Source organism: Nocardia sp. NPDC004568 (assembly GCF_040609955.1).
Lineage (GTDB): Bacteria > Actinomycetota > Actinomycetes > Mycobacteriales > Mycobacteriaceae > Nocardia.
In genome coordinates this window covers 1-55,660 of the sequence record NZ_JBEXLL010000045.1, presented here as the reverse complement: position 1 = coordinate 55,660, position 55,660 = coordinate 1, and the positions used below count along the sequence as shown (strand labels likewise).

Sequence of the window (55,660 nt, the reverse complement as noted above, 5' to 3'; positions counted from 1 at the left end):
CCTCCCAGAGGACCGAACACGGTGTCTCGCACGCCGTCGCCTGCCGCGCTCTCGATGTCAGCGAGTCCTGGTTCTACAAGTGGCACGACCGCGAACCGACGCCGCGCCGGCAGCGGCGCCGGGAGTTGACCGCCGCGGTCGAAGCGGTGTTCACCGAGTCCGGTTGCACTTACGGCAGTCCCCGGGTCGGTGATGAGTTGCGTGAACAGGGCTGGGCGGTGTCGGACAACACGATCGCCCAGGTCATGGCCGACAATGGGTGGGTTGCGCGGAGGGTGAAGCGTCCGCGGTCGACAACGCGGCAAGGGAAACGGCCTGCAGCACCGGATCTGGTGCGCCCTCAGTTCACCGCGGTCGCTCAGGACGTTCTGTGGTGCGGTGATGTCACCGAGATTCCCACTGCTGAGGGAAAACTGTATCTGGCGACGGTGGAGGACCGGTTCTCCGGTCGGCTACTCGGCTACGCCACCAGTGCCCACCACGACGCCGAACTCGCGTGTGCCGCGCTGCGTATGGCCGCAACCACCCGCGGTGGGTTCGACGCGGTCGACGGGGTGATCTTTCATTCCGACCGTGGCAGCGAGTACACCGCAGCGGCCACCAACGCGCTGTGCCGGTCGCTGGGCGTGGTGCAGTCGATGGGCCGGGCCGGTTCGGCCCTGGACAATTCACCCGCGGAGTCGTTCAACTCGCTGCTGAAGGTCGAGGTCGTGCACCGTCACCGGTTCCGTACCCGCGTCGAGGCCGGTATGCGGATCGTCACCTGGATCACCGGGTTCTACAACCCGAAACGCCGCCACAGCCTCTGCGGCGGCATGTCACCGATCAACTACGAAAACCAGATGGTCGCCGTCCGCGCGGCGGCCGCAGCGGCCCTGTCACGAGACGAGGCCGCATAAAGGAACCCTCCACGGTTTCAGGGGATTGACAGTGCGACCTCGACGGTGGTGTCGGCGCGGATGCGTAACGGCGGGCCCACCGCCTACCGCGCCGACCTGGCCCATCGCGCCACCGAACGCCGCGCCCAGCAGCGCCGCCGGGCCGCGCCCCGAGGGCAGCAAACACCGACGCAAATGCACGGACGCGATACCGAGGCCGTGCGCGCCTATGAGGAGACGTTCACCACCCTGCTCATGGCACAGGGCATGCCCAGCATGATGGCTCGGGTACTTACCTGCCTTTTCACCGCTGACACCGGCAGCTCTGCAGTGTCCGAACTCGTCGCGCGCCTGCAGGTCACCCCGGCCTCGATCTCGAAGGCGATCGCGTTCCTCGAAAGCCAAGGCCTGGTCCGCCGAGAACGCGATGAACGCCGCCGCGAGCGCTACATCGTCGACGACAACGTCTGGTATCAGGCGACGATCGACAGTGCCCGCGGCATGGCCGAAGTCGCCGAGATCACCCGCCGCGGCGTCGACATCTACGGCCGCGACACTCCGACCGCCACCCGTCTCGCGAACATGGCCCGCTTCAGCGACTTCATCAGCGAAAGCATCCTGCGCGCCGCAGAGCAGGGCAGCGAGGTCCTCTACGCGAAACCCGAAACCAGCTCGACCGGCACCACCGAGTCGAATCCAGAACATGGATAGCTGCGCGGATCGACGCGGCAGGCAAGCCTTTCCGGGGAAAGGTATTCCATCGACCACACGAGCAGGAGCTCGTCGAGTTCATCGAACTCGAATCGACCGGACGGATGCCATCCACGGTATCGCTCGCTCGGAAGCCCGGCTCCGGCGCTGCGATCCTGCGGGGCAGGTATGAAGCCTCGGTGCGTCGCCTGCGACGGTGTTCACAAATAGGTAGTTATTGGACGAATCAACTCGATAACCACCGTTAACCAGCGATGATAATGAGCTCACCTGTCCAGGAATGCTTCGGTTGATGAACAGCTTCGAACACCTCCAGCGTCGAACTCGCGGCCTACAGGGAAGTCGGTGGCAGCATCGTGGTGTGGTCGCGCGGGTGGAGCTGACAGCGTTGAAGTTGCCGTGGAGGCTGACCCTGGAGCAGGGATGGGAAGCGTTCCGGGCTGGCAATCCTCCCGTCGGTGCTGTGATCACTCGTCCTTGGTCTATGGCTGGTTGTTCCCACCGGCTCGAAAGACGAACCGCAGGGACCGAGCAGCCCGGAAAGGGTCCAGCAAGAAGTCGCCGAGCCCGCACCACCTGCGGCCGAAGAGCCCGCACCACCAGCGCCACCGGTTCAGGCCCCGCCGCCGCACGGCTGTTACCCGTTCCAACCCAACTGCTGAACCCGTCATACTTCGGTTATGGGGATCGAGTCGCCACGGAGGCATGCACGCGGGGGACGTCTGGGCGGTACCAACGTGAGGGGGTACACCCGCGTCACCGACAGGCCCGCGCCACGGCGGGGTGGCGGCCGGTCACCGTACTACCCCGGATCGCGCAGCGCCTCGGTCATACCGACCCTGTGGGCCCTCGGCGCGTTGCTGGTCGGCGGGATTCTCGTGCTGGTCGTACTGGCCCTCACCCACATGGACTCACCCACCGAACGCACCGAGGGGCCCTGTCGCGCCGTCGACGGTCGCGCCCGCGAAACCCGCTGCCCCGCCGCCGGCGTGCTTCCCTCTGGCGCCCTGCTGACGGCAGCCGCACCGCCTCGATCAGTCTCCGCACCGGTGTCTCGAAACCTAAGTAATGAGACAGCAGTATGGTCGTGGCAACCACGTAGGTTCGGCTGCGGCGCGCTTTCGGGCCCGGACCGGCCTCATGGCGGCGGGCCGGGCCGCTCGGCCGCCGCCGTGGCGGCAGCCAGGCAGAAATCCCCCAGCCGCGCGATCTCGGCGGGGGTCGGCTCGGTGTCCGACCACAGATACTCCGACAACCTCCCGACCGTCGCGTAGGCGACGAGACCGGCCACGAATTCCGGTTCGGCGACGCCCAGTTCGGCGAACGGCGCATGCAGCAGCTCCGCGAGCCGGCGCGGCGCCGAGCCGGCCTGCCCGGTCACCAGGTCCACGCCCAGCCCACCGGTATGGCACAGCACGGCCCGGGTATCGGCGGCGAGCGCCGGCTCGGCCTGGGCCAGGATCGCCGCCACCCAGCAGCGGACGCTCGCCCGCGGTTCCTCCTCCTTGGACATCCGGTGCGCGACATAGTGCGCCAGCCGTTCCGCACCATCGGCGAGCACCGCCGCCATCAGTGCGTCCTTGGACCGGAAGTGCCGGTAGAACGCATCGTTGGACAACCCCGCGGCGGCGACGATATCGGCCACCCGGGGACGCGCGTCGGCGCCACATCGCCGCACCTCATCCAGGGCGGCATCCAGCAGCCGGCGAATCTCGCCGGCGTATTCCGCCTCCCGTTCGGCCACCGCCTTCCGGGCGATCCGGCCGACCAGCTCCGACTCGGCAAGAATTGCATTCTTCTTCACGAGAAGTATAGTCTCACGACACGAGAGGAGGCGCAAATGGCATAAGATTTCGAGACCGAACCCGATTTCCAGGCGAAACTCGACTGGGCCGACGCGTTCGTACGCGACGAGGTCGAGCCACTGGATCTCCTCTGGCCGCACGAACAGTTCGTACCCCTGGAGGGCGCCCGGCGGGCGGCCGTCGACCCGCTCAAACAGCGGGTCCGTGACCAGGGGCTGTGGGCCACCCACCTCGGCCCGGATCTCGGCGGGCAGGGTTACGGGCAGCTGAGATTGGCGCTGCTCAACGAAATCCTGGGGCGCAGTTCCTGGGCACCGATCGTCTTCGGCTGCCAGGCTCCCGATACCGGCAATGCCGAGATCATCGCGCACTACGGCACCGCCGCCCAGAAAGAGCGGTACCTGCGGCCACTGCTCGACGGGGAACTCTTCTCCTGTTATTCGATGACCGAACCGCAGGCCGGCGCCGACCCCACCCTGTTCCGCACCCGCGCCGTCCGCGACGGGAACGACTGGGTGATCAGCGGCTGGAAGTTTTTCTCCTCCAATGCCCGCACCGCCGCGTTCCTCATCGTGATGGCCGTGACCGACCCGGAGGTGAGTCCCTACCAGGGGATGTCGATGTTCCTGGTGCCCGCCGACACCCTCGGGATCCATATCGAGCGCAATATCGGCCTGGCCGGCGAACCGCTGAACGACGGCTCGCACGCGCTGATCCACTACGACGATGTCCGGGTGCCCGCCGAGGCCCTGCTGGGCGAGGCGGGGCAGGCGTTCGTGATCGCGCAGACCCGGCTCGGCGGGGGCCGAATCCATCACGCCATGCGCACCATCGGGCTCGCACAGAAGGCCCTGGACATGATGTGCGAACGCGCGCTGAGCCGGGAGACCGCCGGCAGCCGGCTCGCCGACAAACAGTTCGTACAAGGGTATATCGCCGATTCCTACGCCCAGCTGAAACAGTTCCGGCTGCTGGTGCTGTACACGGCCTGGGAGATCGACAAGTACGACGACTACAAGAAGGTCCGCAAGGACATCGCCACGGTGAAGGTGGTGATGCCGGCGGTGCTGCACGATATCGCCTGGCGGGCCATGCAGGTGCACGGTGCGCTGGGCACCACCAATGAACTGCCCTTCTTCACCATGATCCACGGTGCCGGCATGATGGGCCTGGCCGACGGACCGACCGAGGTGCACAAGATGACCGTCGCCGAACAGGTTTTGCGTGACCACCGGCCCAGCGACGACCAGTGGCCCACCGCATGGATCCCGCGCAGGCTCGACGCGGCGCGGGCCGAGTACGCCGAATACCTGGAGAACGAGGTGGGCAACCAGTGATCGATATCGCGCCGCTGGCGCAGTGGATGGACGAGGCCGGGCTCCCGGGCGCGGGGGAGCCGCTGGAGACCCGGTTCCTCTCGGGCGGTACACAGAACGAGATCTACGAGATCACCCGCGGCGAGCACCGCAGTGTGCTGCGGATACCACCGGCCGGAGCCCCGGCCGACCGGGACAACGGCATGCTGCGCGAATGGCGGATCATCGAGGCGCTGCACGGTACCGACGTTCCGCACACCGAGGCGGTGGCGGTCTGCACCGACCCCTCGGTGCTCGGCCGCACGTTCTACCTCATGGGATTCGTGGACGGCTGGTCACCGATGGATCACCGCCGGGTGTGGCCGGCGCCCTTCGACACCGACCTCACCACCCGCGCCGGACTGGCCTATCAGCTGGCCGAAGGCATCGCGCTGCTGTCCAAGGTGGACTGGCGCGCACGCGGGCTACACGACCGGGGGCGGCCGGACGGATTCCACGAACGCCAGGTCGCCCGGTGGACCGGTTTCTTCGAGCGTATCAAGGGCCGTGACCTCGACGGAATGGAAACCACCACCCGCTGGCTGCGCGAGCACCGGCCCCTGGACTACATCCCCGGCCTCATGCACGGGGACTACCAGTTCGCCAATGTCATGTACCGCCACGGCGAGCCCGCCCGCCTGGCCGCCGTGGTCGACTGGGAGATGGGTACCGTCGGCGATCCGAAACTGGACCTGGCGTGGATGGTGCAGAGCTGGCCGGCCGACACCTCGGCCCCCGACACCGCCGAAGCCGGCTATGTGGACATGCGCGGAATGCCCTCTCGCGACCAGGTGGTGGCGCACTACGCACAGGTTTCGGGCCGGCAGGTCGACGATCTCGACTACTACCTGGTCCTGGCCAGATGGAAGCTCGCGATCGTCCTGGAGCGGGTTTCCAGCGGGCGGGCGACGACGTGAAACTGCAATCTTTCGGCCCCATCGTGCCCGAACTCATGCGCTCGGCGGCCGAACTCACCGAGACGACGGAGTACACATCATGAACAAGTCGGGCCCGCAGGCGGCAGCGGAGCGCAACGACGGAGGACCCTCGGTCGTGCATGAACTGCACCGTGAAGACGTTGTGCGAGAACATGAGCCCGATCGGCTCGTCCAGACCGAACCAGCCCGGGAAGTACAGCGGTGGCTCGATGACGAACAGGTAGACCAGGGAGGCGATCCATAGGGCCAGATTGGTCGGGTCGCCGTCGCGCCGTAGCCGGCGGATCGCGTGCGCCAGCGCGAAGACGGCGCCGGCGACGACGAGCAGCTCGAGCACCGGCAGGGTCCAGTTCGCGAGGTCGGCGGGGTTGCGCAGGGTGGCGAACGGATGGGCGTCGGCACACTCGAATCCGAGGTCGGCGACCAGACGCTGAGCGGTCGCGTCGCAGGTGGCGTTCATGCGCTGATGGTTCCACCCGTACCCCGGCCGCGGGCCGCTATCGGCCGACTGTGCCGGCGTCGCCTCCAAGTCGTACCCGGCGCCCGCCACCCTGCGACATCCGCGCGACTACCGGGCCGATACCGGCGAACCGGTCGCCGAACAGTAACCGGCCCCACAGCCGTGGCTCGACCGTCCTCCGGACCTCGAACCGCCACCGCTGCCCCGCGCCCGCGCCGAAGCCCGCTCCGACAGCGATGCCGTGTTCGAGGGCGTGACGACCGAGGTGGTGCACACAGTGGAAAGGTTGCTCGGGGCGGGACAATAGCTACGGCGGGGTTCCTCGTCTCGGCGCCGTCGCGGCACCGATCCCGACCCGCCGGCCGCGCGTCATTCGGAGATACGGGCTTCGATGCCGTCGAGGAGGAATTCCAGGCCGATGCGGAAAGTGCGGTCGGCGTCGAGGTGGGCGGCGTCGCGGATCACCGTGGCCAGCGCGGGGTATCGGCCGGTCGCGAAGGCCCGCTCGAGATAGGGCCCGAAGGTGGCCTGCCACTGCCTCTTGTCCATCCCGGTGGCCCGCTCGGCGCGCTGCTCGGTGATCTCCCGGCGTATCGCACCGACCACATACGCGTTGACCGCGTCGGAAACCGGCATGACCATGTCCACGTCGAGGCAGCCCATCGCGGCCACCACGGCCTCCCCCCTGGCCATTGCGTGCGGCCCGAGCTGGGGCCGCCCTCCGATCAGGTCGGCGAACCATTCGTGCCGGTGCGCGGCCTGCCGGGTGGTTTCGGCAAGGGACCGCAGCACCTCTCGCCAATTGTCTCCGACCGGCCGGATCTCGGCGTAGACCGCGTCGACCATGAGGTCGAGCAACTCGTCCTTGGTGGCGATATAGCCGTACAGCCGCATCGGTCCCACCTCGAGTGCGGCGGCGACCTTGCGGAGCGATACCGCCGCCAGGCCTTCCGCGCCCGGGTGCTGCACATGAACAGCATCGACACCGTCGTGTACGAACGCGAGACCGCACGCGACGCGCGGGGTCAGGGCGGCATGCTCGACATCCACTCCGGCCAGCGAGCGCTGCGCGCGGCCGGTCTGCTCGACGAGTTCTTCACGATCGCCCGGGGCGAAGGCCAGGACATGCGCCTACTCGAACCGGACGGCACCCTCCTGCTCCAGGAGGACACACCCGAGGACGCCCCACTCGCGCGACCCGAGGTCGACCGCGCCGACCTGCGTAACCTGCTGCTGGATTCCGTCCCCGCGGAGGTGGTGCGCTGGGGGCACGCGTTCGCCTCCGCCGAGGACGGCCTGCTGCATTTCGCCGACGGCGGCAGTACGACATATTCGCTGCTGGTCGGCGCGGACGGCGCGCAATCGCGGGTCCGCGCGCTACTCACCGACGCCCACCCGGCACATATCGGCCAGAACGTCGTCGAGGTCGGCATCCCGGATATCGACCGCACCCACCCCGATCTCGCGGCCATGGTCGGACGCGGCAGCTACTGGGTGCTCGGCGACGGACTGTCACTGGCGGCGCAGCGCAACGGCGACGGCCGCGTCCGCATCGGCCTCAGCTTCTACAACACCGGCGAGGACTGGTTCGCCACCAGCGGAATCCCGTTCGACGACCCGGCCGCCGCCCGGGCCCGGCTGATCGAACTACTGCCCGGCTGGGACCCACGGTTCACCGCACTGATCGCAGCCTGCGACGACACGGTCGTGCCGCGGGCGATCACCACGCTTCCCGCCGGCCTGACCTGGCCGGCGAAACCGGATGTCACGCTGCTCGGCGATGCCGCGCACCTGATGCCGCCGGTGGGCGAGGGCGCCAATATGGCACTGCTCGACGGCGCGCTGCTCGGGCTCGCGCTGGTCGCCCACCCGGACGACTTCCCCGCCGCCCTCTCGGAATACGAACGCGAGATGTTCGAACGCACCGGCGCCGCCGCCCGGATGTCCGCGCGGATCCAGGAATTGCTGATGTCTCCGGACGCCGCCCGGCACATGCTCGAGTTCTTCCAACCGGACCACCGGTAAACGGATCCGCCCGGCCGGCCGGCGAGTCCCCGCCGGAACTCAGACCGGACGTCGTCGCACGGAGTCCGAGATCACCGAAGCCACGAACTTCTCGACTGCCGAGGTCGTCGGGGGGCCGGCGTCACGGTCCGTGAACAACAGATGCCCGCCTCCGACCAGGGACAAGGTGAGGGAGTCGATATCGGCCTCGGCCGCGATGCGGCCCAGTTCCCGCTCGTCGGCCAGGTACGCCGCGATCGCGGTCGTCATCTCGGCGAGGATCGCCATGCCGCCGCCGGCGCGCTCCCGGCGCAGTCGGGCGCGCAACTCGTCGCGAAAGGTGACGAGCGGGAGGATCGCCACCGGAACCGGTCCGAACAGGGTAGTCAGCGCGCCGGTCAGGTTGGCGACCACCGTGCCGCCGCCGGCGGACGCGCGGAGCGCCTCTCCCTGCGCTTCGAGCCGCGCGGCACGATCGAGAACCAGTGCGGTGAGAAAGCCGTCGAAGTCGGCGAAGTGCCGGTGCAGAACCCCTTTGGCGCAACCGGCTTCGTCGGTGACGGCCCGGCTGGTCAGCCCGTTCGGCCCGGCGCGGAGCAGCACGCGTTCGGCAGCGTCGAACAGTTGCTGCCGCGCGTCGCGAAGGTGTACCCCAGTCGGCACTCGGAGATCCTCTCGTGCATCGATCCTTGACACAATTGCACAGTGGGCATGCGCCCACTAGAGTGGGCGCATGCCCACATTACCGTCGGAGCACCACGAATCGTCCCCACCGCCCACGGCGTCCCCACGAATGGCCACCTCGTTCGGCGTGGACGCACAGCGCTACGACCGGGCCCGGCCGCGATACCCCGAGGCACTGGTGGCGCGAATCCTCACCGGAACTTCCGGAGCGGACGTGCTCGACATCGGCTGCGGTACCGGCATCGCGGGCGATCAGTTCCGGGCCGCAGGGTGCACGGTGCTCGGTGTCGAACCCGATACGCGGATGGCCGAATTCGCGCGTGCCCGCGGTCTACGGGTCGAGGTCGCCACCTTCGAGGCATGGCAGCCGGGAGATCGCATGTTCGACGCGGTCGTCGCCGCCCAGTCGTGGCACTGGGTGGATCCGCTCGCCGGCGCCGTGAAGGCCGCCGGCCTCCTGCGCCCGGGAGGACGGCTGGCGATCTTCGGTCATGTGTACGAGCCACCCGCCGAGGTGGCGGAACCGTTCGCCACCGCCTTCCACCGGGTGGCGCCGGACTCCCCCTTCAGCGGCCAACCGGCTCGACGCCCCCTCGAGCTCTACCGAGCCGGATACGCGGAATTCGCCGACCGGATCCGTGAGACCGAGCAGTTCGCCGAGCCCGAACTGTGGCAGTTCGACTGGCAGCAGTCCTATACCCGCGACCAATGGCTGGAGCTGCTCCCCACCACCGGCGGCCTCACCCGGCTCCGCCCTGATCAGCTGACCGAGATACTGGACGCGGTCGGCGCCGCCATCGACTCGCTCGGCGGATCATTCACGATGGACTACACCACGCTGGCCACGACCGCCGCCCGCGCGAGCGCTTCCTGAACACCCGCGCTGCCGGTCGTTTCCGAGCGGCGTCCACGGCACCGGCGGGGTTCGGCCGCATCCCCTCGAAGCCGGAGCCGACAGTCCGGATCCGGGACAGCGAACTCGCCGATCGCCGGCGCGAGGCGTCGGCGATCGGCCCGGGTCGCCGTGAGTTCTCGGCGGCCCCGGCCGTCACCCGCCTGGCCGCATGGCTTTGAGCAGGGCGTCGACGAGCGCGTCGGCGTACTCGGGGGTGAGGGGGCCGGACCGGAGCAGCCAGCGCTGATAGAGAGGCGCGTACAGCAGTTCGAGTGCCAGATCGAGGTCGGCACCGGCGTCGAGTTGCCCGGCGCGCTGGGCGCTGCGCAGCCGTTCCTTCTTGGCCTCGTCCAGCGGGCCGGCCAGTTTGGCGTGGTACTGGGCGGCCAGGGCGGGATCGTTGATGATCTCGGTATTGAGCGCGCGGATCGGCCTCTCGAAGGCAGGGTCGGCGAATTCGGCCACGGTCGCCCGCATCACGACCTTGAGGTCGGCCGCGAGGTCGCCGGTGTCGGGCAGCGCCGTGCTCTGGTCCGGTCCCTCTTCGCTGAGCGCCAGGAAGGCGTCCAGCACCACCGCCCCCTTGGAGGGCCACCACCGGTAGATGGTCTGTTTGCCCACGCCGGCCCGGGTCGCGATGGCCTCGACGGACAGTGCGGCGTATCCCATTTCGGAAACCAGCTCACGGGCCGCGGTGAGGATGGCCCGCCGGGAGCGCTCACTGCGACGGGCGGGGTCGGGTTGCTTGACCATGCCCGGATCGTAGCACCAATGCGAGACGAGACGGTCCGTATTGACATTGCGCGAAACGAGACGTACCGTCTTGTCTCGCTACGACAGATCGAGCAAGAGGAGGTGGAGCCCATGACCCGCGTATGGCTCATCACAGGCGCGTCACGAGGACTGGGCCGGGCGTTCGCGGAAGCGGCGCTCCGGGCGGGCGACCGGGTGATCGGGGCGGCCCGCGATGTCGAGCCCCTCGCCGACCTCGCCCGGCAGTATCCCGACGACCTGGCCCCGATATCCCTCGATGTCACCGACCGCGCGGCGGTGTTCGCGGCCGTGGAGCGGGCGGTCGCGGCCTTCGGCAGGCTCGACATCGTGGTCAACAACGCCGGCGCCATGCTCCTGGGCATGGTGGAGGAGGCGAGCGAAGAGCAGATCAGAGCGCATTTCGATGTGAACCTGTTCGGCGCCGTGTGGATGACCCAGGCCGTGCTGCCACACCTGCGCGCCCAGGGCGGCGGGCGCATCCTGCAGATCACCACGATGGGCACGGGCGGCGGTTTCCCCATGGTCGGCCTGTACGCGGCCGGCAAGTCGGCGCTGGACTCGGTGAGCGAGGCCGTGGCGATGGAGGCCGAGCAATTCGGCGTCAAGGTCACCATCGTCCAGATGGGCGGCTACGACACCGGCTTGTTCACCACAGGCACCACGGCGACCGCCCCCGACCCGCACTACCAGCAGCTGCGCGACGAGCTCACCGAGATGTGGGGCGAGGAAGCCGGTCCCGCGCCCGCGACCGCCGCCCCGGTGATCATGGAGCTGGTGGACCTGCCGGACCCGCCCCGGCGTCTCATCGTCGGCGCCGGATCCTTCGACATGGTCCAGCAGAATCTGCGGGACCGTGCCGCGCAGTACCGGGCCTACGAGCACCTCAGTCGCAAAGCGCCCGGCTGACCCTGTCGGACACCGATGCCGCCCTGCGCCGTCGCCGTCCGCCCCCGTACCGGAGGCGATCGGCACGGGGCCGGGAGCTCGAACGCCCTTCGCCGAGCGGGGGATCGGGGATCGCGGTGAGCTGCCGAAGAGGTGATCGCCCCGGCGACAGGGCCTTCCGAACCGTGACAGTGAGGAGCCAGGAATTTTCGCGGCAGCCGGGCAGGTTCAACGCTGAGGTCGACGACGAGATATCACGGAACCGCGCGGGCAGGTCGGTGCCGATCGCCCGCGGGCATCGGAAGGAACACGATGAAGTTCGCAGTCAGTTACAGCACCGCACATTTCGGTGCCGATCCGGATCGTCTCGCCGCCCATGCGCGGCATGCCGAGGCCTGTGGGTTCGAGGGGCTGTATCTGCCCGAGCATCTGGTGCTGTATCCCGGGGCGCAACTGCACGGTTTCGAGGTGCCGCCCGATCTGCCCTTCACCGACCCGCTGGATACCCTCGCCTTCGTCGCCGGAGTCACCGACCGGATCCTGCTCGGAACAGGGGTGTTGCTGCTGCCCTACCGGCACCCGGTCGTGCTGGCCAAGCAGCTGGCGACGATCGATGTCTGTCCAAGGGGCGGATGCGGCTGCTGTCCGTCGGGCTGGGCACCCTGCCGGCCGAGGCGGCGGCGGCCGGCGTCGATTTCCGCAGTCGCGGGCGGCGGGCCGACGAGGCGATCGATGTGCTGCGGCTGCTGTGGTCCGGCGGCGCGGAGGGGGTGAGCCATCACGGTGAGTTCTTCGACTTCGAAGGCCTGGTCCAGTTCCCGAAGCCGTACGAATCGACCACCCTGCCCGTGCACATCGGTGGTTCGAGCGCGGCCGCCGCGCGCCGGGCCGGCCTGCGCGGGGACGGATACTTCGCGGGGGGAGCGCTGCTTCCGGACGAACGCGCCGCGCAGTGGGAGCTGGCTCGCACGACCGCGGCGGAGGCGGGACGCGATCCCGGACTGCTCGAGTACACCCGCTGGAGCGGAGTGGATATGACCGAGGAGCGACTGGCCGCCTTCACAGCACAGGGGATGACCCGGGTGGTCGTCAGCGCTACCGCCACCGATCCGGCCGAACAGCGCGACGAGCTCGCCGAATTCGCCGAGCGTTTCCTCACCGGGTCGCCCTGACCCGTCACGCTCGACCCGGTCCGCGCGGTTCAGACCGCGCGGACCAGGGCCTGGCGGCCCCGCAGATCGGCCAGCAGGACCTCCCCGCTGTGGAAGACCTCGACATCCTCGCGGGCCTGCTCCGGAATCCCGGCGGCCCCCAGGGCGCATCGTTTGAAGGCCCGGGCCGCCGAACTGAGCGGGTGGTGCGCGGACAATACCCGGCACGCGAGTTCGGCGGGCAACTCGTCACCCCAGACCGCGAGTTCGGCCAGCCCCTTGTCCAGACAGTCGATGGCGCCCTTGCGGACCCATTCGTTCGAGACGAAGACGTCCGGGGCCAGCAGTACGCTCTCGGCCAGGTGTCGTGCACGGGCGAGGCCATGGCGGTGCTGAGATCGAGAACGGTCGCGCCGAGGATCTCGAGCGGGCGGACATCGTCGTGCTCGGTGAGTACGGCGACCACCTCCCAACCGCCCGTCATGCGATCGAAGATGAACCCACCCGCGTACCGCACCACGTCCACGGTGTTCGGCGCGACGATCGCCAGCCGGTGGCGCAGCGGGTGGCGCCGGGCGTGCAAAGGCGCCAGGCCCATCGACAATTCGTCCAGCATGAGCACCGCCGGATCGGTGGCCAGGCCGCGTGCCAGCGCCAGCATCTGTTGTTCGCCGCCGGAGAGCGTGCCCGCGGTCTGCTCGGCCCGCTGGGCCAGGATCGGGAAGCGGGCGAAGGCGATCTCCTCGATCTGGGCGCGGGGCCGGCCGGTGAAGGTCATCATGAGCAGGTTGTCGCGCACGGTGAGGTTCGGGAAGATGCCCCGGCCCTCTGGAATCAGGCAGACCCCGGCGCGCGCGAGGTCCCGGGGGTCCACGCCGTTCACCGCGCGGCCGCCGAGCCGGAGTTCCCCTTCCGTCACCGGATGCACACCGGCCGCGACCGACAGCGTGGTGGTCTTCCCTGCACCATTGGGCCCGAGCAGTGCGACCACCTCGCCCGCCCGCACGCTCCGGTCGACACCGTGCAGGACGGCGATCGCGCCGTAGGCGGCACGGATGCCGCGCAGTTCCAGCAGGGTGGTCATGCGGCCCCCAGGTATGCGGCGAGGACCTGTTCGTCGGCGCGGATCCGCTCCGGGGTTCCGTCGGCGATCACCGTGCCGAGGTCCAGGACGTACACGTGGTCGCAGACATTCCTCACCAGGCCCATATCGTGTTCGACCAGCACCACGGCCGTGCCGTCGGCGGCGACCGAACGCAGCAGCCCGGCGAACCGGTCCGTTGCCGTACTGTCCTGTCCGGCCGCGGGTTCGTCGAGCAGCAGCAGCGTGGGCCGCACGGCCAGCGCCCGGCCCACTTCGACGAGCCGTGCCAGACCGGTGGGCAGAGCGTCGGCGAGATCGCCGGCGCGGGCGCCCAGTTCGAGGCGGTCGATGATCTCGTCGGTGAGCTTCGCGGCGCGCCGCCGGTGCGGGCCGAGTTCGGCGGCCACGAGCAGGTTGTCGCGGACCGAGAGGCGGCCGAACAGTTCGAGCCGCTGGAAGGTGCGTGCCATCCCGTGCCGCGCCCGGCGTGCCGGAGCCAGCCGGGTGATGTCTCTGTCACCCAGCCGGACCCGGCCCGCCGCGGGACGCCGCAGTCCGCAGATCACATCGAACAGGGTGCTCTTCCCTGCTCCATTGGGGCCGATCAGGCCGGTCACCTGCCCGGCCTCGGCGCGCAGCCCGGCGCCGTCGAGGGCCCTCCGGCCGCCGAAGGTGACGGTGACATCGCTAACGTGCAGCAGTGACGGCATGGTCGAGCACCTCCTTGTCCGCGGCGCGCCACGGGCGTTTCACGCCCCACCATTCGACCGGTACGTCCGGTTCGCTCGCGATGACCCGTTGTTCTCGGTTGTTCGCCCATATCCGGACCGCGAAGACGCCGAGCACCGAGCCCCAGCACAGGATCCAGCCGTGGACGGCACCGGCCAGCCGCAGCAGCCACAGCACCACCGGGATACCGATCATGGCGGCCAGGGCCACCCGGTTGCGGATGGCCGCCTCGAAACCCTCCCGCATCCGCGCCACGGCACCGTGGCTCACCACACCGCCACCGAAGGCGATACCGGTCAGCGCCGGGATCACATGGATCACATTCTCGGTGGACGGGAAGAGCACCGGGACCGCCAGCAGCGGCCCGTAGAGCGCGACGCCGACGAACAGCCCGTTGCCCAGGGCGCCGAGTCCGGCGAACACGGCCACCAGGAAGATCGGCATACCGGCCACGAAATTGAACTGTTCCGGTGTCACCGACCCGATCTGCATCCCGTAGAGCGCACCGCCCAATCCGGCCAGGCCCGCGCTGAGCGCGAAGACCGCGACCTTGGCGAGCAGCAGTTGCCGCCGAGGGTGGCGTAGGCGGCCTCGCTGTCGCGTAGCGCGATGAGGCGGCGGCCGAAGCGCCCGCGGCGCAGCACCGCGACGCCGAGGGTGGCCAGGGCCAGGCAGACCACCGCGAAGACGGTGATCTCCGCGGTCTCGTCCAGTTTCAGCCCGAAGAGGTTCACTCCGGCCACTTCCACCGACCCCTGGTCGAAGAACGCGATCCGCACGCCGCCGATCTCGAACGCGGGCAGGGTGAAGATCCAGCGGTCCAGGATCACCGCGAAGGCCGCGGTGCCCAGGGCCAGGTACACCCCGGACAAGCGCAGCGCCGGGACCGCGACCAGCGCACCCGCGACGGCCGCGATCAGGACCGCCCCGAGCAACCCCCACCACTGACCGTCCGGGGCCAGATGGGCGTAGGCCACGGCACCGATACCCGCCATGCTGAGCTGGGCCAGCGAGATCTGTCCCGCGTAGCCGGACAGCGGGACTAACGACAACGCGATGACGCCGAAGGCGAACATCGGACCGTAGGCGATGAGATCGCTTTCGCCGAGGGTGGTGGCGACCATCAGGCCGAGCAGCGCGATCACTCCGGCGAAGAACAGCGCGCCACCGCGCGACGGGGTGGGCACCGGGCCGAGTTTGCGGTCGCGGCCGCGCAACCTGCCGTGTGGGAAGAGCAGCAGCGCGATCAGCAGCAACAGCGCCGGCGCGGCCAGGCGCAGCCCGGGCAGGTACTCGTTCTGCGGCAGGTATCCGGTCAGATAGCTCTCCATCAGCCCGACCACGATCGCGCCGACGAAGGTCATCGGCAGACTACGCAGGCGACCGAAGATGGCCGCGGTGTAGGCGCTGACGATGAGCAGCGACAGCGTGGCGGCGTCCAGCGACACCGTCGGAGCGATGAGAATGCCGCCCACGGCTGCCAATTCGATGCCCAACACCCACGCGACCCGGTTGGCCCGGATCGGGTCCGCGCCGGTGAGACCGGCGAGCGCACGATCGTCGACGGTGGCCCGCATCTCCGCCCCGGTGCGGGTGTTGAACAGCAGCACCCGCAGACCCACCGCGACGGCGACCGCCACCAGCATGGTGAGCGCCTGATGCCAGGTGACGGTGGCCGAGCCGATCCGGAGGGGTTCGGTCTCGGCGAAGAAGGTGGGCAGGGTGCGGGCCTGCATCGGATCCCAGATCCAGCGCGCGGTGGCGATGAGCCCGCTCAGCAGCGCGACCGTCATCACCAGTTTCTCCGCGTCACCGAGACCCTGGACCGCCCGCAGCGCCCGCTCCACCAGCAGACCGGACAGCGGCGCCGATACCAGCAGCACGATCGCCAGGGCGACCGGGACCGGCACATCCCACCCGGCGGTGAGCTGCCAGTACGAGAACGCCGCCATCATGCCGGCGGCGCCGTGCGCGAAGTTGAAGATGCCGGTGGTCGTATGGGTGAGCACCAGACCGCTGCCGATGACGGCATAGACGGCGGCGGTGCTCAGCCCGACGATCCCGAAGGCGAGGAACTGATCCATGGTCGATTACTCGACGTCCGCCATGGTCTTGCCGACATCGGCGAGCGTCATCGGCTCGCCGTAGCCACCGGTGTAGCGGTAGGGCGGGGTGTTGCAGCGGAACAGTCCGTTGTCGGCTCCGAATTCGGCGGGCTTCCAGCCGTCCGGTGTCGCCTGCATGACGTTGAAGCAGGTCGGCGGAGCGTCCTTGTTGGTGAGGTCGTTCGGACTGTGCAGCCCGCCCCCACTCCAGGCGTTCTCTTTCTTCGCCGCCTCGATCAGGCAGGTCCGGGTCAGCTCGGCACCGCAGCTGCTCGCCGCTTTCGCGAACAGCAACCAGGCCGAGAAGGCACGGACGGCCGGCAGGGTGATCACCGCGTCCGGCGCGTACTTCTGGTACAGATCCTGCAATTGCTGCATTGCCTCGGATTCGCCGGTCTTGTGCAGGTGGCGCAGCAGGATCTCCTGGTCGTTGTGTCCCGGTTCGACGACGCCCGCACCGGGCGTTCCGGCTACCGGGCCGGGTGGTTCAGGCGCAGGCCTGCGACACTCCCCCGGAGATCGCGACCAGACCGCACATGGTGGACGCCGCGATCTTCCAGCCGTCCGCCTCGCGGACCGCGTGGCCGACCTGCCCGTCCACCACCGCACTGCCGGAAATGCTCAAGGTGAACCGTAATTCGGCTTTGCCGGGCTGTGCCAGGACCACATCGGTGACTTCCACCGTGGTGAGCGCCGTGCGGATATGATTCGCCATGCCCGAGATCTCGGTTTCGAAGTCCGCACCGCGCTCCACCAGAGCGAGACGGTCCGCGGTCGAGGTGGCCGGGGCGAAAAATGTCGTGTAGGCGCCCACGATTGCCGCACTCGTGGCAGCCGGCGACTCGGTGACCGCGGCCGCTCCGGCATCGGTTCCGGCCGCGGTCGCCGATTTTTCGCCGGCAGTGTCCGCGCTGGGAAGCACATAGCAGTTGTCGGGGCCGAAGAAATTACCGCAGCCGATCGCCGCGGTCAGAGCGAGTGCGACCCCGCCCGCGGCAGCAATACGCGCTACCCGGTGTCTTCGTGACATCGATTCGTCTTTCTGCAGAGTGATGAAGCGCAGCTCCGGAAACAGGATTTCCGCAGATGCCGCGGCGAGCTTAGCCCGGGACACGCTGAGGTAGAGGCGAATTCGAAGCATTTGAACGGAAGGAAATCCGGTAAACAACAGCCGCATCGGTGGCCTACCCGGACATGCCGGATCACGGACCGCCCGACATCCCGGAGTGACTTCTCCCCCGATCCCCGTACCGTTCGGCAGTTGCCGGCCCGACCGCATCTCCGGCACGCCCACGACACCGGCCGTGACCGAGGGTGATCTTCTCCGGTTTCGGCCAGCTGTCGTCCTTGAGATCGTGACCGGCCGAGAAATGCTTTCCGGCGGCATTCAGGACGATGACCACCACCTCGTCGTCGGTGGCCGCCCGGGTCCAGGCGGCATCGAGTTCGTCCAGCAGCGCGGAGTTCTGGGCATTGGCCGCCTCGGGCCGGTTCAGCGTGATCGTCGCGATCTTGTCGGCGACCTCGTAGTCGATATACGACAAAGCAGTACTCCTCGGTTCCGGGGTGCGCCGGGCGCGGGACCGGCGCACATCTTCGGTTTGCTGCACCGCCCGCGGCCGGCGGATCGGCCGCCCCCGCGGCGACACGACCCCATGGTGTCGACGATCACCGTGCGGCGGCGAGATATTCCGCGGCGACCACCGCGCGATGCCGGGCCGCCCCACCGAACAGCAGTTCACCGGCTTTGGCCCGCTTGATCGCGAACTGCACATCGTTTTCCCAGGTGAATCCCATGGCCCCGAACAGCTGCACCCCGTGGCGGAACACCGTCGACTGGCATTCACCCGCCGCCGCTTTGGCCATCGCGGCCGCCGACCTGCGCCGCGGATCGTTTTCGGCCAGGCACAGCGCCGCGAAATACGCCAGCGCTCGGGCCCGTTCGATGGCCAGATGCATATCGGCGGCCTTGTGCTGGACCGCCTGGAACGGGCCGATGACGGTATCGAACTGGCGCCGGGTGCGGACGTGCGCGAGCACCATGTCGAGGACCCGCTGGCAGGCGCCCACCGTGGTGAGCGCCAGGCCCGTCAGCGCCAGCTGGTGGGCGCGTTCGGGGTCGGCGGCGGTGCGGTCGCCGTCGGTGACCCGTACCGCGTCGACGGTGATTCGGGCCAGATGCAGCACCGGATCGAAGGCGGCGATCCGCCGGGCGGTGACGGCATGGGCGGGGACCACGAACACACCGGCTTCGGTGACGACCGCGAGACGATCGCAGCGATCGCCGTCCAGGACCGGCGCGGCGCTGCCGTTCAGCAGCCAGCCGTCGCCGTCACGGGTCGCGGTGATCCCCTCGAACACCGCGGCGCCGGTACCGTCGGCGGTGGCGAAGTCCCCGGCCAGCGGCGCGAACTGGGTCATGGTGGCGAGGTACGGCGTGGGGTCGGTCGCCCGGCCCAGCCCTTCGAGCACGATACCGAGTTCCACGGCCGCTTCCGGTTCCACGAGTTCGGTCCAGCCGAGCTCTACGTAGGTCTTCCACAGCCGGCCCGGATCCGCACCGGCGTCCACGATCTCCCGGATCACCGCGGGCGGGCATTCCTTGGCGGTGACTTCCCGGACCGTATCGCGCAGCAGCCGTTGATCGGCATCGAACTCGAAGAGCATCCGGGCTGCCTCCTCTGGCGGGGTTGCGTTACGTTCAGGAGAATAGCATTCTCTTGAGATGAAATTAATAGTCCCCTCAGGGGTGCGGACACGGGACGTGCCTGCCCAGACATGGGACGTTCTCCGGTACAGTGCACTCATGTTCTCCACAGATGGGATCGATGGGATCGGACGGGCCATCCGGTGACCAGCCCGAGCGAAGAACCGGCCTGGAAGCAGCGCGCCGTCGAGCGCTCGATCCGCACCGCGAAACTCCGCGCGGAGCAGCGGGTCCAGCGCTTCCTCGATGCCGCCCAGGCGATCATCACCGAGAAGGGCACCACCGATTTCACGGTCCAAGAGGTCGTGGATCGGTCGAAGCAGTCCCTACGCAGCTTCTACCTGCAGTTCGACGGTAAGCACGAACTGCTGCTGGCCCTGTTCGAGGACGCCCTGAGCCGGACCGCCGAACAGATCCGCGCGGCCGCGGCGGGCAAGGACAACGCCCTGGAACGGCTCCAACTGGCCGTAGAACTCCTCTACGAATTGTGCCGCCCCGACCCGACCGCGCAGCGCCCGCTGTTCACCGATTTCGCCCCGCAGCTGCTGGTCAGCCATCCGGCCCAGGTGAAGGTCGCGCACACCCCGCTGCTGGCGCTGTTCACCGAACTCATGATCGACGCCGACAAGGCCGGCCTGCTGCGAAGCGAGGTCAATCCGCGCCGGATGGCGGCCATGGTGATGCAGACGGTCATGTTCACCGCGCAGTCCAACGGCGGGATCGATGACGAGACCGCGTATCCGATCTCCGCCGAGGAGATCTGGGAATTCTGCGCCCGGGGTTTCGCCCACGCGGACTGAGCGAGAATTACATTCTCCAAATCTGAGAAACAGGCTTACACTCGCTGTATGCCCGATCTCTGGACCGATCTTCTCGCCTGCATGGACCTCCGCCTGCGGCCGACCACGCCGCAGACCGGCGAGGACACCGCACAGCGACGACGACGCGCCCGCCCCGGACCCACAGGCCACCCTGTCGGTGTTCGAGGGCCCCAATCAAGAACTCGAGTACCACCGTCTGTTCGGCGGCCAGCTGCTGGCGCAATTCCTGCGCGCGGCGGTATTCGCCTGCCCGGACAAGACGGTGAAATCCGTGCACGTGATCTTCGCCCGCGAGGGTAAGAGCGACGCCCCGGTGTACTACGTGGTCCAGCCACAGCATCGCGGCCGCTCCTTCGCGACCCTCACCATCGTCGCGCGTCAGAAGGGCGATGTGATCGCCACCGCGCTGGTTTCCATGACCGCGTGGGAGGACGGCCGGGAGAGCCAGGAGATCGCGGCGCCGGCGCCGCTGCCCGGACCCGAACATCGGATCGAGATCGGGCTCCTCCCCTGGGAGACCCGCTCCCCGACCGATCTGGGCGACAAGTCGGTGGGCCCGGCCGAATACGACCTGTGGATGCGCACCCCCGAGGTGGGGCCCGAACTCGCCCCCGGACTGGTGGCCTACGCCACCGATCTGAACGTGATCGGTACGGTGCTGCGCCAGGTCGACGGATTCGAGCACAGCGGCAACGGCACCGAATTCACCTCGGCCACCACCTCGCACACCCTCTGGTTCCACCGGCCGTTCCGCTGCGACGACTGGTTGCTGCTCCGGCACCACGGCACGGTGCTGGCCCACGGCCGGGCCTACGGGCGCGGCGACGTCCTCACCACCGACGGCACCCTGGTGGCCTCGTTCGCGCAGGAAGCCCTGCTGCGCTTCCGTCCCTGACCGGCGACCCGGCACCCCCACCACGGACGGAGAATACGATGGACCCCAGTACCCTGACCTCCCCCGTCGCCCGTGACTCCGGCGGCCCGTACCGCGTGACCCAATGGGCCACCGGCACCATCGGCCGGCGAGCCCTGCGCGCCGTCGTCACGCATCCGGATCTCGTGCTGGCCGCCCTGTATTCGCAGTCGCCGGACAAATACGGGCGGGACGCCGGCGAACTCTGCGGCCTGGACACACCGACCGGCGTCCGGGCGACCGCCGATATCGGGCAGATCCTGGCGCGGCGCCCCGACTGCGTGCTCTACATGCCGCGGACCTGCGATATCGACGAGGTCTGCGCGATACTGGCGGCGGGCACGAATATCGTCACCACCGTCGGCCTCTTCCACCACCCGCCCAGTATGGATCCCGATATCCGGGCCCGGGTGGAGGCGGCCTGCGCGACCGGCGCCACCTCTCTCCACAGCACCGGCAGCAGCCCGGGATTCATCACCGAGGCAGTACCGCTGGCACTCGCCTCGATCCAGCGCCGGCTCGACTCGCTGGCCATCGACGAGTACGCCGACCTGTCCCAGCGGAATTCACCGGGCATCCTGTTCGACGTCATGGGATTCGGCGGTCCCCCGGCCGAATTCGCGCGCACGCGGCTGGACCATCTGCGTGAGAGTTTCGGACCGTCGCTGCGGTTGCTCGCCGACGGGATCGGCCGATCCCTCGACGAGGTCACCGCGGTGGGTGAGGTCGCCACCGCGGGGCAGACGTTCGAGATCGCCGCCGGCACCATCGAACAGGGCACGGTGGCGGCCCAGCGCATCACGATCGCCGGACGGCGCGCCGGGCACACCGTCGTGTCCTTCCGAGCCGTCTGGCATTGCGGCGCCGAGGCAGAAACCGGCTGGGATATCCGCCCGACGGGCTGGCACCTGTCGGTACGCGGAGACGCGCCACTCGAGATCGATATGGTGTTCCCGTTCCCGCTCGCGGAGATGGCCGAACACTCTCCCTCCTATACCGCCAACCGCGCGGTCAACGCGGTCGCGCCCGTCTGCGCGGCGCCGCCGGGTATCCGTACGGTTCTCGACCTGCCGGCTGTCACCGCGAACCTGGGATGAACACCGGCTACCGGCCCGCGGGCGCCTGGAACCGTGGACAGCAGGCCGAATCCCGGGTCCGGACCCGAGCTCGAGGTCCACGGACCGGGCCACCGCTGGTCGGGTTCGCGCTCCACGGATCGCCGGGGCGGAGACCGGCGACGGCGCGCCGCAACCAGATCTCGGCCTCCTCGGCTCTCCCCTGCCCGCGCAGGAGACGCGCGAGGGCATACATCGCATGATGGTGGCCGGCGCCGACGGAGCGCCGGAACCAGGTCTCGGCCTCACCGGTCTCGCCCCTGACTTCCAGCACGACCGCCAGGTTGTACATCGCCGCGCGGTGGCCGGTGGCGACAGCCCGCCGATACCACGTCTCGGCCGCCGCGGTATTCCCTCTTTTCCCGAGCAGGATCGCGAGCTCGTTCATCGCCTCGGCGACACCCGCCTCGGCCGCACGGCGGGCCCGGGTTTCGGTATCGAGCGCCGCGTCGCGGTTGTCCAGTAGCACCATGAGTTCCCCCTCGCCGTGGTATCGCCGGCGTCGGCCGCGCGGCGGTGGCGTCGCCCGCCGGGTGAGGACCCCGCTGTTCGGCTCCGACACAGACCTATGGTGCCGGAGCACTCCGACAAGCTCTGGCCCGCGCGGCATTCGCGTGGTGCTCGATGGTCCGGCCTCGCGGGAAAAGCTCGGGTGCGGAGGTCGCCGGATATCCCCCACGACTTCCGGACAGGTCACTCGAGGGCGACACCGGTGGTAGGCCGACGCCCGTCACCTACCGGCCGCATCAGCTGGTCGACGGCGGTGTACGGGTCGCATTCCCCTGCCCCCACCGCGTCGGCGAGGGCGCCGAGTCCCGGATGGACGCGCAATCGACTGTAGGCGAGGGAGAGGATCTGAGCCCGTGCCCTGGCGGCACGCCGCTGCGCGGTATCGGTGCGATGGTGGGCGTCGAGGGCGTCGACCAGTGCGGGGATACCGGAACCGTCCGCCGCGACAGCCGTGAGAATCGGGACGTCGGATTCGGCACGCAGTTCGCGAACCGTCTGCTCGGCCCCGTCCCGGTCGGCCTTGTTCACCACCAGTATGTCGGCGACCTCGAGCAGACCCGCCTTCGCGGCCTGGACCGCGTCCCCGGCGCCCGGGGTGAGGACTACGACGGTGGGATCCGCCACGGCGGCGATCTCGATCTCGGACTGGCCGACACCGACCGATTCGATGACGACCAGATCGTAGGACAGCGCGGCCAGCAGCCGGATCGCCGCGGGTACCGCGGCCGACAGGCCGCCCAGATGCCCGCGGGTGGCCATGGATCGGATGAGCACCTGCGGATCGTCGATATGGGCGGCCATGCGGATACGGTCGCCGAGCAGCGCGCCGCCGCTGTACGGCGAGGACGGGTCGACGGCCAGTACGGCGACCCGTCGCCCCCGGGCGCGATAGGCGCTCACCACCGCCGCGATGGTGGTCGATTTACCGGCGCCGGGCGGACCGGTGAAACCGACGACCCGGATATCGGCCGGTTCCAGCAACGGCAGCACCTCGTCGCGCCGCGGCCCCTCGATCAGGGTGAGCAGACGCCCCGCCGCGCGCACCGAACCGGCGCGCGCGGCGGCGATCAGTTCCGCGGGGGGCCTGCCCGCCGCGGCACCGTTATCGGTCACGGCGCGGCGACCTCGAGCACGGTCGCCGAACCCATTCCCCCTCCGGCGCACATGGCCACGATCGCCAGACCGCCGCCGCGACGGCGCAGCTCGTGCACGGTGGTCACGATCATGCGCGCCCCGGTGGCTGCCACCGGATGCCCGAGCGAGCAGCCACTTCCGTTGACGTTGACCAGGGCCGGGTCCAGGTCCAGGGCGCGTACGGCCGCGATCGGGACCGACGCGAACGCCTCGTTGATCTCGAACAGTTTCACGTCGCCGAGCGAAATACCCGCTCTGCGCGCGGCTTTCGTGATCGCCTCGATCGGCGCCAGGCCGGTGTCGGCCGGGTCCACCCCCACCGACGCCCAGGACCGGATGGTGGCCAGTGCGGGCAGACCCAGTTCGTCGCTTGCGACGGTGAGCAGCGCGGCCCCGTCGTTGGCGCCCGCCGCATTGCCCGCGGTGATCGAGAACCCGTCGATCTCGGGGTGCAGCACCTTCAGTGCGGCGAGTTTTTCCAGGGTGGTCGTCCGCCGCGGATGCTCGTCGACCGCGAGCTGCCCGAACGGTGTATCGATCGGCACCACCTCGGCGTCGAACCGTCCCTCGTCGATGGCCGCGATCGCATTGCGGTGCGAGCGCAGCGCCCAGGCGTCCAGGTCCTGGCGGAAGATACCGGATTTCACCGCGGTGTTCCAGCCCACGGTGATCGACATGTCCAGATTCGGCGCGTCCGGCCGGTCCGGATGCGACGGCGAGGTCCACGGATCGGCCCATTCGTCGGGTCCCACCCGGAACCGCGCCTTCGGTGCGGTGGAATCGGCATTGACCCCACCGGCCAGGACGAGCCGGTCCATTCCGGCCCGGATACCTGCCGCCGCCGTCTGTACCGCCGCCATACCCGCCGCGCAGTGCCGGTTGTGTGCCAAACCGGGCACCGCGGAAAACCCGGCGGTGATCGCCGCATGCCGGGCGATCACCCCACCGCCGTAGCGGCCCTCGCCGAGGATCAGATCGTCGATGGGCGCATCGGTCTCGAGCTGTTCGGTCGTCGCTTCGACCACGTGGTGGGCCAGGTCGAAGGCGGTGGTTTCACGCAGCGTGCCCTTGACGGCGGTCCCGATCGGGGTGCGCAGCGCGGATACGATCACGGCTTCAGGCATCAGTTCTCTCCGGTTTCCCCCACGTCGACGATCTTGCCGATATACATGAGAATAGTATTCTCTCAATCTGAGAGCAATAATCGCAAGAGAGGGTATCGGCATGCAGATCGAGGGAAGTTCGGCGATCGTCGTCGGCGGCACGGGCGGACTGGGTGAGGCCACCGTCCGGCGACTGCACGCGGCCGGCGCCAAGGTCGTGGTGGCCGACGTCGCCGACGACAAGGGCAAGGAACTGTCCGACGAGCTCGGTATCCGCTATGTGCACACCGACGCCACCAGCGAGGAATCGGTACGGGCCGCCGTCGAGGAGGCGCAATCCCTCGGGCCGCTGCGGATCTCGGTGGACACCCACGGCGGACCCGCCGCCGGCGGACGGCTGGTGGGCAAGGACGGCAGCCCGCTCCCGCTCGACGGATTCCGCACCACCATCGAGTTCTATCTGATCGCGGTCTTCAACGTCATGCGGCTGTCCGCCGCCGCCATCGCCGAATCCGAACCCAGCCCGGAAGGTTCACGCGGCGTCATCGTCAACACCGCATCCGTCGCCGGCTACGAAGGACAGATCGGTCAGCTGCCCTACTCCGCGGCCAAGGGCGGCGTGATCGGGATGACCCTGGTCGCGGCCCGCGATCTGTCCCCGCTCGGTATCCGGGTGGTGACCATCGCCCCGGGCACGTTCAACACCCCCGCCTACGGCAAGGCCGCCGACCAGCTCGAACAGTACTGGTCGCCGCAGATACCCTTCCCCAAACGGATGGGCCGATCGCCGGAGTACGGGCAGCTGGTGCAGTCGATCGTGGAGAACGACTATCTCAACGGCGAGGTCATCCGCCTCGACGGCGCGCTGCGGTTCCCACCGAAGTGAGCGAGCCGACCGACCCGGGTCGTGCGCCGTCCGGGCCGCCCGGGACGGCACGGTCCGGGTCGTCCGCGCGATACCCGGCAGGGGACGGCCGGACCGCGAAGTCCGGACAGGCGGCGCGCCCCGGCCGAGATACCCGCCTCTCCCGCGACGGCCGACCGCTGACGGGAAAGGTCGCCTTCGTGGCCGGAGCCAGTCGCGGCATCGGCGCCGCGATAGCAGCGACTCTGGCCGCGCAGGGCGCGTCGGTCGCGGTAGCGGCCCGCTCCGAGGAGACCGGCAGAGTTCCCGGAACCATTCACGATGTGGCGGGGCGGATAGCCACCGTGGGCGGACGGGCCCTGCCGGTGCCCTGCGATGTCACGAACGAGGAATCGGTACAGGCGGCACTGGCGAGCACTGTCACCGAATTCGGCGGTATCGACGTCCTGGTCGCGAATGCCGGGGTGCTGTGGTCGGGACCGGTGGAGAGCACCCCGCTGAAGCGGTGGCAGCTGTGCCTGGACGTGAACCTCACCGGCGTCTTCCTGGTGACCCGGGAGGCGATCCCCTATATCCGGGCTCGCGGCGGGGGTTCACTCGTCGCGGTCACCACTACCGGCGTGACTATGACGGACCGCGGGTCCAATGCCTACTGGGTGTCCAAGGCTGCGGTCGAACGCCTCTACCTCGGTCTGGCCGCCGACCTGCGGCCCGACAATATCGCGGTGAACTGCCTGAGCCCCTCGCGGGTGGTGCTCACCGAGGGCTGGCAGGCCGCGGGTGGCGGCGAGATCCCCACCGAGATGGTGGAACCGCCGGAGACGATGGGAAGGGCTGCGGCACTGCTCGCCGCACAGGACGGAACCGGCATCACGGGCACTGTCCAACGTTCGGAAAGCTTGCTCGCCGCGGTGTGACCTCGGTTTCCGACTGTGCGGCGGATCGAGTACGGACTGCCCGGTGCCCGAGGACGAGGTCGCGAGGAACCGAGTCCATCTCGATGTGCGGGTGGCTCCTCTCGCGCCGAGTTATGCCGGCGGCACCGACCTCCCCGGACGACAAGGGTCGGCACCCATCCGCGGTCGTTCCCGGCCCGGGACGGCGTTCAGGGTGCGGGGTATCGGCGCGTCCGTGCCCGCCCTCGGCGCGAACAGCTCTCGCGGCAACGTATTCCGCTGGCTACGGTGGTGCACATCAGACAGGAGGCTCCGAGGGTGCTGGGTTATTCGTTCATGATCCTCTATCTGCTCGTGACCGTATATCCCACCTTCGCGCTGGTCGATGTTCTGGATGAACGCGGGGGGTGGGTGTCGCTGGCAATTCTCCCGCTCGTCGCGGCCTGGGTCGGCGGGCAGATTCTCGTAGCGATGCTGGGCACGAGCTGGGAAGAAGTACGGGAAAAGCGCAGGGCCGCGGAACGAAGGAAGCAGCAGGAGGAGGAACAGCGCCGGCGCGGCGAGGACACGAGGGGCCGGGAAGCCGGACATCCCGGCTCGAAGTATTTCCGCGACAGCTACGACCGGGGCGGGGACTACAGCGGCGGCTCCAGCGGATACAGCGGCTTCGGTGGAGGCGGGTGCGGCGGGGGCGGGGGCGGCGACTGACCGCACGGCACCGTCGTTCCGGCCGGTCGTAGCGCCTCGATGCGCACATGGTCGAAATTGCTGTGCTCGCCGTCGAAGAAGTACGCCTCGATCGACTCGCCGAACGCTTCGCATCGGGCCTGCGCGCGCCCTCGAGCTCGCGCCACGACGACACCGCGGACGGGATCGACTCGATAGGGAAATCCACTCCGGATCTCCCGCCCGGGTAGCCGTCGGAGTGGATGCTCCACAGGAGTTCCGGAACACCGGTCGCCCAGTTCTCCGACAGAACTCCTTCCCATGGCGGTTCGGTGACCGGCCGGGATTCCGGCCACGGGCGGTATTCACAGGAGGGTGTTTCCACCCGCTCAGCACAGAGATCGGAAATCGGACGGCTACTGCGATATTCGGCGCGCGGAAGCTACTTCCCTGCGGAGTTGAGACGGGCGATCGTCGCGTGGAAATCGTCGGTCTGGAACGACTGGCACTCCGCGGTGGTGGCGTAGTCCAGGCTGGCCGCCACCGATTTCTCGAGCTGGATGTTCAGCACCCGCTTGGTCGCTTCCACCGCCTGGCGGGGCATCTCCGCGATCCGTTTCGCACAGGCCAGCGCCTCGGCCACCACATGATTGGCCAGGCCCATCTCCCGCGCGCGTTCCGCCGGGATGCGCGCGCCGGTGAGCGCGTACTCCTTGGCCAGCAGCAGGCTGGTGTGCAGCGGCCAGGTGAGCGGACCGCCGTCGGCCGCGACCAGGCCGACCTGGACATGCGGGTCGGCGAGATAGGCGGTTTGGGCGAGGTAGACGATATCGCTCAGCGAGACCAGGCTGCAGCCGAGACCGACGGCGGGGCCGTTGACCGCGGCGACCACCGGGACCCGGCAGCGTGCCATACCGAGCACGATATCGCGACCGTGCGCGATGGTTTTCTCGCGCAGCACCGTATCGCGCCCCAACTCCTCGAGATAGGCGAAATCACCACCCGCCGAGAAGGCCTTACCGGCGCCGGTGAGCACCGCTGCCCGGGCGTCGTGATCCTCGGCCAGGCGCGGCCACAACCGGGCCAGCCCGGTGTGCAGCGCGTCGTCCACGGCATTGAGCGCGTCCGGCCGATTGAGCGTGATGATCCGCAGCGGACCGTCGGCGCGGACGTCGATTTCCGGTGGCATATCGTACATTTCAGGCTCCCAATCCGAGAATGCGCGCGGCGATGATGCTCTTCTGGATCTGCGATGTCCCGCCCATCACGCTCTGCGCGCGGCTGTAGAGGTAGGAGCCGAACATCTCCTGGTCGCCGGTGCCCGCCACGGCGAGCGCGGCATGCCCGACCGACTGGTCGACCCAGGTCATGAGCAATTTGTCGAGCGACCCCTGTGGGCCGTGGGTCACCCCGTCCAGTTGCTCGGACAGGCGCCGGCGGACGTGCAGTCGCAGCATCTCCGCCTGGACGGCGGCCCACGCGAGTTCGTCGGGAACCGCGCCGTCGGTGCGTGCGGCCAGCTGGCGCACGAGCTTCCCATAGCGCGCGGCGTATCCGAGGGTGGACGGTTCGCGTTCGTGCCCGACCACGGTCATGGCCAGTTTCCAGCCCGCACCGGGCGCACCCACCATCTGATCCGCGGGCACCCGGGCACCGTCGAAGAGGACCTGTCCGAATTCGGTGGTCACTCCGCTCATCATCTCCAGCGGCCGCTGCTGCACTCCGGGCTGTTTCATGGGCAGCACGAACGCCGAGATCCCCTTGTGCCGAGGCGCGGCGGGATCGGTGCGGGCCAGCAGCAGGCACCAGTCGGCGACATCGGAGTAGCTGGTCCAGATCTTGTGGCCGTGGATGACGTAGTCGTCGCCGTCGCGGGTGGCCGTGGTGGTGAGGGCGGCCAGATCCGATCCGGCCCCCGGCTCACTGAAACCCTGGCACCATCGCTGGCTGCCGTCGATCATGCCGGGCAGGAAGCGGCGGCACAGCTCCGGGCTCGCATGGCGGCCCAGCCCCTGGATCAGATACCCGAGACTCGGCCGCGGCGGCGCCCCCGCGATCGCGAGTTCCTCGTCCAGGATCACGTCGTAGACCGGTGGCAGTTCCTGTCCGCCGTACTCCTTGGGCCAGGACAGCCCGAAGAATCCGGCCCGGTACAGCTCCGAGTGCCATTCGCCCTGCCGGGCCCAGTACTCGTCGCCGGAGGTCGGGTAGAGGCCCGCCACCCCGGCGAGCCACTCGCGCAGGCGTTCCCGGAACGCCGCCTCCTCCGGGGAATCACGAAAGTCCAAGGCCGGCCTCCTCCAGGCGTACCGGGAAACAGTTCGGTGGACACCAAGGCCCGCCGCAGGTACACGTGGGCCAGGCATTCCCAGGTGTTGCCGATCCCGCCGCGCACCTGGATCGCGGTTTCACACACGGTCCGTGCGGCGCGGGCGGCGTAGATCTTGGCGACGCGGGCCGCCCGCAGCGCCTGTTCCGGTTCGAGTTCGTCGACGGCCCAGGCGGCATGCCACAGCACACTGATCGATCCTTCGATCAGGGCCTCGCTCTCCGCCAGCAGGTGACCTATCGCCTGGTAGGAGCCGATGGTGTTCCCGTACTGACTACGCACTTTCGCGTACTCCACCGCGAGCCGCTGGGCACCACGGGCGGCACCGACCAGATCGGCGCAGGTGGTGGTGAGCGCCAGGGCCAGCCAGCAATCCCGGTGTCCCGCCGAGATATCACCTCGCGGCTCCCAGGGGCCGACGGCCGCACCCGCCGCCCGGGTGAGATCCGCACCGGCGACCTCCTCGCCGACCGGCCCGGCGGATACACCGCTCCCCTCCAATTTCAGCACCCGGTCGCAACCGGAGGCGTCGATCGCGACGCCCCGGTACGCCACCGTCCACCGCGCGGTGTCACCGTCGAGCCGGCCCTGCAGGTCGTCGGCGAGAACCGGACCCAGGAACGGGACATCGACCAGTCCGCGCGCGAACTCCTCGGCCACGATCGCCACCTCCACCCCGGAGGCGCCGTCGGAGCGCAGTTCCCGGAAACCGGTGCCCACGACCGCGTCCTCCAATCGGGTGCGGCGGCGGGCGTCGGCCAGGTCCAGTACCGAACCCGGGCCCAGTTCGTCGGCCAGTTTCGCGGCCGCGTCGCGCAGTTGCCGCTGTTCACTCGTCAGCCGGACGTCCATACCGCTCCTTCAGCACTCGCCGCAGCACCTTGCCGGACGGCAGGCGGGGGATCTCGTCGACGAACAGCACCTGCCGCAACCGCTTGTACCCGGCCAGCCGCTCCCACACGGTCGTCATCAGTTCCTCGGCCGTCACCGGCGCCGACGTCGCCACAGCCGCCACGATCGCTTCGCCGTTCGCCCCGTCGGGCACCCCGAACACCGCGCAGTCGGCCACCGCGTCGTGGCCGTGCAGCACGGTTTCGATTTCGGCCGGCGCCACCTGGAAACCACGGACCTTGATCATTTCCTTGGACCGGTCGGTGAGCCGTAACCAGCCGTCCGCGTCCAGATTCCCGACATCGCCGGTGCGGTACCAGCCGTCGTCGAACGCCCCCGCGGTGGCCGAATCCGGCAAGTAGCCCGCCATCACCGATTCGGCGCGCAACTGGATCTCGCCGTCCTCCCCCGGTGCGACGGGTCGTCCGTCCACCAGCGACACCACCCGCACCTCGACGCCGGGCACGGCCTTGCCGACGGAATCGAGTCGCGGCGAATCGATCGGGTTGCAGGCGATCACCGGGAGCTCACTCGCCCCGTATGCGGGTAGCCAGGTGACACCGGTACGTCGGGTGACGGTTTCGGCGACACTCGCCGTCACCGGAGTCGCGCCCCACATGATGTAGCGCATCGAGGACAGGTCGTAGGACTCGAGACCGGGATGCTGTGCCATCGCCAGGGCGATCGGAGCGACCGCCATCTCGATGGTGATCTTGTCCGATTCGATGGTCCGCAGTACCCGTTCCAGGTCGAACCGGCTGTGCAAGCGCACCCGGGCGCCGCAGTCCAGCGCGGTGACGATATTGAGGATGCCGAGGATATGCGAGGGCGGCGTCGCCACCTGGATCCGGTCGCCCGAACCCAGTCGCAACGCGTCACGCCAGTGCCGGACCGCGGCCGCGAACGACGCGTGGGTGTGGCGCACCGCTTTCGGCATGCCGGTGGTGCCGGAACTGAATACGAGTACCGCGTCACTGCCCGGGTCGGGCTCGGCGAACGTTTGGGTGGGCGCGGGTACGGGATCGTCCAGGGAGATCATGTCCGCGAGCTCGGCCAGCACCGGATGGTCGCCGAGCGCGTGCTGCGCACCCGTGATGTCGAGCGCATGCGCGACCTCGGCGCGCTTCCACGCCGGGCTGAGCAGCACGACCGCGGCACCCAGCCGCCAGACCGCCAGCACCGCGGTCACGAATTCGGGGCGGTTCGAGGACATCAACGCCACGCGCTGCCCGGATCCGACCCCGCGTCGGGCGAGCAACTCGGCCAGACCGTCGGCCGCCGCGTCCAGTGCGGCGCGGGTGTACTCGCGGTCCTCGAAGGCGAGCACTGTGGGACCCGTCATCTGCATCCCCCACCCGATAGCACTTCATGGCAGTTCCTATCCGAATTTGAGAATACTATTCTCGCTTCGGTAGAATCTTAATACCAGAAGGAGGCGACCATGGCGAGACCACCGTTGTCCCGGCGCGCGAAGGTGACGCGCATCGTGAAGGAGACACCGGACACCCGCACCTTCGTGCTGGAACCGCACGATGGCCCCTTCTCCTATCAGGCCGGCCAGTTCTGCACCTTCAAGTTCGTGGTCGACGGCAAGCCGTACTTCCGCTCGTACTCGATGTCGAGCTGCCCGGTGACCGATACCGAGTTCATGACCACGGTCAAACGCGTACCCGGCGGCACGGTGTCGAACTGGATGCACGACAACCTCAGCGAAGGCGACGAGGTCGAGCTGACGGTGCCGACCGGCCGCTTCTGCCTGCGCGAAGGCGATGGCCCGGTGCTCGGCTTCTCCGGCGGCAGCGGAATCACCCCGATCATCTCCCTGGCCAAGAGCACCCTGGCGACCGCCGGCCGCGACGTCCGGCTGCTGTGCGCCGACCGCGACCGAACCTCCGCCATCTTCGAGGCCGCCCTCGAGGAACTGGCCGCCCGCTTCCCCGGCCGGCTGACAGTCGTGCGGCACCGCGACGACGAACACGGTTACGTCGATGCCGCGAAGATCCTCGAATTCGTCGGCCCCCACACCTCCGGCGACGCCTACATTCGCGGCCCGGAACCCTTCATGGAACTCGTCGAGAGCGCCCTACCGGGCCCGGGCCGGATCTTCTCCGAGCGGTTCGGCGGCGCCGCGGCCAAGCCCGCCCCACCCGCGGCCGTTGCCCCGAATCCGCCTGCGGCACCATCCGGCTCCAGCACGCATCCGCCTGCGGCTGCCACCCCGAGTCCTCCGGCGGGATCGTCCGGCTCCACCGCAGCCGCGACCCCCGCCGCAACCGTGTCGAGTGTTCCCGCCACCCCGGCGGTCGGCGTCGGCCCCGTAGCGCAAGCGGCGAACGCCGGCGCCTCGGCAGCCGCCCCCGCGCAATCCGCCGCCACCGAGGAGGGCACGGTGACGATCTTCCTCAATCGCAAGAAAAAATCCGTCCCGCGCCGCGACGGCGAAACCCTGCTGGAGAGCGCCCGCCGAGCCGGGCTCACTCCCCCGTTCTCCTGCGAGTCCGGTAACTGCGCCACCTGCATGGCCAAACTCACCGAGGGCAAGGCGACCATGCGGGTCAACGACGCCCTCACCGACGACGACCTCGACGAGGGCTACATCCTCACCTGCCAGGCCGTCCCCGATACCCCGTCGGTAACCGTCCGCTACGAATAGCATCCGCTGAAAGCGGCTGCGTTCCAGGAGGATTCCGGCGAAGTCCGCTGTCACCTCTCGTGGCGGGGTGTATGGACCTGCTTCTGGGACAGGGTGATGCGGCGCCGACCGAGATCGACATCGATGACCTGCACGGTGAGGGTATCGCCGACCTCGACGACGTCTCCGGTCGATTCGTCCAGCTCGCCGGTGAGCACAAGTCCTTCGAAGCCCTGCGCCCGGTCTTCTATACGCACGAAAATGCCGAACGACACGATCTCGGTGACCGGTCCGGTGAGCACCTGCCCGATCCGCGGCGCTACCCGGGGCCACGGGTCTTCCTGCATCGCCCGGAGCGACAACGCGACTCGTTCCCGGACCATGTCGACATCGAGAATCACGGCCGTGATCGGCCGGCCGACGCCGACGACATCGGACGGGTGGCGGACCGGCCGCCAGGACAGTTCCGGAAGGTTGATCATCGCGGTACAACCGCCGATGTCCACGAACGTACCGCCGAAGTCGGCGATGGACGTCACCGTGCCGGTGACGACCTGGCCGCGCCGCAATGTCTTCAGGAAGACCCAGTCCCGGTCACTGGGCGTCGGTTCGGTCTGCCAGCGCGCCCGGAGCACACCGTCACTGTCCGGCAGTACCGCGGTGAACAGCGGGTGCCGCTCATCGGTGAGCAGGGACAGGACACCGGCCGCACTTGCGCCGGCGATACGGGACACCAGGGCCTCGAACTGGGTAACGTCCGCGACCGTGCCGATGATCCGCCCGGACTCGTCCTCCCAGAGGATCTCCACCAGCCCCTCTTCGGGCAGCGCGGCCATGGCGGTGGCGACGTCGGTGAGCAGGTCCGTCCAGACCGCCAGCCGGGCGCGAGGGGTCAGCCCGGCGCGCACTGCCTCGAGGTTGTCCGCGGTAAGCCGGTGCCATCGGGAGGCATTCCCGGCGTAGGTCTCCTCCAGGAACGTGGCGCGGTGGGTGTCGACTGTCCAGCGCAGGCGAGCCCAGAAGTCGGCGTCGGCCGGGCGCTGCTCGTACCGGGGGTCGTCGGGGGCGAAGTCGTAGGGCGATGCGTCCAGGAGTTCCGGGAACAGGCCGAGTGCGCGAGTGCGGGCCAGCGCCGCTTCGCACGGGCGGCTGCTGCCGATGTAGAGGTACTGGTCCCAGCCGACGTGTACCGCGAACGACCCCTCCGTCTCGAGTCGGCACCAGGCGCCGTCGTCGCGGAGCATGACCCGGACGAGTTCCAGGGCGGTGGCGATCGGCACCAGCGCACCGTCGTGGAAACCGGTCGGGCCGGCCGGGAACAGACCGGCCAGGCCGTAGCCGTCGACCGGCGGCTCCGGCCCGAAATGGGCGAAGCCGCCGATCTCCGGCTCGCGGATGGTCAACCGGTCGACATCGGTGTCCTCGGCGAAGGCGGCGACGGCCAGCAGGTAGGCGGCTTCGACCGGTCCGTGATCGCTGGTTGCGGGCTCGGCGCCGGTGTAGTGGCCGTGCTGATCGCGGTCGGCGGGGTCGTACTTGGTGACCCGATAGACGCAGGGCAGCACGTCACTGTCCGCCGGGGGTCGAGAGCGCCGAAGCGTTCTGGTGGCATTCGAGGACGAGGGCCCGGACCGAGCGGTGCCGGTCGCGATCGGCGCTGTTCGGTGACGTACAGATCACCGGGCATCCTAACGCCACAGCCGGTTGCCCACTTGCGCCCGTCGCCCGGGGTGCCCGGGCGGGCGGCAATTCCCGCCCGGCTCGGCCGCCCCCGCTCGCCGCGCCGACAGCCCATCGGCGGCGGCCCGGCGGGGCTCTTCGGTCGCTACGGGCTCACCCCTGATCGTCCAGAACCTCCCGCAGCCTGCGTGCGAATTCCTCGGGCTGCCCGGCATATCCGAATTCTCCGTCGAGGAAGCCGCCGTGATGACTGGGGAACACGGTCACGCGCTGACCGAACAATTCGGCGGTGGCCACCGCGGTGCGGCCGGTCAGCGTATTTCCGGTTTCCGCTCCCACCGCGATGACGATGCGGGTCGGCGCGGCGGCCGTTGCGGTGCGGTCGGGCCGATAACTGGTGACCGCCCGGGAGCGGTCCGACAGCAGCGGGTCGTCTCGTGAACCGTCGTCCTCGGCCGGCATCCCGAACAGGTCGGGGTCGGCGGGCGGTTGCGCGAAGTACTCGTCGGTGAACTCACCCTGCCACGAGGTCATCGCGAGAAAGGCCGCCATCCCCGCACCGAAGCCCTTCGCCTCATAGGCGTCCCGCACGGCCACCCGGGCACGGTCGGCCGCCGCGGCATCGGGCAGCACCGGAAGCAGCGGCGGCTCGTGGGCCACCAGCGTGATCACATCGTCGGGGTGGGCCGCCACGAGCGCGAGCGCGGTCACCGCGCCGCCGCTGCTCGCGAACATCTCGACCGGACCGGCACCGAGGGCCTCGACAACAGCGTGCACGTCCTCCGCTTGCACCTCCGGCTCGTGCTCGACGCGGCCGTCCTTGCGGACGCTGCGGCCGATGCCTCGCGGGTCATAGGTGACGACGGTGCGGTCGGGAAAATACGTGGCGAGCGCCCGGAAACCGGCCGCTTCCATGGGCTGCCCGATCATGAACAGTGGCGACCGTCCCCCGGCGGTCGGCAGCGGGCCGTGCACGTCGTAGACGATATCGGCACCGGCGGTTTCGAGAGTATGCGTCGACATACCGGTGACGACGCCTTCCGGACCGATAATTCATCGCGCGCCGCCACGGCCGACCACGGTCTCGGAACGGCCCGCGATGGCCACCCGATCTCGCAACGGACGTCGGCAAGCCGGACGAGGCGAGACCCAGGGACAAAACTGTCACTTCGATCGCGGCCGCTGCGAGCCCTCAGGCGAAACCGCGGAACACACCGTCCGGATCGGCGGCATCGGCGAAGTCCTCGAAGTCCATATTGGCGATGGACAGATTGTTCTCGATGCCCCACATCTCCGACGGAATGATCCGGACCGTCCGGCCGCGTTCGTGACCGGTCTCCTCCGGGCCGGTGTCGACGGCCAGGATCGGGTGTTCGGGGTCGGTGAGAGTGACGGTGTCGGCGAGGAAGGCATAGTAGGTAGGCCGGTCGCCGATCCTGTCGAGCAGTGCATCGACCGACAGGCCGTCGTTCTCCGGATTGTCGACGCAGGTCAGCGTGGCGACGAATTCGGCATCCGCGCCCACACCGGGGGCCATCGCCAATGCGGCCACGACCCGCCACGCCTCGTCGTCGCCGAAGTCGGTCCGGATCAACAGCGACGCGTCGTCGTCGAGATAGTCGTCCAGGCTGCGTCCTGTGCCGAAGGCTTCGGTGAGTTCCGCAGCCGCCCGCACGGCCGCGTCGGCCGGGATGTCTGCGTGGTCCTGCCCCGCACCGTCCGGTGCGATGATCGAGGCGACGATCCGTTCACAGTCGATCGGGGACAGGGGAATGCCACTGCGGATCTCGAAGGTCCAGGGACCGAGGTTTTCTCGGTGTGCCACCGGTGTATCCCGCACCGCGGGGTCCGGCTCGGGCTCGCCGGTATCGGTAGGCCACTGACGCAGGGTGAACGACATTCGGCGATGGTAAGGCACCGTACCGACACCCGGCATCCACCCGACGTCGACGGTGTTCCCGCCTTCCTGATACGGCCCGTGGATGGCCTCTCGGCGGTCATGGGCGGTGGTCGGCGGTGTACGGACGTCCGTGGGCCGCCCACCGGACCGGAACCTCATTGACAGTCCAATCGGACTGTGAAAGCGTTCTCGGCACCGACGCCGCCGAGATTGGAATGCCGAGATGACCTTCGCCGGTACCACGGTCGACTACGCCGTACGCGACCATCGCGCCTACCTCACACTGAACCGCCCGGAGCGGCTGAACGCGATCACCGGCGAGATGGCCCGCGAGATCGGCGAGGCCGTCGCCGCGGCGAATGCGGACGATTCCGTGCGCGTCATCGTGATCCAGGGAGCCGGGCGCGCTTTCTGCGCGGGCTACGATCTGAAGCTCTACGCCGAAGGCGGCGCAGAACATCAGGGCGCGGTCTGGGATCCGATCAAGGACTTCCGGATGATGAAAGCCAATACCGAGCACTTCTTCTCGCTCTGGCGCTCGGCCAAGCCGACCGTCGCCAAGGTGCACGGTTACGCGGTGGCGGGCGGCAGCGATATCGCTCTCTCCTGCGATCTGGTGGTGATGGCCGAGGATGCCCGGATCGGGTACATGCCGGCCCGGGTGTGGGGCTGCCCCACGACCGCGATGTGGGTGTATCGCCTCGGCGCCGAACGCGCCAAACGGATGCTGCTCACCGGTGACACCATCGACGGGATCCAGGCCCGGGACTGGGGGCTGGTCATCGACGCGGTACCGGCGGCCGAACTCGACACCGCGGTCGAGGACCTCGTGGACCGGATGGCCGGGGTCCCGACCAACCAGCTGGTCATGCAGAAGATGATGATCAACCAGGCATACGACAACATGGGCCTGCAGACCACCCAGAACCTCGCAGTTCTCTTCGACGGCATCACCCGCCACTCCCCGGAAGGCCGCTGGTTCGTCGACTTCGCCCAGCAGCACGGCTTCGACACCGCGGTCCAGTGGCGTGACAGCGGACGTTTCATCCCCGACGGCGGCGGCGATATCCCGTCCGACGACGAAATCGCGCGCATGAAACGCGAACTCGACGAGAAAGCGGCCGCCGCGGCGGAGCGCGGCCGATGACCCCGCTCACCCGATCCGTATGGCCGATCGACACCAGCGCGCCCGTGCTCGAGCTCACCGTGGGCGAGCTGCTCCAGCAGGCGGCCGCCGCGGCACCGGAACGGCTCGCGCTCATCTCGGTCGCGCCCGACCGCGACGCCCGCACCTGGACCTACGCACAGTTGCGCGACGATGCCGAACGTGCGGCAGCCTGGTTGCTCGACCGTTTCCGGCCGGGCGAACATATCGCGGTGTGGGCGCCGAATGTCCCCGAATGGCTCGTACTCCAGTACGGCGCCGCACTAGCCGGTCTGGTGCTCGTCACGGCCAACCCCGCGCTACGCGGACCCGAACTCGAATACGCGCTCGACAGGTCACACGCCGCCGGTGTCTTCTACACCGACAGCTTCCGCGGCACCGATATGGCGGGGCTGATCGGCGCCGTGCTGCCCGCAGTGCCCGGGGTACGAGAATCCGTCGCCTTCGCGGGCTGGCTCGACCAGGTACGCCGCACCGGGAAGCGGGCGCAGTTACCGGTTGTCGATCCACGGTCGGCCACCCAGATCCAGTTCACCTCCGGCACCACCGGCCGGGCGAAGCCGGCGGTCCTCGCGCACCGGTCGATGGTGACCAACGCGGCCTTCGTCCGGGACCGCTGCGGCGCGTCCCCGGGGGCGACATTCGCCACCGCGCTACCGCTGTTCCACACCGCCGGCTGTGGTCTGGCCGCGCTGGGTTCGATCCACCAGCGGGCCACGCTCGTGCTCGCCGAGATCTTCGATCCCACCACGATGCTGACGGCGATCCAGGATCACCGCGCCGAGATCTACGGCGGCGTGCCCGCGATGCTGCACGCCCTGCTCGCGCATCCAAGTCTGGCCGATTTCGATCTCGGGGCGCTGCGGGTCGTCATGTCCGGGGGCGATGCCGTCCCGCCCGCCCTGGTCGGCAGCTGGGCGAAGGTCTGTGGCGCGGCGACCAGCGCCGTCTATGGTCAGACCGAACTCGGGCCGATCCTCTGCCAGACGAGCCCGGCCGACAGCCCCGCGGACAACCGGTTCACGGCGGGCCGGCCCCTTCCCGGAGTGGAAGTGTCCATCCTCGATCCCGTCACCGGTGCGGTGCAGCCACTGGGGGTCGAGGGCGAGATCTGCGCCCGTGGATACCAGCGGATGATCGAATACCTCGATATGCCCGCCGAGACCGCACAGGCGATCGATGCCGAGGGCCGGCTGCACACCGGCGATCTCGGGACGATGGACGCCCACGGATACATCCGGGTCACCGGGCGACTCAAGGATTTGATCATCCGCGGCGGCGAGAACATCTATCCGTCCGAGATCGAACAGGCTCTGGCCGCGCATCCCGCGATCACCGGCGCGGCCGTGCTCGGCCTGCCCGACGATGCCTGGGGCGAAAGCGTGGCCGCCGTGGTGCGGACGGATCCCGCGCAATCGACTCCCACGGCCGCGGAACTGCACGATTACCTGCGGGAACGGCTCGCTCCGCACAAGACCCCCCGGTCCTGGTACATCGCCGACAGCTTTCCCGTCAACGCGATGGGCAAACTCCAGAAATTCCGGCTTCGCGAGCAGATCTCCGACGGCCGCCTGGAAGCATTGTGAACCGAGGACCGGTACGCGCCGAGCCCGGTGGGGTTCCGCGGCGGCCGGTTTCCGCGCCACCGGCGGCGCGCGTGGCGATCCCGACTCGTCGGGAGCAGCATGCGAGAACCCATGAGGCGCTGCTCGACGCCACGATCCGATGTCTGGTGGAGCACGGCTACGCCGGGACGACCACCCAACGGATCCAGGAGGCGGCCGGCGTATCGCGGGGCGCGCTGCTGCATCATTTCCCCTCGAAATCGGAGTTACTGGTCGCCGCGATCCACCACATCGCCGACATACGCCTGCGTCACCTCGGTGACGTCGTCGCAGATCTCGGCGACGGGCCCGAGGCCCTGGCCCAACTGGTGCAGGCGATCCGGTCGGCAATGACCGGACCGCCTTTTCAAGCCGCACTCGAGCTGTGGGCCGCCTCCCGCACCGATACGCAACTACGCGCGGCGCTGCTGCCGGCGGAGAAGCGGCTGGGGTCCGCGCTCCGGGAGATTTTCCGCCAGCATGCGGGCATCGCCGAACCCGAAGCGGCCCACACGGCTTTCGAATCGCTCATGGCACTCGTGCGCGGACTCGAACTGACCCGCCTCATGCGCAGCGACCCGGGCGTGGCCGACCGGATCATCGACGATTGGCTACAGAGCGTGGACCGGCTGCGCGACCGCTGACCGCTATACCGGCCACAGCGGGGGCGAGGGCGGGAAGACGACGGGCAGCGCGGTCAGCGCGCGATGGAAAGCACCCGTACGCCAGGTGAGCTCACCGGCCGGCACCGCCAGCCGGATCTCGGGGAGACCATCGAGCAACTGGTCGATGGCATCCTGCGCGATCAGATAGGCCAGCGAACTCGCCGGGCAGACGTGCGGCCCGCCGCCGAAGGCCAGATGCGCGCGGTTGCCCGCGTGCTGGTTCGTGCCGATCACCGGATCGGTGTTACAGGCGGCCATGCTGATGACGACGGGCTGATGCGCGGGCAACCAGACACCGTCGATGAGGATCGGCTGTTTCGGGAACGTGAAGCAGAAATTCGCCATCGGCGGATCGTTGAACAGCACCTCGTCCAGAGCGTCGCGGGTGGACAGGCTCCCGTCGAGCGCCCGGCCCCCGAACTGCTCGTCGGTGAGCATCAGCCGCAGCGCGTTGACGATCAGATTCTGCAGCGGTTCGATACCGGCCCCGTACAGGGTGGCCACCTGGTTCACGATCTCGGGCTCGCTCAATGCGCTCGGATGCCCGATGATCCGGGTCGTCACGTCATCGCCGGGTTCGGCGCGTTTGAGTTCGATCAGCTCCAACAGCGATGACATCAGCGTCGCGGCGCCCTTCTCCGCACCGACGCCCTCGAACATCGCCGCCATACCGGCCGCGGCCCGCTGCGCGATCTCGGTGGGACAGCCCAGCATCGCGTTCAGCACCGCGAAGGTGAGCGGAAACGCGTACTGCCGGATCAGATCCGCGGACCCGTCGCCGCAGAAGGAGTTGATCAGCGGAACAGCCACCTTCTCGACGGTCGCGTGCAGGCCGAACGGGTCGACCTCGGCCAGCCCCGCGACGATGGCCTGCCGGTACCGCGCGTGTGCGCGGCCGTCGTTACGCCGAGCGTTCGGCCGCCACTGCATGAGCGGCAGTACCGGGCAATCCGCGGGGATATCGCTCTGCCACGTCCGGGGATCGGCCGGGAAATGGTCCGGATCGCCGAAGATACGCAGTGCCGTGTAATAGCCGATCACCAGCGTCGCGGGCACTCCCGGAGCCACCTCCACCGGAACCAGCGACCCGTACTGTTCTCGCATCGCGCGATAGGTGCCGTGCGGGTCGACCGCGAACTCCGGTACATACAGTGGAATTCGGGGGCCGTCGGTACCGGTCGGTGAGCTGCCGGGGGCCCGGGGCGATAGCTGGTCGGAATTCGTCACCGGACGAATCCTAGGCACAAGATCGGTATGGATCCGGCGAACCGACGTAGTCGTGCCCGGCGGCCGAAGCCGCTCGACGGATACGTGGTCGGGTATCCTCGGGCGCCCAACCGGTATCGACGGTCACCACCACGATGTTCCCGCGTGCCGCCGGTTCGGCACCGTCGTACCGGGGCAGTCCCCCGGAACCCTGACGAATCCACCACCGTGCAGGAAGACGCGCACCACCCGGGTGACGGGGCCGGACCTCGTTCCCCGACTTTCCCGCCCGTGGTGTCGACAATCATCGCGCCGCGCTGAAGAACAGGCCACTACCGCACGCGTCCCGGCCGGAAACGAAGAATCCGGTGCCGGTGGTCCGCGTCTCGGCGCCCGCTTCTTCGACGAATTCACGAGCCCGGCCGATATCGTCGACGACAATCGTCAGCGCCGCCAGATACGACGGCGCCGGCGCGGCCTCACCGGGCAACACCTCCGGCGCGGCCGACGCGGACACGATCTCGACGCGGGCGTCGCCACGGGTCAGGACGGACGCCGGTCCGGTGTTCTCCGCTGCGACGCCGAGAACGTTCTGGTAGCGCCCTATGACGGCGTCGAGTTCGGCGTCGGCGACGACGATTAGCACAGCGCTCGAGCCGAGGGCGCCGTTGGGGTGGGTCAGATAACGGGGCTGCAAAACGTATTCACGGGTCAGGTGCTGGGCGACACCGATATACCCCTCGGCCGTCGCCCGCGGATCCAGATGGACCGACCTGGCCCGCAACACCGCCGGACCGTCCTCGGTGTCGACCGGACGCTCGAGCTCCAGCACCCCGGAGGTCCGCAGCCCGGCCGCGCCCAGTCGCGCGTCCGTGCCCGCCGCGTCTGCGGTGTCGAAGCTGAGAATCCGCAGCCCTTCGTACTGCTCCACCATCTGCTCGGTATGCCACGGGTCGGGGGCGGAGTCGTCCACGATGCCGAGCAGTTCGATATACGAATCACCGAACAGCACGCACATGTTCGCCGTACAGCCCGCCGTCAGCGGCGCCCCCGGACGCTCGGACAACATATGCCGCGACCGCGGGCTCAGGGTGAACCCGAACGACCGATACGTCGCCGCCATGGCGTCCAGATCGCGATTGACGATCCCGACGTGGTGAAAACCGTTGATGTCCTGTCCCATGGCGACAATCGTCGACGGCCGCCGGTATACGGCCACATCATCCGCGCGGAGAAGCCGCGATCCGACACCGGACAGCCCCGCAGTGGCGGATCCGGACGCCGCCACTGGCGGTCCGCTACTGCCGGTGGCGGCTGCGGTCGGCCGCGAATCGGGCGTTCCGGGCAGAACATGGGTTCCGCGGAACACACGATTCCGGACGCAATGCCGAAGCGGCAGGATCGCGCTCAGGAAATCGTGCCGGTACTACGCAGCCAACCAGAAGACCGCCGCGCACCGGAGCTGCCGCCGCGCCCACCCATCAGGCCGACGTCGCTCGAGCACCTCCGGCGGCCCTCGGACAGCACGACCTACCCCGATCGGCGGGAACTCGCCGGAAGAGCTGACCGCTCTATCCGGTACGTGCCGGCCGCGCCGAACCAGCGCGGCAGATGTTCGAGCAGATCCTGTTGCTCGTCGCCGACCCATGCCACATGGCCGTCGGGCCGGAGCAGAACAGCGGGTACGTCGAGCTCCGCCCCGATATCGACCACGTGGTCGACCCGATCCGCCCACCCGGCGACCGAGAGCCGCCCGGTTCGGTCGAGCAGCAGGCCGCGACCGGCATGCATCAACTCGTAGAGACGGCCGCGCCCCACTCGCACGTCACGCAGGCGCCGGCCGAGCAGATCGTGTCCCTCCCCGAGGTCGTATCGGATGCCGATCGCGACGATCTTCTCGATCAGATAGCGGTTCACCTCCTCGAAATCCATCAATTCCGACAGCAGCCGGCGCACCGCCTGCGGACCGGGTTCGGTGGACATCAACTCCGCCTGGGCACGAGTGTTGTCGAGCACGTCGGCGGCCACGGGCCGCCGTTCGCTCTCATAACTGTCCAGCAATCCCTCCGGTGCCCAGCCGTTGATCTCGGCAGCCAGTTTCCAGCCGAGATTGAACGCGTCCTGGATGCCGAGATTGAGCCCCTGACCACCCATCGGCGGATGGACGTGCGCCGCGTCGCCGGCCAGTAGCACCCGCCCGACCCGATACCGTTCGGCCAACCGGGTGGCATCGCCGAAGCGGGACAGCCACCGCGGCGAATGCACACCGAAGTCGGTGCCGGCGAACACGCGCAGCTGCTGCGCGAATTCCTCGAGCGTCGGTGCGACCGAACGGTCCTCGACCACCTCGGCCGCGGGTACGACAACGCGATACACCCCGTCGCCGAGCGGTCCCAGGCCGAAGCGCAGCTGAGTCTTACGGATCTCGGCGACGGTGGCGGTGATCGTGGCCGGGTCCGCGGTCACCTCCATTTCGCCCACCAGCGTGTCGTTGTAGGACGGATCGCCGGGGAATCCGACGCCCAGCAGTTTGCGCACGGTACTGCGCCCGCCGTCGCAGCCCACAAGGTACCGCGCGCGCAATCGCGTACGGTCGGCCAATTCGACGTCCACCCCGTGCTCGTCCTGGCTCAGCCCGGCCACCTCGCTCCCTCGCCGGAACTCCGCGCCGAGCTCGGCGGCGTGCTCGGCCAGTAGGGGCTCGGTGACCGTCTGCGGAATACCGAGCACGTAGGCATGCGCACTGTCCAGCCCTTCCGGTGCGGGCTTGGCGATACCGGCGAAGAAGCCGCCGAGCGGGTGCTTACGGCCGCGCGCGAGGAACCGCTCCAACAGGCCACGCTGATCCATCACCTCGATACTGCGCACATGCAGGCCCAGCGACCGGACGAACGCGGGCGGGGTCACCTCCTTCTCCACTACGAGCACACGCACACCGTGCAGGCGCAGCTCCCCGGCCAGCATCGAGCCGGTCGGACCACCGCCGGCAATGATCACATCGAACACAAGCCACCCCATCCACCGAAAGTTCGAATTCCGCCGGACGCTGCCACGGTCCACGCACCGCTCGGGCCGCACATTTTCGCAGGTCCTGGCCTTCGGCCGGATATTCTGCGCCATGCCCCGGGTCTTGCCGCAAGTCCCCCTGTGCGATATATGTTGAAAGGGGAAGGGTTCGGTCCGGTCGAAGAGCCTCGCTGATAGGAGCCGCTCGGCGTCCATCCGGATTCGCCTTCACCGGACCGGCACCCGGGATCACATCACCGAGGCCATCCCGCCGTCCACCGCGCGCGAGACGGACGACCCGGCCTGTCTTCGTGGCCCACCGCCCGAACCGCGGCCGGGCCGACGAGCCGCGCCTAATCACCCGATGCCTTCACTACCTCGTTGGGCGGCCGGTGCACGTGGCCACCAGGCGGCTACCGCTCGGAGACCCAGGCACACCGGCGGCCCCTCGCGGGAAATCCTCCGGTATGCCGTCGCCGCCGGTGCAGCCGTTGATCCCGGTCGGCTCGGCAGTCACTGCGGTACACGTTCGACCGACGTTCCGGTTCTCCCGGATCGACCGGGCGGGACCGACTTGTCACCGGCGCCCGATCAGCTCGCAGTCTGTGCCTTCCCCCAGACGACGAGCGCCCAGCCGAGGCAAACGAACGCCGCCGTACTCGTCACTGTGCGCACAATGTTCCAGGCCACCCACCGCGACTCCGCGAACGCTTCCCGTACCGCTGCCGGATCGGCCAGGTCCGCGGGCGCGCCCGCGGCCTTCAACGCGTCGTTGAGCGGCAGATGTACGGCGAAGGTGATCACCACCGCCACCAGGTAGAAGACCGCCGCGGCCGCCGCCCAGAACAGCACCGACCGGCTGTCGCCGCCGAAGCTCAGCAGCGCTGCGGCGACCGACAGGATCAAGGCACCCAGGAAGGTGGCCAGGAACAGCGGATTGATGATCGCGCGGTCGATCGCCTGGTACGCGCCGATGAAAGTGCGGTCGTCGGTCGTCCGCAGGCCGGGCATGATCGCGACCGCGTAGATGCCGAACACCCCCGCCATCAGGCCGGTGGCCACGGTGGCCGCCATCAGTACGACGGTCCGGAGTCCGTCCATCTCTTCTCACCTCGTTCGAGTAGTTCCCATTCCCGTTCGAGGCGCGCGGAGACAGCCCTGAACAGGGCAACGGTACCGGCGGCCACCTGCACCCACCAGGGCTGAAAAGCAGGCCCTGCCACAGGGCCCCACTCGACGGCGAAAGGCTCGACCTTCAACGGTGACCGAAGCGAGGTCCACGCCCCGGCGGTACCCCGAGTCGGAATTGTCGGCCGCGCGGACGGGTGTGTTTGTCTGTCACCCGTGATGTCGAAGTCGGTCCGCACCGGTATCCATGTGCTCGCCTGGGCCGCGACGCTGGCAGGAGCCGCCGGGGTCGCGTTACACGTCAACCGCTCCTCGGTGCCACCGCTGGTCTTGGGCGCTTCCATCGCGCCGTACCTGATGGCGTCCGCACCGGTCGCCCTGGCGGTGTGGGTGGCCGTGCGGCAGTGGCCCGGCGCGGTGGTGGCGGCTCTTGTCGCCGCCGCCGCGGCATGGACCCAGGCTCCGCTGTATCTCGACCAACCGGGTAACGGCGACGACCCCGAGTTGACGGTGATGCAGGCCAACCTCCTGTTCGACGGAGCCGACCCCCGCGCCCTCATCCAGCAGGTGCGGGACCGCCAAGTCGGGGTGCTCACTGTCAACGAACTCACGCCGGCGGCGGTCGATGATCTCGGCCGGGCCGGCCTCGACGAGGTGTTGCCGTACCGGTACCTCTCACCCGGCCGGACCGCGACCGGCACGGGGATCTGGAGCGCCTACCCGCTGTCGGGAACCGTCGAATACGACGGTTTCGTCCTCAACCAGCTCGCGGCGACGGCGAGTGTCCCCGGCGTCGGGCCGGTCACGGTGTACGCGTTCCATCCGGTGCCACCGGTCTACAGCACACAGGTCTGGGCCGACGAGTTGTCCCGGCTGCGCGATATTCTCGACCGATCACCGGCCGACCGGCCGGTGATCGCCGGCGGCGACTTCAACGCGACCCACGACCATTCCCAATTCCGCGCGCTGGCATCGGGACGTTTCCACGACGCTGCCGATCAAGCGGGCGCCGGACATCTCGTCACCTACCCGACCGACAAATGGTGGCCGCCGGTGGTCGGTATCGACCACATCGTTCTCGCGGAGGCCCGGGCGGTCGCGGTGGAAACGGTCGGCCTACCCGGTGCGGACCATCGCGCCCTGGTCGCGCGGGTCCGCCTGCCGGGTATCCGCTGACCGGCCAGCGCAACCACTGGTGGCCGCGCCGGTTGGGCTGTACCCGATGGCTGCGGTACGGCCCTTCCCCACACCACTGTCCGATGCCGGCGTACCTACTCGAATCCGCCGGAGCGCACCTCAGTGGTGAAGGCGTCCCACTCCCGCGGACCGAAAACCAGAGCCGGGCCGGTGGGGTTCTTGGAATCCCGCACACCCACCAGTCCACCGCGCAGATGGGCCACCTCGACACAGTCTTTTCCGCTGACGCTGCGGCTGCTCTTGAACCATGCCGCGCCGGATAGGTCGATGTTCACGCCCGATACTCCCTCGCCGTCGCCTCGAGAAGGCGCTGTGTGTCTCGCTCGTCCAATGCTACGTGCAGAATGGAATCCCGAGCCGCCTGATATTGGTCGATCTCACTCGGCTTGTCCAGGTACAACGCTCCGGTGAAGCCTTCCACGTACACGACGGGCGGCTCTGTCAGTACAGGGTTTACGTGCTCCGGGAACTCGAGGTAAACGAAGTCCTTCGCTGCCAACCCAAGGTGGTTGGGCGCTTCGAATCGGACTACCCGCAATGATACGTTCGGCAAGGTGCAGACCTCGGTCAGATGGTCCAACTGATCCGCCATGATCTCGGAGTTGCCGATGAGGTGCCGAAGCGCTGACTCGCCCAGCACGACGTCCAGGTTGAAGTTCGACGAGTTATGCAGTCGTTCCTGGCGTTTCCGAAGCAGACCGAGCTCGCGGTCGAGATCGATCTCAGCTCCCAGTGCAGTCGAAATGTCCCAGGTAGCACGACGGTAGTCCGACGTCTGGATCAGCCCTGGCAATGTTGTCGACTGAAACGAGAAAATTCTGCTCGCCGCGAGTTCGAGACCGAGGAACATCTCGAACTCGGGGAACATGACATCCGCATAGGACTGCCACCACCCGTCCTTGCGAGATTCATCTACCAACCAAAGAAGTTCGCGGCGATCAGCGGCACTTGCCCCGTACGTATCACACAGCGCGTTGACCACCATCTTCTTGGTCTCGCTATTGCGCCCGGACTCCAAGCGCCACAACGTTTGCGCACCCATCTCGCACCGCCGGGCCGCGTTCGCGCGGCTCAGCCCGGCCTCCTCGCGCAGTTCGCGCAGGCGGCGGCCCAGTACCCGGCGGGGCAAGGTCGGTGGGTTCGCGGCGTTCGATTCGATCGACACAGATCTCTCCCCTTCGTTGACGTTACTCGCGGTTATTCCAACCCGAATGGAACAGTCGAACTGCTCGGAATTACCAATCCACCCGGAGCAATTCCGTTGTGCGCCTGAATCTTACGTAGCGATTCTCAATCGGGGAAGTGCGTGGTTCACTGAATGCGCGGACGCAGATGTGGAAACTTCCGTGGCGGAATTTTCCATATCGCCCGCACCGGCCCGCGGACCCGGAGACACCGTTCGGCGTTCACCGGCCGGCGCGACCAGACCATTACCCACGTTGTGAGGTGACCATGCAGTTCGGAGTACCGGTGAACGATCACCGGCCGGTACCGGTGATGACCGTCCAACACGCTCACCAGGTGATGCAGACCCATCTCGAATGCCTCTCCACGGAGTGCCCGATCAAAAAGCAGGCCAGGGCACGCCTGATAGAGGCACGCAGAATGGTTCCAGGCGGCCGGGATTTCTCCGGCTACTGATCCGTCCGGACAAAGGAACTAGGCGCATGAAAGAAAAATTGCCGCACCGTATTCCCGGCGCGCATCCCATACCGAGGGGAATAAATTGGCAACCCCCGACCGATATCGCCACACTCGTCCGGGTGGGCGATGCCCTGCGCCGTTACCCGCCGCAGGAGACCGGGAAGGCCCGATGAACGAACCACCGCAACGCGACCATCACATCGCCCCGTTCGACGAGCTCGCCGCCCACGCCGGGAGTCGCGGTTACCGGCTCGTCCGCGAACCGGGCACACCACCCGGATGGGCGCTGCTGGACGCCGCGGACGGCGAACCGCTCTACGCGGCAGAAACTCTCGCCGATATAGCGCGGTATCTCGATGACTAGCGGCGATCCGGCGGCGCCTCGGTGCCGTCCGCACCGCTTGGCCGAGCTACTTCGACTCTCGGGGCTCGTGAACCTCGAGACCGAGTATCCGGTTCATACTCGCGCGGTCGGCGTAGCGCGCTCGATCGACCCGGGCCGGCCGGTTCACTACGTCCACGCCGCCCTGCCCACCGCGTAACACCCACTCGACTCCCGCCCGACGTCCGGACGATCCGGCGGTGGGGGCTGCGGGCACCGTGGCAAACCGTCAGTCCGGCAGGTAAGGGCTCAACTCCCCCGCCACCCGCTCCCCTTCCCCACAGATATCGCCGGCCGCCGCGACCCCACCCGGCCCGACCGGCAGGCGCGACCAGATGAGTGCCATTCCCTGCCGGAGCTCCACTCCGAAGTAACAGCGCTCCTTCCGCTCCGGGTCGAGTGCGTCGCCGAACTCCAGTGCCGTGCGGTCGCCGACGGTAGCGGGCCCGGCCACCTGGTAATCCCGGTAGCGCGGATCCCGCTGGAACTCGTCCAGCGAAGTCGGCCCGAAGTACAATGCCGCGTCGTACCACCCGGCGGCGGATTTCCAAATACAGCCTTCCCAGCCGGAGAACTCGGTCCCGAAAGGCTCCGTCATCAACGGTTGCGGCACGATTCCCGCTTCAGTCAAGCCGGCCGTAGGGATATCGCAGGGGTGGGCGACCGGCGGCGTTTCGGCCGCGTTACCGGTGTCCCCACAGGAGGTACTCGTCGCCGCGACGACTCCGGCGAGTAATGCCATGACCAGTGTTCTTCTCATCGCAGCCAAGTCCTCTGTTCCGGGTATTCGTCGAAATCGTCGGGCCAATCACTCGGCCCTACTACGTTGTCGTCACGGCGTGGCGTCGGCGACGGTATCGAAGTCTCCGGTGCGGAAGCCGACGCACCCCAGGTCCATATGTAAGAAGGCGAATTCTTCAGTTCCGCCACCTCCGGCGGTACCGGTCGCGCGAACTGTTCGATATCTTGCCAGCGGCATTCGCCCGCCTCGACGCGCATACTGTAGTGCCGCAACTCCGGTGAGGCATTCGGCATCGCCGCCACCGACGCCATGAGTTCCTCGGTGACCGTAACCGGATCGCTCCACAGGTCCTCGAGGCCGGTGCGCTCTACTCGCAGGCTCGCCGTCTCCAGACGTTCCGCCGCGGCGAGGACGCGTCGGGCCATGGATTCCACACCGGGATCCAGGTTCGGATCATCGAACATCTATATCGCCTGGTTCGGCCGCCGAACTCCACCGAACTACCGTCATACCGCGTCCTCCCACGGCGCACGCCCGGAGCCCACCTCATAGGCTTCTTTCGGCCGGTTCAGGGTGTCCTCGGCCTGGGCCACCTTCGCGACATCGTTCACCAGAGCCGCCCGGCGAGCGGCATTGTCGACACGGCTGGTGATCGGCTCGAGCTTCTGGGTGACCCAGTCCTTGCCTTTGCCGACCGGGTTACCGAGCCATTCCAGGAATTCCTTGGTGCGATTACGCACATCTTCGATCTCGTTGATGATCGTGTTGACGAGATCGACTATGTTCCAGATCTTCCGAGCCATATCAACGATCTCGATCGCCGTCCCGATTCCGGGAATCTTCTTGACGAGGGCCTTGAAGATTTGTTTGGTACTGCGGAAGTCCACGAAGGACGTCACGAAGTCGCGGAGCTTCTCACAGGCTCGGCGGACACCATCGCGGATCTTGTCCGCGACGATCGTGAGCAGGTCGCAGATAACCCGCCCCACGGGCCCCTCCCACTTCATGGCCGAGATCTGGCTTCCCGCCCACGTCTCGAAGGCGATGGCCGCTCTGCCGTCCCAGTGTGGGCCCACACGGCGCACTGCGTCTTCGAGATTCGCGGCGGAGCTCTCCATCGCATTACCGGCGACCTTGTACGTTTCACCGATCCGGCGGAGCTCGTTCCAGTTCGCGGTGATGCGGGAGACGACCATCTCCAGGATGTTCACCTCATTGCCCGCCATCCTGGTGACGTTCTTGACCGCCTCGTTGACATCGCCGACGACACCGGTGGTCTCCGCAATCAGATCCGCGAGTTCCGGCGGCGCGGCCGAAGGCGGGTCCAGCTTGATCTCATTGGGTTTCGGATATGCGACGGGATCGGGATAGTCCATGACCAGACCGGTGTTCTCCCGATCGGCGTCGACGGCCACCCCCTGCCCGGTGATCAGGTTCGTGGTGGCCGCGTTGAGTGCCTCGTAGGTTTTCTTGTCCTGGTCGTGATACATCCACGCGGTGCGGTTCAGCTCGTCGCCGCTGTTCGCGGTGGTATTGCCGATACCGGCCATCCGGGTTTTGAATACCCCTGCCGCGTGCGTGAATGGTGTAGTCAGCGGCTCGAGTATGGCCCCGCCGAGTCCCTCGGGGCTGACCATGCAGTGCACGCCGACGAAATCGGCGATGGCCTTTGTATCGGCGCCGATAACATCCAGCGCGTTTCCCAACCCCGCGATCTGCGAGGACTCGGCTACCAGTGTTTCCGCCACCTGTCCGACCTTCCTTCCATCATCGGTTCGTAGTGTGCAGAGAAGTCAGAATCGCTTCGGCGTCGCCTTCGCTCAGCGCGTCCGGCAGACCGGTGTGACGCTGCAGGAACAGCACCATCACCTCGGCAGAGGCGTTCGCGGAAGTGGCCACGACATCGAACTGCGCGGTGCTCGGGTCGCACGACGACTCTCGAGCGATCCCGGTGACGACCGCCGTGTATCGAATGGCCGGTCGCCCGGCGACTTCAACCTGCACCGGGCCGCGGATCTCCACGTCGGGCCGAGCGCCCGCGGGGTCGGAGAAGATCGCGCCGGCGCGGTCGGCCGCTTCGCGCGCCGCGGTGTCGTTATCGGTGCCGTTGCGACCCTGGACCCCGACTCTCGCCAGGGCCGACCCTTCGGTCTCCGGACAATAGCCATATCCGTAGTCGCTCACGGCACCGTAGGACGCGATCGTCCGACCGCCCTCGGACCAGCTCACGGTCCGGCCGTTGGACGGGCGCCAGCCGGCCGCCGGGGGTACGGAATAGTCGAGCCCGTACCTCGTCGGTACAGTCCTGGGTTGCCCCTCGGCCACCTCGGGTAGCGGCGGCGGAAAGGCCATGGAGGGGAATCCGGGCGGTAGCGGCGGATCCGTTGGTGACTCCACCGGAGCCGGGGGCCGCCACGAGGGAGCAGCCTGCCCCACTTCGGGCACCGTGTCGGCGTAGGGGTTGCCGACCCACGCGATAACCAGCATCACCGCTGCGGCGACACCCATCCAGCCAGCGACCTTGGCCAGCGGGCCGATCACACCCGATCGAACAAGTGCGGTGAGAAAACTACGCAATTCTCTGTTCCCTACCCCGGTATGTCCGCACCGTGGAAGGCCCTGACTCGGCTTTTCATGCCACTCCTCGCAGAGATTGATCAGCGATCCAGTAGATCAGACGCCGCCGGAAGCGGATCGGTTCCCCTTCTCCGGATTATTCGAGGAGTTGCTCCACCACATCGCCGGCGCCGACGATCACCGAGCGCGAAGTCGGGCCATGGTGCCGAGGTGGAGCGGTGGGCGCGGTGGTTGCTGCGCGCCGGAGGATAGCGTTCACCCACCCCCTTCGCCATAGCATGGGAGCATGTCCTCGACCCGGATCGAGAAGCCCGACCTCCCCGAATACATGACCTGGGAGGAACTGGAGCGTCTGCCCGATGAGGTGGCCGGTCAGATCGAACTCTGGGCCGGGCGCGTGGTGTGGCTGCGGCGCGGGCCCGCCGAGCATCAGCGCTTCACCCGCCGCCTGACCAACGCCCTCGAATCGTGTGCGCGCAAGAGTATGGCGGAAAGGCCGGAAACCTGCTGGCAAGTGGATTTCGAGAACAACGTGTTTCTCGGGGACCAGGGTAAATCGAGCAGCGCTTCGTTTAGCATTTCAAATGCTATATTGGGCCCGTGGATACTGAATTTCCCCCCGGCGACGGACCCAGTAGTGGGATCTCGGTGAGCCTGACCGCCGGAACACTGCAGGCGATCCGGGAGCGCGTGGGCAAACGGGGCGTGTCTGCTTATCTGGAGCAGGCCGCACAACGTCAGATCGAACGCGACAACCTCGCGGAATTGATCGCCGACTTCGACGAGCACAATGGGCCTGCCGACCCCGCCGCAGTGGCCGCCAAACGCGCCGAGCTCACCGGCGCCGCCGATCCGCAGGCCGGAACGGCCGCATGAGCGGCGCCCTCGTCCTGGATTGCGAGGGTCTCGCCAAAGCTGTGCGGCGGGACCGCGAGGTCCACGAATGGCTCGCCGCAGCGCGCGACGCGGATATTCCTGTCGTCACCTCGGCTGCCATCCTGGTCGAAGTAGTACATCCCAGGATCAACCACGACGCCCTGAAATGGACCCTGTCGCGTCTGCGCGTCGAACCGGTGACCCAGGTTGTCGCCCAGTCCGCTGCCACCTTGCTGCGGGAGGCAGGCCTGCACGGCCACAAATACGCCATCGACGCCATGCTGTGTGCGACGGCACTGACCCAGTCCGGCCGCGTCACGATCCTGACCTCCGATACCGACGACGTCGGGAGGCTCACGGCTGCTCACCCTCGGGTCGTCACCAAGAAGGTTTGATCTGCCGCGGACTCGAGCAACAACCCGAGTGCGCGCCGGCTGCACCAAATCCCGTTCCGACGGCGCGACAGCCGTCCCGCACGAAGTTCCGGGTCACCCCGTCAGAGCTCGCGGAGCCCCGCCCGGACCGCCCGGGGCGTAAAGCCGTTGTGGGACGCGCAACCGAGACGGTGTACGCGCCCGGCGGAGTCCGGCTACGCGGCCGTGCTGTCGCCGGCGGTGGTGTCGTGTTCGCCCAAGCCGGGTGGCGGCCGGTAGTCCGGGGTCCACCCCGCCACGTGTATCGACGAGCCGACAAGCCGGTGTTTCCCGGCCCGCACGACCATGTCCGGGGTCGCCTCCAGCGCCTCCGGTAGCGTACGCACCGCCGCTGCGGGGACACCGAGCGGCCGCAACCGCGCCTCCCAGGACGCCGCGGTATCGGTGGCCAGTACCGCGGTCACCATACCGAGAACGGATTCACGGCCGCTCACCCGTTCGGCCATGGTCTCGAATCCGGCCAGCCCGGCCTCATCCGCGAAGAGCTTCCAGAACCCGTCGTGGGTGATGAACAGCGCGAGATACCCCTGGGCGGTCGGGAAAAGCTGGGCCGGAACGTAATAGGAATGGGCTCCATACGGGCGACGCTGGGGTTCCACGCCGTTGTCCAGGTAGGCGGCCGCGTGATAGTTCAGCTGGGACAGCATCACATCACGCAACGAGACATCGATCTGCCCGCCCCGCCCCGACACGATCTGGGCGAGCAACCCCAGCGCGGCGGTCAGGCCGGTGGAATTGTCGGCGGAGGAATACCCGGGCAGCGTGGGCGGCCCGGCGGGATCGCCGGTGAGCGCGGCGACCCCGGTGGACGCCTGCACGACGTAGTCGAAGGCCGGATCGTCTCCGTTGTCCAGACCGAAGCCGGTGAGCGCGACGCAGACGATCCGGTCGTTGTACCGGCGCAGCGCCTCGTAGGTGAGACCGAGTTTGCGGATGGCCGACGGTTTCAAGTTCACCAGTAGCGCGTGGGCGTCCGCGGCCAGCTCGCCGAGGCGGCGCTGCCCGGCCGCGGCGGTCAGATCCAAGCAGAGGCTGCGTTTGCCGCGGTTGAGGCTGGCGAAATAGGAGTCACCGACCTTGCGCGAGATATCGCCGCCCGGCGGTTCGAGTTTCACCACGTCGGCGCCCAGGTCGGCCAGCATCATGGTGGCGTAGGGGCCGGCCAGCATGGTGCCGACCTCCAGCACACGGATACCGGCGAGCGGACCGGAAGTCATGGCAGCTCCTTCGGCGGGGATCGACGCGGCCCGTGGAGCCCGGAGCGAAGGCGAAGGTATCGCATCATGACAGCTCCTTCGGCGCGGGTTCACGCGTGCCGCGGAGGCTCGAGCGGAGGTGTCGCATCATGGCAGCTTCTTCGGAGCGGATCGACGCGGTCCGCGAAGGCCGGAGGGAAGGCGAAGGTGTCGCATCATGGCAGCTCCTTCGGCGAAGATCGACGCGGTTCGCGGAGGCCGGTACGGAGGCGGAGGTATCGCATCATCGCAGTTCCTTCGCGATCTGCGCGATCATCTCCCGGGTGCGCCGTTTGGAGGCTATAAGTTCGTCGCGGGTGTCGCCGATGGGCAGCAGGCGGACGGACAGGTCGGTGGCACCGGCCTCGGCGTAGCGGCGCAGGCCGGCGGCGATGGCGTCCTCGTCGCCGGCGAGGCAGATATCGCCGATATCGCGGGCGTCGCCCTGTTCCAGCAGGCGCTGATAGTTCGGGGAGACCTCGGCTTCGCCCAGGATTCGGTTGGCGCGCTCGCGGGCGGTGGCGATCGCGCCGGAGGCACACAGGCAGATGGGCAGTCCGGCAACGATTCGCGGGGCGCTGCGACCGGCGTCGGCGGCGGCTTTGGTGATGCGGGGGGCGATATGGTCGGCGATGGCGCGTTCGTCGGCCATCCACAGGATGGTGCCGGCGGCGTGTTCGCCCGCGATGCGCAGCATGACCGGGCCCAGTGCCGCGACCAGGACCGGCAGGGGTGCCACCGGGCCGAGGTCGAGGGGGTTGTGCACCGTGAAGCTGCCGTTGGACACCTCGATGGTGCCGGGGCCGTTCAGGGCGGGGTTCAGGACCTCGAGGTAGTCGCGGGTGTAGGCGGCGGGTTTCTCGTACGGCAGGCCGAGCATGTCCTGCACGATCCAGTGGTGCGACGGCCCCACCCCGAGGGCGAGCCGGCCGCCGGCGACCGCGTGCGCGGACAGCGCCTGGCGGGCCAGGGCGATGGGGTGCTGGGCCTGGAGCGGGACCACCGCGGTACCGAGTTCGATCCGTTCGGTCACCGCACCGAGCAGGGCCACGGTGACCAGTGCGTCGAAATCCGTGGGAATCTAAGTAAGCGTCCGAGAACTTCCGTCAGTTGTGGCTGGGGGGATGAGTCGCTGTCAGGCCTGGAGGTGCTGGACCGGCGAGTGTGGTTGCCGGTGGA

The 55,660-nt window shown here is 68.4% G+C and carries 53 protein-coding genes and 8 pseudogenes (1 of these 61 cut by a window edge); 26 read left to right on the top strand and 35 right to left on the bottom strand.

Annotated elements, in window-relative coordinates:
- Together ABZV91_RS20345 and ABZV91_RS20340 are read left to right on the top strand one after the other, a co-directional pair.
- Positions 1–899, top strand: partial view of an IS3 family transposase gene (locus ABZV91_RS20345; RefSeq protein ID WP_355243820.1) — the 3' portion only. 22 nt of this gene lie to the left of the window's left edge; 899 of the gene's 921 nt are visible here — the last part of the coding sequence; the start codon falls outside the window, past its left edge; it ends in the stop codon at positions 897–899.
- A 60-nt stretch (positions 900–959) separates the two neighbouring features.
- Positions 960–1,589, top strand: coding sequence for a MarR family transcriptional regulator (locus ABZV91_RS20340; protein ID WP_355243818.1), 630 nt, complete (start codon positions 960–962; stop codon positions 1,587–1,589).
- 1,138 nt (positions 1,590–2,727) lie between these two features.
- Here the strand turns inward: ABZV91_RS20340 and ABZV91_RS20335 are convergent.
- On the bottom strand, positions 2,728–3,393 hold the full coding sequence (locus ABZV91_RS20335; protein WP_355243815.1) for a TetR/AcrR family transcriptional regulator: 666 nt from the start codon (positions 3,391–3,393) through the stop codon (positions 2,728–2,730).
- A 36-nt stretch (positions 3,394–3,429) separates the two neighbouring features.
- On the opposite strand from ABZV91_RS20335, the pseudogene ABZV91_RS20330 reads away from it, so the two are divergent.
- Positions 3,430–4,731: pseudogene (locus ABZV91_RS20330) on the top strand (acyl-CoA dehydrogenase family protein).
- 26 nt (positions 4,732–4,757) lie between these two features.
- Positions 4,758–5,749, top strand: a pseudogene (locus tag ABZV91_RS20325) (phosphotransferase family protein).
- 47 nt (positions 5,750–5,796) lie between these two features.
- Here ABZV91_RS20325 and ABZV91_RS20320 read toward each other — a convergent pair.
- Positions 5,797–6,147 (bottom strand): annotated as a pseudogene (locus tag ABZV91_RS20320) (hypothetical protein); the annotation flags it as partial.
- A 369-nt stretch (positions 6,148–6,516) separates the two neighbouring features.
- The gene (locus ABZV91_RS20315; RefSeq protein WP_355243812.1) at positions 6,517–7,116 is read right to left on the bottom strand and encodes a TetR/AcrR family transcriptional regulator C-terminal domain-containing protein; all 600 of its coding nucleotides are present in this window, start codon (positions 7,114–7,116) and stop codon (positions 6,517–6,519) included.
- Here ABZV91_RS20315 and ABZV91_RS20310 point away from each other — a divergent pair, their 5' ends adjacent.
- Positions 7,117–8,172 carry an FAD-dependent monooxygenase gene (locus ABZV91_RS20310; protein WP_355243809.1) on the top strand — a complete coding sequence of 352 codons (1,056 nt, stop codon included), beginning with the start codon at positions 7,117–7,119 and terminating at the stop codon, positions 8,170–8,172.
- A 39-nt stretch (positions 8,173–8,211) separates the two neighbouring features.
- Here the strand turns inward: ABZV91_RS20310 and ABZV91_RS20305 are convergent, their stop codons facing one another.
- Positions 8,212–8,814, bottom strand: a complete 603-nt coding sequence (locus ABZV91_RS20305; RefSeq protein ID WP_355243806.1) for a TetR/AcrR family transcriptional regulator — start codon at positions 8,812–8,814, stop codon at positions 8,212–8,214.
- A 70-nt stretch (positions 8,815–8,884) separates the two neighbouring features.
- Between ABZV91_RS20305 and ABZV91_RS20300 the strand changes: the two genes are divergently transcribed.
- Positions 8,885–9,709, top strand: coding sequence for a class I SAM-dependent methyltransferase (locus tag ABZV91_RS20300; protein ID WP_355243803.1), 825 nt, complete (start codon positions 8,885–8,887; stop codon positions 9,707–9,709).
- A 174-nt stretch (positions 9,710–9,883) separates the two neighbouring features.
- On the opposite strand, the gene ABZV91_RS20295 is transcribed toward ABZV91_RS20300, so the two are convergent.
- Entirely contained in the window at positions 9,884–10,483 is a 600-nt protein-coding gene (locus tag ABZV91_RS20295; protein WP_355243800.1) for a TetR/AcrR family transcriptional regulator, read from the bottom strand.
- Between the two features lie 111 nt (positions 10,484–10,594).
- Between ABZV91_RS20295 and ABZV91_RS20290 the strand changes: the two genes are divergently transcribed.
- On the top strand, positions 10,595–11,410 hold the full coding sequence (locus ABZV91_RS20290; protein ID WP_355243797.1) for an SDR family NAD(P)-dependent oxidoreductase: 816 nt from the start codon (positions 10,595–10,597) through the stop codon (positions 11,408–11,410).
- Positions 11,411–11,701: 291 nt separating this feature from the next.
- A pseudogene (locus ABZV91_RS20285) lies at positions 11,702–12,561 on the top strand (TIGR03619 family F420-dependent LLM class oxidoreductase).
- 559 nt (positions 12,562–13,120) lie between these two features.
- Here ABZV91_RS20285 and ABZV91_RS20280 read toward each other — a convergent pair.
- The 8 genes and pseudogenes from ABZV91_RS20280 to ABZV91_RS20245 all read right to left on the bottom strand — a co-directional run.
- Positions 13,121–13,624 (bottom strand): annotated as a pseudogene (locus ABZV91_RS20280) (ATP-binding cassette domain-containing protein); the annotation flags it as partial.
- Entirely contained in the window at positions 13,621–14,334 is a 714-nt protein-coding gene (locus ABZV91_RS20275) for an ABC transporter ATP-binding protein (protein WP_355243794.1), read from the bottom strand. The pseudogene ABZV91_RS20280 and the gene ABZV91_RS20275, both read right to left, overlap by 4 nt.
- Entirely contained in the window at positions 14,312–14,845 is a 534-nt protein-coding gene (locus ABZV91_RS20270; RefSeq protein ID WP_355243791.1) for a hypothetical protein, read from the bottom strand. The genes ABZV91_RS20275 and ABZV91_RS20270 overlap by 23 nt, the downstream gene beginning before the upstream one ends.
- Positions 14,827–16,437 carry an ABC transporter permease gene (locus ABZV91_RS20265; protein WP_355243788.1) on the bottom strand — a complete coding sequence of 537 codons (1,611 nt, stop codon included), beginning with the start codon at positions 16,435–16,437 and terminating at the stop codon, positions 14,827–14,829. Before ABZV91_RS20265 ends, ABZV91_RS20270 begins: the two co-directional genes overlap by 19 nt.
- Positions 16,438–16,443: 6 nt before the next feature.
- On the bottom strand, positions 16,444–16,836 hold the full coding sequence (locus tag ABZV91_RS20260) for a hypothetical protein (protein WP_355243786.1): 393 nt from the start codon (positions 16,834–16,836) through the stop codon (positions 16,444–16,446).
- A gap of 109 nt (positions 16,837–16,945) precedes the next feature.
- Positions 16,946–17,488 carry a hypothetical protein gene (locus tag ABZV91_RS20255; protein ID WP_355243783.1) on the bottom strand — a complete coding sequence of 181 codons (543 nt, stop codon included), beginning with the start codon at positions 17,486–17,488 and terminating at the stop codon, positions 16,946–16,948.
- A 280-nt stretch (positions 17,489–17,768) separates the two neighbouring features.
- Positions 17,769–18,002 (bottom strand): annotated as a pseudogene (locus tag ABZV91_RS20250) (enoyl-CoA hydratase-related protein); the annotation flags it as partial.
- A gap of 124 nt (positions 18,003–18,126) precedes the next feature.
- Entirely contained in the window at positions 18,127–19,125 is a 999-nt protein-coding gene (locus ABZV91_RS20245) for an acyl-CoA dehydrogenase family protein (protein WP_355243780.1), read from the bottom strand.
- A gap of 183 nt (positions 19,126–19,308) precedes the next feature.
- On the opposite strand from ABZV91_RS20245, the gene ABZV91_RS20240 reads away from it, so the two are divergent.
- The 3 genes from ABZV91_RS20240 (at position 19,309) to ABZV91_RS20230 (ending at position 21,996) form a co-directional block, all read left to right on the top strand.
- Positions 19,309–19,965, top strand: a complete 657-nt coding sequence (locus ABZV91_RS20240; protein ID WP_030521084.1) for a TetR/AcrR family transcriptional regulator — start codon at positions 19,309–19,311, stop codon at positions 19,963–19,965.
- Positions 19,966–20,143: 178 nt separating this feature from the next.
- Positions 20,144–20,881 carry an acyl-CoA thioesterase domain-containing protein gene (locus ABZV91_RS20235; protein ID WP_355243777.1) on the top strand — a complete coding sequence of 246 codons (738 nt, stop codon included), beginning with the start codon at positions 20,144–20,146 and terminating at the stop codon, positions 20,879–20,881.
- 38 nt (positions 20,882–20,919) lie between these two features.
- The gene (locus ABZV91_RS20230) at positions 20,920–21,996 is read left to right on the top strand and encodes a dihydrodipicolinate reductase (RefSeq protein ID WP_355243774.1); all 1,077 of its coding nucleotides are present in this window, start codon (positions 20,920–20,922) and stop codon (positions 21,994–21,996) included.
- Between the two features lie 7 nt (positions 21,997–22,003).
- On the opposite strand, the gene ABZV91_RS20225 is transcribed toward ABZV91_RS20230, so the two are convergent.
- The 3 genes from ABZV91_RS20225 to ABZV91_RS20215 form a co-directional block, all read right to left on the bottom strand.
- On the bottom strand, positions 22,004–22,576 hold the full coding sequence (locus ABZV91_RS20225; RefSeq protein ID WP_355243771.1) for a tetratricopeptide repeat protein: 573 nt from the start codon (positions 22,574–22,576) through the stop codon (positions 22,004–22,006).
- Positions 22,577–22,707: 131 nt separating this feature from the next.
- Entirely contained in the window at positions 22,708–23,637 is a 930-nt protein-coding gene (gene meaB, locus ABZV91_RS20220) for a methylmalonyl Co-A mutase-associated GTPase MeaB (RefSeq protein ID WP_355243768.1), read from the bottom strand.
- A complete protein-coding gene (locus tag ABZV91_RS20215) occupies positions 23,634–24,782 on the bottom strand; it encodes a thiolase family protein (RefSeq protein ID WP_355243766.1) in 1,149 nt (382 codons plus the stop codon). The genes meaB and ABZV91_RS20215 overlap by 4 nt, the downstream gene beginning before the upstream one ends.
- Before the next feature lie 100 nt (positions 24,783–24,882).
- Here ABZV91_RS20215 and ABZV91_RS20210 point away from each other — a divergent pair, with 100 nt between their 5' ends.
- The 4 genes from ABZV91_RS20210 to ABZV91_RS20195 all read left to right on the top strand — a co-directional run bounded on the left by ABZV91_RS20210 (position 24,883) and on the right by ABZV91_RS20195 (position 27,439).
- Complete coding sequence (locus tag ABZV91_RS20210; RefSeq protein WP_355243763.1) at positions 24,883–25,647, top strand: SDR family NAD(P)-dependent oxidoreductase; 765 nt, start codon at positions 24,883–24,885, stop codon at positions 25,645–25,647.
- 179 nt (positions 25,648–25,826) lie between these two features.
- A complete protein-coding gene (locus ABZV91_RS20205) occupies positions 25,827–26,543 on the top strand; it encodes an SDR family oxidoreductase (RefSeq protein WP_355243760.1) in 717 nt (238 codons plus the stop codon).
- Between the two features lie 315 nt (positions 26,544–26,858).
- Positions 26,859–27,230 carry a hypothetical protein gene (locus ABZV91_RS20200; protein ID WP_355243757.1) on the top strand — a complete coding sequence of 124 codons (372 nt, stop codon included), beginning with the start codon at positions 26,859–26,861 and terminating at the stop codon, positions 27,228–27,230.
- Positions 27,231–27,277: 47 nt separating this feature from the next.
- Positions 27,278–27,439 (top strand): hypothetical protein, encoded by a 162-nt coding sequence (locus ABZV91_RS20195; protein WP_355243754.1) that lies wholly within the window; start codon positions 27,278–27,280, stop codon positions 27,437–27,439.
- A 191-nt stretch (positions 27,440–27,630) separates the two neighbouring features.
- Here the strand turns inward: ABZV91_RS20195 and ABZV91_RS20190 are convergent, their stop codons facing one another.
- The 4 genes and pseudogenes from ABZV91_RS20190 to ABZV91_RS20175 all read right to left on the bottom strand — a co-directional run bounded on the left by ABZV91_RS20190 (position 27,631) and on the right by ABZV91_RS20175 (position 31,750).
- A complete protein-coding gene (locus ABZV91_RS20190; RefSeq protein WP_355243752.1) occupies positions 27,631–28,386 on the bottom strand; it encodes an enoyl-CoA hydratase/isomerase family protein in 756 nt (251 codons plus the stop codon).
- Position 28,387: 1 nt separating this feature from the next.
- Positions 28,388–29,476, bottom strand: a complete 1,089-nt coding sequence (locus tag ABZV91_RS20185; protein WP_355243750.1) for an acyl-CoA dehydrogenase family protein — start codon at positions 29,474–29,476, stop codon at positions 28,388–28,390.
- Positions 29,463–30,369, bottom strand: a pseudogene (locus ABZV91_RS20180) (acyl-CoA dehydrogenase family protein). Before ABZV91_RS20180 ends, ABZV91_RS20185 begins: the two are co-directional and overlap by 14 nt.
- Positions 30,347–31,750 carry an AMP-binding protein gene (locus ABZV91_RS20175; protein WP_355243747.1) on the bottom strand — a complete coding sequence of 468 codons (1,404 nt, stop codon included), beginning with the start codon at positions 31,748–31,750 and terminating at the stop codon, positions 30,347–30,349. The pseudogene ABZV91_RS20180 and the gene ABZV91_RS20175 overlap by 23 nt, the downstream one beginning before the upstream one ends.
- Before the next feature lie 99 nt (positions 31,751–31,849).
- Between ABZV91_RS20175 and ABZV91_RS20170 the strand changes: the two genes are divergently transcribed.
- Positions 31,850–33,061: a ferredoxin--NADP reductase gene (locus ABZV91_RS20170; protein ID WP_355243744.1), complete on the top strand. Its 1,212-nt coding sequence runs from the start codon at positions 31,850–31,852 to the stop codon at positions 33,059–33,061.
- A gap of 50 nt (positions 33,062–33,111) precedes the next feature.
- On the opposite strand, the gene ABZV91_RS20165 is transcribed toward ABZV91_RS20170, so the two are convergent.
- The 3 genes from ABZV91_RS20165 to ABZV91_RS20155 form a co-directional block, all read right to left on the bottom strand.
- On the bottom strand, positions 33,112–34,605 hold the full coding sequence (locus ABZV91_RS20165; protein ID WP_355243741.1) for a S1 RNA-binding domain-containing protein: 1,494 nt from the start codon (positions 34,603–34,605) through the stop codon (positions 33,112–33,114).
- A gap of 268 nt (positions 34,606–34,873) precedes the next feature.
- A complete protein-coding gene (locus ABZV91_RS20160; protein ID WP_355243738.1) occupies positions 34,874–35,743 on the bottom strand; it encodes an alpha/beta hydrolase in 870 nt (289 codons plus the stop codon).
- Positions 35,744–35,912: 169 nt separating this feature from the next.
- Positions 35,913–36,620 carry a hypothetical protein gene (locus tag ABZV91_RS20155; RefSeq protein ID WP_355243735.1) on the bottom strand — a complete coding sequence of 236 codons (708 nt, stop codon included), beginning with the start codon at positions 36,618–36,620 and terminating at the stop codon, positions 35,913–35,915.
- 223 nt (positions 36,621–36,843) lie between these two features.
- Here ABZV91_RS20155 and ABZV91_RS20150 point away from each other — a divergent pair, with 223 nt between their 5' ends.
- From ABZV91_RS20150 to ABZV91_RS20140, 3 genes are all read left to right on the top strand, one after another.
- Positions 36,844–37,767 carry a crotonase/enoyl-CoA hydratase family protein gene (locus tag ABZV91_RS20150; RefSeq protein ID WP_355243732.1) on the top strand — a complete coding sequence of 308 codons (924 nt, stop codon included), beginning with the start codon at positions 36,844–36,846 and terminating at the stop codon, positions 37,765–37,767.
- On the top strand, positions 37,764–39,371 hold the full coding sequence (locus tag ABZV91_RS20145; RefSeq protein WP_355243730.1) for an AMP-binding protein: 1,608 nt from the start codon (positions 37,764–37,766) through the stop codon (positions 39,369–39,371). Before ABZV91_RS20150 ends, ABZV91_RS20145 begins: the two co-directional genes overlap by 4 nt.
- Positions 39,372–39,442: 71 nt before the next feature.
- Positions 39,443–40,033 (top strand): TetR/AcrR family transcriptional regulator, encoded by a 591-nt coding sequence (locus ABZV91_RS20140; RefSeq protein WP_355243727.1) that lies wholly within the window; start codon positions 39,443–39,445, stop codon positions 40,031–40,033.
- A 3-nt stretch (positions 40,034–40,036) separates the two neighbouring features.
- Here ABZV91_RS20140 and ABZV91_RS20135 read toward each other — a convergent pair whose 3' ends face one another.
- The 4 genes from ABZV91_RS20135 to ABZV91_RS20120 form a co-directional block, all read right to left on the bottom strand.
- Positions 40,037–41,281 carry a cytochrome P450 gene (locus tag ABZV91_RS20135; RefSeq protein ID WP_355243724.1) on the bottom strand — a complete coding sequence of 415 codons (1,245 nt, stop codon included), beginning with the start codon at positions 41,279–41,281 and terminating at the stop codon, positions 40,037–40,039.
- Between the two features lie 283 nt (positions 41,282–41,564).
- The gene (locus tag ABZV91_RS20130) at positions 41,565–42,443 is read right to left on the bottom strand and encodes a VOC family protein (RefSeq protein ID WP_355243721.1); all 879 of its coding nucleotides are present in this window, start codon (positions 42,441–42,443) and stop codon (positions 41,565–41,567) included.
- Positions 42,444–42,790: 347 nt separating this feature from the next.
- On the bottom strand, positions 42,791–44,278 hold the full coding sequence (gene rox, locus ABZV91_RS20125) for a rifampin monooxygenase (RefSeq protein WP_355243719.1): 1,488 nt from the start codon (positions 44,276–44,278) through the stop codon (positions 42,791–42,793).
- A 579-nt stretch (positions 44,279–44,857) separates the two neighbouring features.
- Positions 44,858–45,367: an anthrone oxygenase family protein gene (locus tag ABZV91_RS20120; RefSeq protein ID WP_355243716.1), complete on the bottom strand. Its 510-nt coding sequence runs from the start codon at positions 45,365–45,367 to the stop codon at positions 44,858–44,860.
- 246 nt (positions 45,368–45,613) lie between these two features.
- On the opposite strand from ABZV91_RS20120, the gene ABZV91_RS20115 reads away from it, so the two are divergent.
- Positions 45,614–46,570 carry an endonuclease/exonuclease/phosphatase family protein gene (locus ABZV91_RS20115; RefSeq protein ID WP_355243829.1) on the top strand — a complete coding sequence of 319 codons (957 nt, stop codon included), beginning with the start codon at positions 45,614–45,616 and terminating at the stop codon, positions 46,568–46,570.
- 95 nt (positions 46,571–46,665) lie between these two features.
- Here the strand turns inward: ABZV91_RS20115 and ABZV91_RS20110 are convergent, their stop codons facing one another.
- Both ABZV91_RS20110 and ABZV91_RS20105 read right to left on the bottom strand, forming a co-directional pair.
- Entirely contained in the window at positions 46,666–46,866 is a 201-nt protein-coding gene (locus ABZV91_RS20110; RefSeq protein ID WP_355243713.1) for a DUF397 domain-containing protein, read from the bottom strand.
- A complete protein-coding gene (locus tag ABZV91_RS20105; RefSeq protein ID WP_355243711.1) occupies positions 46,863–47,756 on the bottom strand; it encodes a helix-turn-helix transcriptional regulator in 894 nt (297 codons plus the stop codon). The genes ABZV91_RS20110 and ABZV91_RS20105 overlap by 4 nt, the downstream gene beginning before the upstream one ends.
- 287 nt (positions 47,757–48,043) lie before the next feature.
- Here ABZV91_RS20105 and ABZV91_RS20100 point away from each other — a divergent pair, with 287 nt between their 5' ends.
- The 3 genes from ABZV91_RS20100 to ABZV91_RS20090 are packed head-to-tail and all read left to right on the top strand — an operon-like array spanning position 48,044 to position 48,599.
- The gene (locus ABZV91_RS20100) at positions 48,044–48,232 is read left to right on the top strand and encodes a hypothetical protein (protein ID WP_355243708.1); all 189 of its coding nucleotides are present in this window, start codon (positions 48,044–48,046) and stop codon (positions 48,230–48,232) included.
- A 26-nt stretch (positions 48,233–48,258) separates the two neighbouring features.
- The gene (locus ABZV91_RS20095) at positions 48,259–48,408 is read left to right on the top strand and encodes a hypothetical protein (protein ID WP_355243705.1); all 150 of its coding nucleotides are present in this window, start codon (positions 48,259–48,261) and stop codon (positions 48,406–48,408) included.
- Complete coding sequence (locus ABZV91_RS20090; RefSeq protein WP_355243702.1) at positions 48,405–48,599, top strand: hypothetical protein; 195 nt, start codon at positions 48,405–48,407, stop codon at positions 48,597–48,599. The genes ABZV91_RS20095 and ABZV91_RS20090 overlap by 4 nt, the downstream gene beginning before the upstream one ends.
- 247 nt (positions 48,600–48,846) lie before the next feature.
- Here ABZV91_RS20090 and ABZV91_RS20085 read toward each other — a convergent pair whose 3' ends face one another.
- Genes ABZV91_RS20085 through ABZV91_RS20070 form a run of 4 tightly spaced genes read right to left on the bottom strand, consistent with a single transcriptional unit; the run spans position 48,847 to position 51,543 of the window.
- The gene (locus ABZV91_RS20085) at positions 48,847–49,377 is read right to left on the bottom strand and encodes a DUF3558 family protein (protein ID WP_355243699.1); all 531 of its coding nucleotides are present in this window, start codon (positions 49,375–49,377) and stop codon (positions 48,847–48,849) included.
- Entirely contained in the window at positions 49,374–49,823 is a 450-nt protein-coding gene (locus ABZV91_RS20080; RefSeq protein WP_355243696.1) for a hypothetical protein, read from the bottom strand. Before ABZV91_RS20080 ends, ABZV91_RS20085 begins: the two co-directional genes overlap by 4 nt.
- Positions 49,824–49,865: 42 nt before the next feature.
- Positions 49,866–51,107 carry a hypothetical protein gene (locus ABZV91_RS20075; RefSeq protein WP_355243694.1) on the bottom strand — a complete coding sequence of 414 codons (1,242 nt, stop codon included), beginning with the start codon at positions 51,105–51,107 and terminating at the stop codon, positions 49,866–49,868.
- Between the two features lie 19 nt (positions 51,108–51,126).
- Positions 51,127–51,543 (bottom strand): hypothetical protein, encoded by a 417-nt coding sequence (locus tag ABZV91_RS20070; protein WP_355243691.1) that lies wholly within the window; start codon positions 51,541–51,543, stop codon positions 51,127–51,129.
- Between the two features lie 679 nt (positions 51,544–52,222).
- Here ABZV91_RS20070 and ABZV91_RS20065 point away from each other — a divergent pair.
- The 3 genes from ABZV91_RS20065 to ABZV91_RS20055 are packed head-to-tail and all read left to right on the top strand — an operon-like array spanning position 52,223 to position 53,207.
- Positions 52,223–52,588, top strand: a complete 366-nt coding sequence (locus ABZV91_RS20065) for a hypothetical protein (RefSeq protein ID WP_355243688.1) — start codon at positions 52,223–52,225, stop codon at positions 52,586–52,588.
- Entirely contained in the window at positions 52,585–52,812 is a 228-nt protein-coding gene (locus ABZV91_RS20060) for a hypothetical protein (RefSeq protein WP_355243685.1), read from the top strand. Before ABZV91_RS20065 ends, ABZV91_RS20060 begins: the two co-directional genes overlap by 4 nt.
- Positions 52,809–53,207 (top strand): PIN domain-containing protein, encoded by a 399-nt coding sequence (locus ABZV91_RS20055; protein ID WP_355243682.1) that lies wholly within the window; start codon positions 52,809–52,811, stop codon positions 53,205–53,207. Before ABZV91_RS20060 ends, ABZV91_RS20055 begins: the two co-directional genes overlap by 4 nt.
- Positions 53,208–53,401: 194 nt before the next feature.
- Here the strand turns inward: ABZV91_RS20055 and ABZV91_RS20050 are convergent, their stop codons facing one another.
- On the bottom strand, positions 53,402–54,463 hold the full coding sequence (locus tag ABZV91_RS20050; RefSeq protein WP_355243679.1) for a CoA transferase: 1,062 nt from the start codon (positions 54,461–54,463) through the stop codon (positions 53,402–53,404).
- Between the two features lie 262 nt (positions 54,464–54,725).
- Positions 54,726–55,562 (bottom strand): annotated as a pseudogene (locus ABZV91_RS20045) (TIGR03564 family F420-dependent LLM class oxidoreductase); the annotation flags it as partial.
- Positions 55,563–55,660 lie beyond the last annotated feature (98 nt).

What these genes read in the sequence shown, in the direction of transcription:
- ABZV91_RS20170 (WP_355243744.1), top strand. Translation starts at nt 31,850, where the DNA reads ATGGCGAGACCACCGTTGTCCCGGCGCGCGAAGGTGACGCGCATCGTG.
- ABZV91_RS20115 (WP_355243829.1), top strand. Translation starts at nt 45,614, where the DNA reads ATGTCGAAGTCGGTCCGCACCGGTATCCATGTGCTCGCCTGGGCCGCG.
- ABZV91_RS20245 (WP_355243780.1), bottom strand. Translation starts at nt 19,125, where the DNA reads ATGCTCTTCGAGTTCGATGCCGATCAACGGCTGCTGCGCGATACGGTC.
- ABZV91_RS20050 (WP_355243679.1), bottom strand. Translation starts at nt 54,463, where the DNA reads ATGACTTCCGGTCCGCTCGCCGGTATCCGTGTGCTGGAGGTCGGCACC.
- ABZV91_RS20155 (WP_355243735.1), bottom strand. Translation starts at nt 36,620, where the DNA reads ATGTCGTTCACCCTGCGTCAGTGGCCTACCGATACCGGCGAGCCCGAG.
- ABZV91_RS20195 (WP_355243754.1), top strand. Translation starts at nt 27,278, where the DNA reads ATGGTCGAAATTGCTGTGCTCGCCGTCGAAGAAGTACGCCTCGATCGA.
- ABZV91_RS20230 (WP_355243774.1), top strand. Translation starts at nt 20,920, where the DNA reads ATGGACCCCAGTACCCTGACCTCCCCCGTCGCCCGTGACTCCGGCGGC.
- ABZV91_RS20290 (WP_355243797.1), top strand. Translation starts at nt 10,595, where the DNA reads ATGACCCGCGTATGGCTCATCACAGGCGCGTCACGAGGACTGGGCCGG.
- ABZV91_RS20300 (WP_355243803.1), top strand. Translation starts at nt 8,885, where the DNA reads ATGCCCACATTACCGTCGGAGCACCACGAATCGTCCCCACCGCCCACG.
- ABZV91_RS20080 (WP_355243696.1), bottom strand. Translation starts at nt 49,823, where the DNA reads ATGTTCGATGATCCGAACCTGGATCCCGGTGTGGAATCCATGGCCCGA.
- ABZV91_RS20065 (WP_355243688.1), top strand. Translation starts at nt 52,223, where the DNA reads ATGTCCTCGACCCGGATCGAGAAGCCCGACCTCCCCGAATACATGACC.
- ABZV91_RS20190 (WP_355243752.1), bottom strand. Translation starts at nt 28,386, where the DNA reads ATGTACGATATGCCACCGGAAATCGACGTCCGCGCCGACGGTCCGCTG.
- ABZV91_RS20270 (WP_355243791.1), bottom strand. Translation starts at nt 14,845, where the DNA reads ATGCAGATCGGGTCGGTGACACCGGAACAGTTCAATTTCGTGGCCGGT.
- ABZV91_RS20055 (WP_355243682.1), top strand. Translation starts at nt 52,809, where the DNA reads ATGAGCGGCGCCCTCGTCCTGGATTGCGAGGGTCTCGCCAAAGCTGTG.
- ABZV91_RS20340 (WP_355243818.1), top strand. Translation starts at nt 960, where the DNA reads ATGCGTAACGGCGGGCCCACCGCCTACCGCGCCGACCTGGCCCATCGC.
- ABZV91_RS20310 (WP_355243809.1), top strand. Translation starts at nt 7,117, where the DNA reads ATGAACAGCATCGACACCGTCGTGTACGAACGCGAGACCGCACGCGAC.
- ABZV91_RS20260 (WP_355243786.1), bottom strand. Translation starts at nt 16,836, where the DNA reads ATGCAGCAATTGCAGGATCTGTACCAGAAGTACGCGCCGGACGCGGTG.
- rox (WP_355243719.1), bottom strand. Translation starts at nt 44,278, where the DNA reads ATGGGGTGGCTTGTGTTCGATGTGATCATTGCCGGCGGTGGTCCGACC.
- ABZV91_RS20200 (WP_355243757.1), top strand. Translation starts at nt 26,859, where the DNA reads ATGATCCTCTATCTGCTCGTGACCGTATATCCCACCTTCGCGCTGGTC.
- ABZV91_RS20120 (WP_355243716.1), bottom strand. Translation starts at nt 45,367, where the DNA reads ATGGACGGACTCCGGACCGTCGTACTGATGGCGGCCACCGTGGCCACC.
- ABZV91_RS20215 (WP_355243766.1), bottom strand. Translation starts at nt 24,782, where the DNA reads ATGCCTGAAGCCGTGATCGTATCCGCGCTGCGCACCCCGATCGGGACC.
- ABZV91_RS20160 (WP_355243738.1), bottom strand. Translation starts at nt 35,743, where the DNA reads ATGTCGACGCATACTCTCGAAACCGCCGGTGCCGATATCGTCTACGAC.
- ABZV91_RS20265 (WP_355243788.1), bottom strand. Translation starts at nt 16,437, where the DNA reads ATGGATCAGTTCCTCGCCTTCGGGATCGTCGGGCTGAGCACCGCCGCC.
- ABZV91_RS20275 (WP_355243794.1), bottom strand. Translation starts at nt 14,334, where the DNA reads ATGCCGTCACTGCTGCACGTTAGCGATGTCACCGTCACCTTCGGCGGC.
- ABZV91_RS20295 (WP_355243800.1), bottom strand. Translation starts at nt 10,483, where the DNA reads ATGGTCAAGCAACCCGACCCCGCCCGTCGCAGTGAGCGCTCCCGGCGG.
- ABZV91_RS20255 (WP_355243783.1), bottom strand. Translation starts at nt 17,488, where the DNA reads ATGTCACGAAGACACCGGGTAGCGCGTATTGCTGCCGCGGGCGGGGTC.
- ABZV91_RS20095 (WP_355243705.1), top strand. Translation starts at nt 48,259, where the DNA reads ATGAAAGAAAAATTGCCGCACCGTATTCCCGGCGCGCATCCCATACCG.
- ABZV91_RS20085 (WP_355243699.1), bottom strand. Translation starts at nt 49,377, where the DNA reads ATGAGAAGAACACTGGTCATGGCATTACTCGCCGGAGTCGTCGCGGCG.
- ABZV91_RS20145 (WP_355243730.1), top strand. Translation starts at nt 37,764, where the DNA reads ATGACCCCGCTCACCCGATCCGTATGGCCGATCGACACCAGCGCGCCC.
- ABZV91_RS20150 (WP_355243732.1), top strand. Translation starts at nt 36,844, where the DNA reads ATGACCTTCGCCGGTACCACGGTCGACTACGCCGTACGCGACCATCGC.
- ABZV91_RS20210 (WP_355243763.1), top strand. Translation starts at nt 24,883, where the DNA reads ATGCAGATCGAGGGAAGTTCGGCGATCGTCGTCGGCGGCACGGGCGGA.
- ABZV91_RS20130 (WP_355243721.1), bottom strand. Translation starts at nt 42,443, where the DNA reads ATGGGACAGGACATCAACGGTTTTCACCACGTCGGGATCGTCAATCGC.
- ABZV91_RS20090 (WP_355243702.1), top strand. Translation starts at nt 48,405, where the DNA reads ATGAACGAACCACCGCAACGCGACCATCACATCGCCCCGTTCGACGAG.
- ABZV91_RS20100 (WP_355243708.1), top strand. Translation starts at nt 48,044, where the DNA reads ATGCAGTTCGGAGTACCGGTGAACGATCACCGGCCGGTACCGGTGATG.
- ABZV91_RS20175 (WP_355243747.1), bottom strand. Translation starts at nt 31,750, where the DNA reads ATGACGGGTCCCACAGTGCTCGCCTTCGAGGACCGCGAGTACACCCGC.